At 66.5% G+C, this 55,475-nt stretch carries 58 protein-coding genes (1 of these 58 running past the window's edge); 28 read left to right on the top strand and 30 right to left on the bottom strand.

The window, feature by feature from the left end; genetic code table 11:
• From C7I55_RS03680 to C7I55_RS03690, 3 genes are all read left to right on the top strand, one after another.
• Nucleotides 1-527, top strand: partial view of a TVP38/TMEM64 family protein gene (locus C7I55_RS03680; RefSeq protein WP_199192700.1) — the 3' portion only. It extends 166 nt beyond the left edge of the window; the window shows 527 of its 693 coding nt (coding positions 167-693); its start codon lies off the left edge, out of view; the stop codon is at nt 525-527.
• Nucleotides 524-1,957: a dihydrolipoyl dehydrogenase family protein gene (locus tag C7I55_RS03685; RefSeq protein WP_106511488.1), complete on the top strand. Its 1,434-nt coding sequence runs from the start codon at nt 524-526 to the stop codon at nt 1,955-1,957. Before C7I55_RS03680 ends, C7I55_RS03685 begins: the two co-directional genes overlap by 4 nt.
• Nucleotides 1,958-2,040: 83 nt before the next feature.
• A complete protein-coding gene (locus tag C7I55_RS03690) occupies nt 2,041-2,484 on the top strand; it encodes a hypothetical protein (protein WP_106511489.1) in 444 nt (147 codons plus the stop codon).
• A 68-nt stretch (nt 2,485-2,552) separates the two neighbouring features.
• Here the strand turns inward: C7I55_RS03690 and C7I55_RS03695 are convergent, their stop codons facing one another.
• The 8 genes from C7I55_RS03695 to C7I55_RS03730 all read right to left on the bottom strand — a co-directional run bounded on the left by C7I55_RS03695 (nt 2,553) and on the right by C7I55_RS03730 (nt 10,307).
• Entirely contained in the window at nt 2,553-3,521 is a 969-nt protein-coding gene (locus tag C7I55_RS03695) for an enoyl-CoA hydratase/isomerase family protein (RefSeq protein WP_199192701.1), read from the bottom strand.
• Between the two features lie 369 nt (nt 3,522-3,890).
• Nucleotides 3,891-4,028 (bottom strand): hypothetical protein, encoded by a 138-nt coding sequence (locus tag C7I55_RS28000; RefSeq protein ID WP_158266273.1) that lies wholly within the window; start codon nt 4,026-4,028, stop codon nt 3,891-3,893.
• A gap of 68 nt (nt 4,029-4,096) precedes the next feature.
• Nucleotides 4,097-5,143 carry an HlyD family secretion protein gene (locus tag C7I55_RS03700; RefSeq protein ID WP_106511491.1) on the bottom strand — a complete coding sequence of 349 codons (1,047 nt, stop codon included), beginning with the start codon at nt 5,141-5,143 and terminating at the stop codon, nt 4,097-4,099.
• Entirely contained in the window at nt 5,140-6,726 is a 1,587-nt protein-coding gene (locus C7I55_RS03705) for an MFS transporter (protein WP_106511492.1), read from the bottom strand. Before C7I55_RS03705 ends, C7I55_RS03700 begins: the two co-directional genes overlap by 4 nt.
• 643 nt (nt 6,727-7,369) lie before the next feature.
• Nucleotides 7,370-8,020 carry a TMEM175 family protein gene (locus C7I55_RS03715; RefSeq protein WP_158266274.1) on the bottom strand — a complete coding sequence of 217 codons (651 nt, stop codon included), beginning with the start codon at nt 8,018-8,020 and terminating at the stop codon, nt 7,370-7,372.
• Nucleotides 8,017-8,481: a nuclear transport factor 2 family protein gene (locus C7I55_RS03720; RefSeq protein WP_233222021.1), complete on the bottom strand. Its 465-nt coding sequence runs from the start codon at nt 8,479-8,481 to the stop codon at nt 8,017-8,019. Before C7I55_RS03720 ends, C7I55_RS03715 begins: the two co-directional genes overlap by 4 nt.
• Nucleotides 8,482-8,492: 11 nt before the next feature.
• Nucleotides 8,493-8,978, bottom strand: a complete 486-nt coding sequence (locus tag C7I55_RS03725; protein ID WP_106511496.1) for a GlcG/HbpS family heme-binding protein — start codon at nt 8,976-8,978, stop codon at nt 8,493-8,495.
• Nucleotides 8,979-8,993: 15 nt separating this feature from the next.
• On the bottom strand, nt 8,994-10,307 hold the full coding sequence (locus C7I55_RS03730) for an SDR family oxidoreductase (RefSeq protein WP_233222022.1): 1,314 nt from the start codon (nt 10,305-10,307) through the stop codon (nt 8,994-8,996).
• Between C7I55_RS03730 and C7I55_RS03735 the strand changes: the two genes are divergently transcribed.
• Nucleotides 10,239-10,973: a helix-turn-helix domain-containing protein gene (locus tag C7I55_RS03735; protein ID WP_146150915.1), complete on the top strand. Its 735-nt coding sequence runs from the start codon at nt 10,239-10,241 to the stop codon at nt 10,971-10,973. The genes C7I55_RS03730 and C7I55_RS03735 overlap by 69 nt on opposite strands.
• A gap of 386 nt (nt 10,974-11,359) precedes the next feature.
• On the opposite strand, the gene C7I55_RS03745 is transcribed toward C7I55_RS03735, so the two are convergent.
• Nucleotides 11,360-14,374 (bottom strand): glycosyl hydrolase family 28-related protein, encoded by a 3,015-nt coding sequence (locus C7I55_RS03745; protein WP_106511499.1) that lies wholly within the window; start codon nt 14,372-14,374, stop codon nt 11,360-11,362.
• A 122-nt stretch (nt 14,375-14,496) separates the two neighbouring features.
• Between C7I55_RS03745 and C7I55_RS03750 the strand changes: the two genes are divergently transcribed.
• Together C7I55_RS03750 and C7I55_RS28440 are read left to right on the top strand one after the other, a co-directional pair.
• Nucleotides 14,497-14,628, top strand: coding sequence for a DUF3606 domain-containing protein (locus C7I55_RS03750; protein ID WP_106511500.1), 132 nt, complete (start codon nt 14,497-14,499; stop codon nt 14,626-14,628).
• 84 nt (nt 14,629-14,712) lie between these two features.
• The gene (locus tag C7I55_RS28440; RefSeq protein ID WP_199192702.1) at nt 14,713-15,030 is read left to right on the top strand and encodes a transposase; all 318 of its coding nucleotides are present in this window, start codon (nt 14,713-14,715) and stop codon (nt 15,028-15,030) included.
• A 625-nt stretch (nt 15,031-15,655) separates the two neighbouring features.
• Here the strand turns inward: C7I55_RS28440 and C7I55_RS03760 are convergent.
• The 3 genes from C7I55_RS03760 to bdcA form a co-directional block, all read right to left on the bottom strand.
• A complete protein-coding gene (locus C7I55_RS03760) occupies nt 15,656-16,402 on the bottom strand; it encodes a hypothetical protein (protein WP_146150916.1) in 747 nt (248 codons plus the stop codon).
• Between the two features lie 246 nt (nt 16,403-16,648).
• Nucleotides 16,649-17,011 carry a hypothetical protein gene (locus tag C7I55_RS03765; protein WP_106511502.1) on the bottom strand — a complete coding sequence of 121 codons (363 nt, stop codon included), beginning with the start codon at nt 17,009-17,011 and terminating at the stop codon, nt 16,649-16,651.
• A 156-nt stretch (nt 17,012-17,167) separates the two neighbouring features.
• Nucleotides 17,168-17,881 carry an SDR family oxidoreductase gene (gene bdcA / locus C7I55_RS03770; RefSeq protein WP_106511503.1) on the bottom strand — a complete coding sequence of 238 codons (714 nt, stop codon included), beginning with the start codon at nt 17,879-17,881 and terminating at the stop codon, nt 17,168-17,170.
• 71 nt (nt 17,882-17,952) lie between these two features.
• Between bdcA and C7I55_RS03775 the strand changes: the two genes are divergently transcribed.
• From C7I55_RS03775 to C7I55_RS03785, 3 genes are all read left to right on the top strand, one after another.
• Nucleotides 17,953-18,540 carry a TetR/AcrR family transcriptional regulator gene (locus C7I55_RS03775; RefSeq protein WP_106511504.1) on the top strand — a complete coding sequence of 196 codons (588 nt, stop codon included), beginning with the start codon at nt 17,953-17,955 and terminating at the stop codon, nt 18,538-18,540.
• Between the two features lie 105 nt (nt 18,541-18,645).
• A complete protein-coding gene (locus C7I55_RS03780) occupies nt 18,646-19,122 on the top strand; it encodes a hypothetical protein (protein WP_146150917.1) in 477 nt (158 codons plus the stop codon).
• Between the two features lie 87 nt (nt 19,123-19,209).
• Nucleotides 19,210-19,449, top strand: a complete 240-nt coding sequence (locus C7I55_RS03785; RefSeq protein ID WP_106511506.1) for a hypothetical protein — start codon at nt 19,210-19,212, stop codon at nt 19,447-19,449.
• Nucleotides 19,450-19,507: 58 nt separating this feature from the next.
• On the opposite strand, the gene C7I55_RS03790 is transcribed toward C7I55_RS03785, so the two are convergent.
• The 9 genes from C7I55_RS03790 to C7I55_RS03830 form a co-directional block, all read right to left on the bottom strand.
• Complete coding sequence (locus C7I55_RS03790; RefSeq protein WP_106511507.1) at nt 19,508-20,422, bottom strand: DUF6683 family protein; 915 nt, start codon at nt 20,420-20,422, stop codon at nt 19,508-19,510.
• Between the two features lie 70 nt (nt 20,423-20,492).
• A complete protein-coding gene (locus tag C7I55_RS03795) occupies nt 20,493-21,131 on the bottom strand; it encodes a hypothetical protein (protein WP_106511508.1) in 639 nt (212 codons plus the stop codon).
• A gap of 152 nt (nt 21,132-21,283) precedes the next feature.
• Entirely contained in the window at nt 21,284-21,682 is a 399-nt protein-coding gene (locus tag C7I55_RS03800) for a helix-turn-helix transcriptional regulator (RefSeq protein WP_106511509.1), read from the bottom strand.
• Nucleotides 21,679-22,506 (bottom strand): type III secretion system export apparatus subunit SctT, encoded by an 828-nt coding sequence (gene sctT, locus C7I55_RS03805; protein WP_106511510.1) that lies wholly within the window; start codon nt 22,504-22,506, stop codon nt 21,679-21,681. Before sctT ends, C7I55_RS03800 begins: the two co-directional genes overlap by 4 nt.
• Nucleotides 22,503-22,769 (bottom strand): type III secretion system export apparatus subunit SctS, encoded by a 267-nt coding sequence (sctS, locus tag C7I55_RS03810; RefSeq protein ID WP_106511511.1) that lies wholly within the window; start codon nt 22,767-22,769, stop codon nt 22,503-22,505. Before sctS ends, sctT begins: the two co-directional genes overlap by 4 nt.
• 30 nt (nt 22,770-22,799) lie before the next feature.
• Complete coding sequence (sctR, locus tag C7I55_RS03815) at nt 22,800-23,495, bottom strand: type III secretion system export apparatus subunit SctR (protein WP_106511512.1); 696 nt, start codon at nt 23,493-23,495, stop codon at nt 22,800-22,802.
• Complete coding sequence (locus C7I55_RS03820) at nt 23,492-24,448, bottom strand: FliM/FliN family flagellar motor switch protein (protein WP_106511513.1); 957 nt, start codon at nt 24,446-24,448, stop codon at nt 23,492-23,494. The genes sctR and C7I55_RS03820 overlap by 4 nt, the downstream gene beginning before the upstream one ends.
• Complete coding sequence (gene fliO, locus C7I55_RS03825) at nt 24,448-24,765, bottom strand: flagellar biosynthetic protein FliO (protein WP_106511514.1); 318 nt, start codon at nt 24,763-24,765, stop codon at nt 24,448-24,450. The genes C7I55_RS03820 and fliO overlap by 1 nt, the downstream gene beginning before the upstream one ends.
• Before the next feature lie 22 nt (nt 24,766-24,787).
• On the bottom strand, nt 24,788-25,942 hold the full coding sequence (locus C7I55_RS03830) for an EscU/YscU/HrcU family type III secretion system export apparatus switch protein (RefSeq protein ID WP_106511515.1): 1,155 nt from the start codon (nt 25,940-25,942) through the stop codon (nt 24,788-24,790).
• Nucleotides 25,943-26,447: 505 nt separating this feature from the next.
• On the opposite strand from C7I55_RS03830, the gene C7I55_RS28695 reads away from it, so the two are divergent.
• From C7I55_RS28695 to C7I55_RS03885, 12 genes are all read left to right on the top strand, one after another.
• Complete coding sequence (locus tag C7I55_RS28695) at nt 26,448-27,356, top strand: lytic transglycosylase domain-containing protein (RefSeq protein WP_106511516.1); 909 nt, start codon at nt 26,448-26,450, stop codon at nt 27,354-27,356.
• A gap of 2 nt (nt 27,357-27,358) precedes the next feature.
• Nucleotides 27,359-29,320, top strand: a complete 1,962-nt coding sequence (locus tag C7I55_RS03840; RefSeq protein ID WP_106511517.1) for a flagellar biosynthesis protein FlhA — start codon at nt 27,359-27,361, stop codon at nt 29,318-29,320.
• The gene (sctC, locus tag C7I55_RS03845; protein WP_106511518.1) at nt 29,317-31,146 is read left to right on the top strand and encodes a type III secretion system outer membrane ring subunit SctC; all 1,830 of its coding nucleotides are present in this window, start codon (nt 29,317-29,319) and stop codon (nt 31,144-31,146) included. Before C7I55_RS03840 ends, sctC begins: the two co-directional genes overlap by 4 nt.
• Nucleotides 31,143-32,363 carry a hypothetical protein gene (locus C7I55_RS03850; RefSeq protein WP_106511519.1) on the top strand — a complete coding sequence of 407 codons (1,221 nt, stop codon included), beginning with the start codon at nt 31,143-31,145 and terminating at the stop codon, nt 32,361-32,363. Before sctC ends, C7I55_RS03850 begins: the two co-directional genes overlap by 4 nt.
• Nucleotides 32,360-32,668, top strand: coding sequence for a hypothetical protein (locus tag C7I55_RS03855; RefSeq protein WP_106511520.1), 309 nt, complete (start codon nt 32,360-32,362; stop codon nt 32,666-32,668). The genes C7I55_RS03850 and C7I55_RS03855 overlap by 4 nt, the downstream gene beginning before the upstream one ends.
• Nucleotides 32,669-32,670: 2 nt before the next feature.
• Nucleotides 32,671-33,087, top strand: coding sequence for a hypothetical protein (locus tag C7I55_RS03860; RefSeq protein WP_106511521.1), 417 nt, complete (start codon nt 32,671-32,673; stop codon nt 33,085-33,087).
• Nucleotides 33,084-33,863, top strand: a complete 780-nt coding sequence (gene sctJ / locus C7I55_RS03865; protein WP_106511522.1) for a type III secretion system inner membrane ring lipoprotein SctJ — start codon at nt 33,084-33,086, stop codon at nt 33,861-33,863. The genes C7I55_RS03860 and sctJ overlap by 4 nt, the downstream gene beginning before the upstream one ends.
• A gap of 8 nt (nt 33,864-33,871) precedes the next feature.
• A complete protein-coding gene (locus tag C7I55_RS28005) occupies nt 33,872-34,333 on the top strand; it encodes a hypothetical protein (protein ID WP_158266275.1) in 462 nt (153 codons plus the stop codon).
• Entirely contained in the window at nt 34,330-34,920 is a 591-nt protein-coding gene (locus tag C7I55_RS03870) for a FliH/SctL family protein (protein ID WP_158266276.1), read from the top strand. Before C7I55_RS28005 ends, C7I55_RS03870 begins: the two co-directional genes overlap by 4 nt.
• Nucleotides 34,917-36,245, top strand: a complete 1,329-nt coding sequence (locus C7I55_RS03875; RefSeq protein ID WP_106511524.1) for a FliI/YscN family ATPase — start codon at nt 34,917-34,919, stop codon at nt 36,243-36,245. Before C7I55_RS03870 ends, C7I55_RS03875 begins: the two co-directional genes overlap by 4 nt.
• Complete coding sequence (locus C7I55_RS03880) at nt 36,235-36,684, top strand: hypothetical protein (RefSeq protein ID WP_106511525.1); 450 nt, start codon at nt 36,235-36,237, stop codon at nt 36,682-36,684. Before C7I55_RS03875 ends, C7I55_RS03880 begins: the two co-directional genes overlap by 11 nt.
• An 83-nt stretch (nt 36,685-36,767) precedes the next feature.
• Nucleotides 36,768-37,256, top strand: coding sequence for a hypothetical protein (locus tag C7I55_RS03885; RefSeq protein ID WP_146150918.1), 489 nt, complete (start codon nt 36,768-36,770; stop codon nt 37,254-37,256).
• Here the strand turns inward: C7I55_RS03885 and C7I55_RS03890 are convergent.
• Both C7I55_RS03890 and C7I55_RS03895 read right to left on the bottom strand, forming a co-directional pair.
• The gene (locus C7I55_RS03890; protein WP_106511527.1) at nt 37,220-38,122 is read right to left on the bottom strand and encodes a DUF1521 domain-containing protein; all 903 of its coding nucleotides are present in this window, start codon (nt 38,120-38,122) and stop codon (nt 37,220-37,222) included. The two genes, C7I55_RS03885 and C7I55_RS03890, sit on opposite strands and share 37 nt — an antisense overlap.
• A complete protein-coding gene (locus C7I55_RS03895; protein ID WP_106511528.1) occupies nt 38,104-38,595 on the bottom strand; it encodes a hypothetical protein in 492 nt (163 codons plus the stop codon). Before C7I55_RS03895 ends, C7I55_RS03890 begins: the two co-directional genes overlap by 19 nt.
• A 122-nt stretch (nt 38,596-38,717) precedes the next feature.
• Between C7I55_RS03895 and C7I55_RS03900 the strand changes: the two genes are divergently transcribed.
• A complete protein-coding gene (locus C7I55_RS03900) occupies nt 38,718-39,104 on the top strand; it encodes a hypothetical protein (RefSeq protein ID WP_106511529.1) in 387 nt (128 codons plus the stop codon).
• Between the two features lie 27 nt (nt 39,105-39,131).
• Here C7I55_RS03900 and C7I55_RS03905 read toward each other — a convergent pair whose 3' ends face one another.
• Both C7I55_RS03905 and C7I55_RS03910 read right to left on the bottom strand, forming a co-directional pair.
• Complete coding sequence (locus C7I55_RS03905) at nt 39,132-39,449, bottom strand: hypothetical protein (RefSeq protein WP_106511530.1); 318 nt, start codon at nt 39,447-39,449, stop codon at nt 39,132-39,134.
• On the bottom strand, nt 39,446-40,819 hold the full coding sequence (locus C7I55_RS03910) for a phage tail tip lysozyme (protein ID WP_158266277.1): 1,374 nt from the start codon (nt 40,817-40,819) through the stop codon (nt 39,446-39,448). Before C7I55_RS03910 ends, C7I55_RS03905 begins: the two co-directional genes overlap by 4 nt.
• A gap of 187 nt (nt 40,820-41,006) precedes the next feature.
• Here C7I55_RS03910 and C7I55_RS03915 point away from each other — a divergent pair, with 187 nt between their 5' ends.
• Nucleotides 41,007-42,068 carry a LacI family DNA-binding transcriptional regulator gene (locus tag C7I55_RS03915; RefSeq protein WP_106511679.1) on the top strand — a complete coding sequence of 354 codons (1,062 nt, stop codon included), beginning with the start codon at nt 41,007-41,009 and terminating at the stop codon, nt 42,066-42,068.
• On the opposite strand, the gene C7I55_RS03920 is transcribed toward C7I55_RS03915, so the two are convergent.
• Entirely contained in the window at nt 42,069-43,691 is a 1,623-nt protein-coding gene (locus C7I55_RS03920; RefSeq protein WP_106511532.1) for a glycoside hydrolase family 43 protein, read from the bottom strand. It abuts the gene before it with no gap.
• Nucleotides 43,688-44,935 (bottom strand): MFS transporter, encoded by a 1,248-nt coding sequence (locus C7I55_RS03925; protein WP_233222023.1) that lies wholly within the window; start codon nt 44,933-44,935, stop codon nt 43,688-43,690. Before C7I55_RS03925 ends, C7I55_RS03920 begins: the two co-directional genes overlap by 4 nt.
• A gap of 581 nt (nt 44,936-45,516) precedes the next feature.
• Here C7I55_RS03925 and C7I55_RS03935 point away from each other — a divergent pair.
• Nucleotides 45,517-48,486: a TonB-dependent receptor plug domain-containing protein gene (locus C7I55_RS03935; protein WP_408640580.1), complete on the top strand. Its 2,970-nt coding sequence runs from the start codon at nt 45,517-45,519 to the stop codon at nt 48,484-48,486.
• Nucleotides 48,487-48,603: 117 nt separating this feature from the next.
• A complete protein-coding gene (locus tag C7I55_RS03940) occupies nt 48,604-49,794 on the top strand; it encodes an alpha/beta hydrolase (RefSeq protein ID WP_199192703.1) in 1,191 nt (396 codons plus the stop codon).
• 108 nt (nt 49,795-49,902) lie between these two features.
• Here the strand turns inward: C7I55_RS03940 and C7I55_RS03945 are convergent, their stop codons facing one another.
• Both C7I55_RS03945 and C7I55_RS03950 read right to left on the bottom strand, forming a co-directional pair.
• Nucleotides 49,903-50,829: an ankyrin repeat domain-containing protein gene (locus C7I55_RS03945; protein ID WP_106511535.1), complete on the bottom strand. Its 927-nt coding sequence runs from the start codon at nt 50,827-50,829 to the stop codon at nt 49,903-49,905.
• Between the two features lie 34 nt (nt 50,830-50,863).
• A complete protein-coding gene (locus tag C7I55_RS03950) occupies nt 50,864-51,817 on the bottom strand; it encodes a lipase family protein (RefSeq protein WP_106511536.1) in 954 nt (317 codons plus the stop codon).
• A 186-nt stretch (nt 51,818-52,003) separates the two neighbouring features.
• On the opposite strand from C7I55_RS03950, the gene C7I55_RS03955 reads away from it, so the two are divergent.
• Genes C7I55_RS03955 through C7I55_RS03965 form a run of 3 tightly spaced genes read left to right on the top strand, consistent with a single transcriptional unit; the run spans nt 52,004 to nt 54,543 of the window.
• Complete coding sequence (locus C7I55_RS03955) at nt 52,004-52,879, top strand: DUF1521 domain-containing protein (protein WP_106511537.1); 876 nt, start codon at nt 52,004-52,006, stop codon at nt 52,877-52,879.
• A 21-nt stretch (nt 52,880-52,900) separates the two neighbouring features.
• A complete protein-coding gene (locus tag C7I55_RS03960) occupies nt 52,901-54,118 on the top strand; it encodes a DNA/RNA non-specific endonuclease (RefSeq protein ID WP_106511538.1) in 1,218 nt (405 codons plus the stop codon).
• Between the two features lie 35 nt (nt 54,119-54,153).
• Entirely contained in the window at nt 54,154-54,543 is a 390-nt protein-coding gene (locus C7I55_RS03965) for a hypothetical protein (RefSeq protein ID WP_146150919.1), read from the top strand.
• Nucleotides 54,544-54,549: 6 nt separating this feature from the next.
• On the opposite strand, the gene C7I55_RS03970 is transcribed toward C7I55_RS03965, so the two are convergent.
• Nucleotides 54,550-55,467 (bottom strand): Gfo/Idh/MocA family protein, encoded by a 918-nt coding sequence (locus C7I55_RS03970; protein WP_106511540.1) that lies wholly within the window; start codon nt 55,465-55,467, stop codon nt 54,550-54,552.
• Nucleotides 55,468-55,475 lie beyond the last annotated feature (8 nt).

Genomic DNA, 55,475 nt, shown 5'->3' on the forward strand with positions numbered 1-55,475 from the left:
CGGCGTTTTCAATGCCGACCGGTTTGCTCCTGTCGACCGTCGGCGGCTTCCTGTTCGGCACCTTATGGGGCGGCTTACTGAACGTGATCGGAGCGACCCTCGGCGCAACGATGATTTTCCTCGCCGCGCGCACCGTGCTCGGCAACCTGCTCAGCGCCCGGGCAGGCCCGTTCCTCCAGAAGCTCGAAGCCGGCTTTCGCGAGAACGAGGTCAGCTACATGCTGGTGCTGCGGCTGGTGCCGCTCTTCCCATTCTGGCTCGTCAATCTGGCGCCTGCTTTCCTGGGGGTGCGGACATCAACCTTCGTCGGCGGCACGTTCCTCGGTATCATCCCGGGAGCCTTCGTCTTTGCCAGCGTGGGAACCGGGCTCGGTGCAGTCCTTGCAACCGGCGGCACGCCGGACGGCTCCGCCCTGCTCCAGCCCCACGTCATCATCCCGATCGCGGGTCTCGCCCTGCTGGCGATGATCCCGGTCGTCCTCAAGCGCGTCCGCCGCCCGGCGGCGCATCTGGAGAAACTGCCATGAGCGACACCTTCCTCGATGTGGATATCGCGGTGATCGGCGCTGGTTCGGGTGGCCTGTCGGTGGCCGCCGGGGCGGCCCAGCTGGGCGCCTCGACCGTGCTGATCGAACAGCATCTGATGGGCGGCGACTGCCTCAACACCGGCTGCGTTCCGTCGAAGGCACTGCTCGCTTCGGCCAAGGCGGCTTACCGCTGGCGGAGCGAAGCGGCGCTTGGCGTGGACTATGCGCTGCCGGACGTCGACCTCGGCGCAGTCAACCGGCACGTCCATGAGGTCATCGCCGCGATCGCGCCCAATGACTCGATCGAGCGTTTCGAAGCGCTTGGCGTGAAGGTCATCCAGGGCACTGCCCGGTTCGTCGGCCCGAGCGAAATCGAGGTGGACGGAACCCGTATCCGCGCACGGCGCATCGTCGTCGCGACTGGCTCCAGAGCGGCAGTGCCGCCGATCCCGGGGCTCGACCAGGTGCCCCATTTCACGAACGAGACGCTGTTCGCGAACACCGAATTGCCACGTCATCTGATCGTCATCGGGGGAGGCCCGATCGGCATCGAAATGGCGCAGGCGCATCGCCGCCTCGGTTCCGACGTGACCGTGCTGGAAGCCTCCAGGATCATGCCCAAGGACGATCCCGAACTCGTATCGCTCCTGGGCAGCCGCCTCGTGGACGAAGGCATCGCCATTCGCGAAGGGGTCTCGATCACGCGCGTCGAGGACGGCCGCGGCGGCGTTACCGTCCTTCTCCGCAACTCCGAGGGTCTAGAAGAGCGGATCTTCGGATCGCACCTGCTGGTCGCTGCCGGCAGGCGGCCGAACACAGAGAGACTGGATCTCGAAAAAGCCGGCATCGAGTACGGGCCGAAAGGCATCATTGTCGATGCCCGGCTGCGCACCAGCAATCGCCGCGTGTTCGCGATCGGCGACGTGGCCGGCGGTCCGCAGTTCACGCACGTCGCCGGCTATCATGCGGGCATCGTCATCCGGAATGCGCTGTTCCGCCAGCCGGCCAAGGTCGACTATCGGGCGCTCCCGTGGGTGACCTATGCCGATCCGGAGCTCGCCCATGTCCGTCTCACGGAGGCAGAGGCACGTGCGAAGCATGGCGACGATCTCGTCGTCCTGCGCTGGCCCTACCACGAGAATGATCGTGCCCAGACCGATCGCAAGACACAGGGGCTGATCAAGGCGATCACGACTCGTTCGGGCAAGATTGTCGGCGCATCGATCCTCGGAGCAGAGGCTGGCGAGCTCATCCAGCTCTGGGTGCTCGCGATCGGCCAGGGCCTCAACGTCAAGGCGCTCGCCGGCATGATCGCTCCCTATCCGACGCTTGGCGAGATCAGCAAACGGGCTGCCGCCAGCTTCTTCACGCCCAAGCTGTTCAGCTCCCGAACCCGCAAGCTCGTGCGCTTCCTGTCCTGGTTCGGCTGAACCCATCTCCATTCACCTTCGAACAACCTGTCAGGTCGGTGCCGAACGCGGCGCCGGCCTGCGTTTCACCGGGAGCCACTGCGATGACCAGAGTGAAGACACGCCTTTTCCTCGGCTTCGGCGCCGGTGCCCTCTCGCACCTCTTCTTCCAGGGCGCGCTCGGCACGATGCTCCATTGGGCCGGCCTGCTTCCGGAACTCATCTGGAGCCTCGAGCCGGTGCCGCCGCTCGCCGTGCCCACCACAGTGAACAACATGTTCTGGGACGGCCTGTGGGGCATGGCGTACGGACTCGTCGAGCCGCGTCTGACGGCTCTGCTTGGCCGCCCCGCGAGCGGGCTCGCGCTCGGCTTCGCCTCGCTCCTCGTCTTCTGGCTCGTCGTGCTGCCGCTCAAGGGGAGCGGTCTCGCCGGACTCGACATCATCGAGATCTCCATCGATGTCGCATTCGACCTGGTGTTCGGCCTTGGTACCGTCCTGCTTTTCTGGGCAGGCCTGCGCCTTCGCCGTCCGTCACCGCCGGCCTAGGCGAGGCGCGCATAAATGGCGCCGCCGGAAGGTCCGACGGCGCCCTAGAGAGCCTGGTGACGCTGTAATTATTCGGACGGACGTTTGTACCCTGCCGTGTGGCGGCCAAGGTTTCGCTCCACGTCGCCGGGCTTCTGCAGGCCCTTCTTCACAAGCGCTTCCAGACGGGACTGAGCAGCGGGCCGCTGGACCGACTCGATGAAGGCTTCCCAGCCGGGCTGCATCTCGGCGTCCGGCGGCATGCTGGCCAGATCGACGAGCTTCTTGGTCTCAGCGATCGCGTGGCCGTCGAACGAGGCGATACGCGTGGCGAGCGCGTCGACGAAGCTGTCGAGATCGGCGTCAGGAAGGGCTCGGTTGATGTACCCGTAGCGCTCGGCCGTGTCGGCGTCGAAATCGTCGGCTCCGATCAGGATTTCCATCGCTCGGCCACGGCCGACGAGGCGCGGCAGGCGGGCCATCGGGCCGCCGCCGGGAACGAAGCCGGCACCGACTTCGAACTGCGACAGCACGGCTTTCTCGCGGCTGGCGAACCGCATGTCGGCCGCAAGAGCCAGCTCGCTTCCGATCCCGCTGGCACGGCCGCGGATCGATACGATCGAAATCGCCGGGAGCTTGCTGAGCCTCACCATGAAATCGGGCACCGGGTGCATTCCGGTTGGACCCGCTTTGAGGCCGGTCGAAGCTTCGAGCGGCTGACCGAGATCGTAGTGATTGATGAAGGAACCGGGAATGGCGCTGTCGAACACGACGACCTGCACGCGTGGATCGGCCTCGAGTTGGTCCATGATGCGACCGAGCTCCTGGACCTCGGCGGGTCCGATCAGGTTCAGCGGCGGATTCGCGAAGGTGATCTTCCAGTAGCGCTCGCTTTTCCGAACAACGCGGATCTTCGCGGATGGCGTGGTCTCGTCGACCGCTTGCGCGGTCGTGGCAGTGGGCGCGCGGGCTTCGCCTGACGCCGTTGCGGGGCTGGCGAGCGCGGGCGTGGACACGGCCAGAAGCAGCATCAACTTTAGGTTTGCGAGAGTTTTCATCATTGTTCCTCCCTGTGGTCTGGAGACCAGGTGAAGGCGCTTCTGAGCTGCGCCTGTGAGGGAGTTCGCCGTGGCAGGGCTGGTCGGTTACAGATGTTTTCCACGTCCGCGAATTCGGCGATCAATGTGGGGGGAGGCCGGCCTTGCCTGCGCCGCGGATGACAATGCTCCTGCACGCGCGGCATAGGGCGCGGACCCAAGGACAGTCAGGCCATCTTGGGCCCGAGCCATGGCCGAGCCCTGCCGCTATTGTCTGATGATCGTCGGACGGCGCATACGGGCGCACTGGTGGCGAGCCGCTCTGCCGATCGTCCAGTCTCAGCCTTGCCGGCCGACCAGCGAAGTTCATCACGAAAAGGGGTCTTCTTCTCAGCCCGGCTGATTGCGCGGCCCGGGCTGAGCCAGCCACTTGCCGGCGTGGGCAACGAGTGACATCAGCTGATGGGCCTTGTCCTGCGGAGCCGGATTGGCTTGCGGCGGACGCGGTGGTTGCGTGCTCCTGTTCATGGGAAACGCTCCTTTTCTACCGTGTCTTCGCTGAAGAGAGGCGGGAAGTTACGCCGAATGTGCCAGGATCAGCGACGAAGACGCACTTGCCAATGGCGAGCAGTTTCGCCGCGGGCGACGCGCGCGGACATGCCTGGACGAAGCTCGTCCACTCCCGGCTGGCCTCCGGGAACCGCGATCCTGATCGGTATGCGCTGCACGATGCGCGTGAAATTGCCTGAGGCGTTGTCCGGCGGGAGCAGTGCGAACTGAGCTCCGCTGGCAGGCGACAGGCTGTCAACGCGGCCCGCAAGGGCCCGGCCCGGCTGCGAATCCACCAAAATCGTGACCGGCTCGCCAGCCCGGATTCCCTGCAGCTCCGTTTCCTTGAAGTTGGCGACGATCCACACCTCCCGCGCGACAAGCGCAATCAGCGAGGTTCCAGGACGCACATACTGGCCCTTGCGCACCTGACGCTCAGCAACCCGGCCATCGGCGGGTGCCCGCACGATCGTACTCTCGAGGTCGAGCTCGGCCAAGCGCAGCTCGGCCTCGGCGGCTTCCACCTCGGCGACGAGCTGTAGGCGCTGGCTTGCAATCACATCATATTGATCGCGTGAAGCGGTCAGCGCCGCCTCGGCACCGGAGACGCCAGCGAGCGCCTTCTCGCTGTCGGCGGCGGCGTCGTCGCCGCGCGCCGTCGTGACCCAGCCGTCCCGTCGCAGCACCTGGATCCGCGCAAGCTCTCTTCCCGATCGGTCGACTTCTGCGCCTGCGCTCCGCACCGCCGCGCGAGCCTGCCCGATGTTCGCCCGCTGCAGCTCGAGGCTGCGATCGTGTCGGACGATCGCGGCGCGCCGCGCGGCAAGCGCGGCGCGTGCCCGGTCAGCACGCGCCCCATATTCGCGGTCATCAAGGCGGAACAGGATATCCCCCGCGCGGACCTGCTGATTGTCGGCGACGAGCACGTCTTCGATGAGCCCGGGGACTTTGGTGCTGATCGGCGTGACGTCGCCACGGACATAAGCGTTGTCCGTTCCGCCGGCATGGCCGGCGCCGACGAGCCGATAGGCCGTTCCAGCGAATATGAGGATGGCGAGCAGCAGAGCCGCAGCGGCGGATTTCGAGAGTGTCATCGGGAGCCTCGCGTCGGGTGAGGGAGGGAAGGGGATTGAAGCAGCAGGACGCCGGCGGCGCTGACGATGAGCAGGCCACCGGCGACCAGCAAGCCGTCCTCGAAGGAAAGCACCCAGGCTTCGCGGCGAAGCGCGTCAGCCACGGTCGCGAGGGTGCGCACGGCGGCGATCGCATCGTCGCCAATGCGCGATGTGAGTTGCGCGGCGAAACTCTCGAGCGGCTCCGGATGGGGGCCGTAAGCGGCCGCGCTCTCCGCGCGCGCGCCGAGATGAAATCTTTGTCTTTGCGTCACGAATTCGGTGGCGAGCGCTACCCCGATGTTCGTCCCGCCGAGCGTGGTCGCGTTGAACAGGAGCGATGCCGTCGGACCGTCGGCGGGCTTCAGCTGGATACCGCCGGCAATGAGGTTCGGCACCAGGAACAGCGTCTGGCCGGCACCGGCCAAGGCCATGGCGAGCCGGAAGTCGTCGGCGCCCGTTTCTGACGTGACACCGGCGGCAAGCACCGCAGCAAGCCCGAACAGGACCAGCCCGGAGGCAATGATCAGGCGGCCGTCGATCCGCCCGAGCAGCCACCAGGCGAGCGGGTAAACGAGCAATTGCGGCACGGCAGCCCAGAGGTAGAGCTGCCCAAGCTCGAGTGGGCGATAGCCCTGCACCAGGATCAGGAATTGCGGGACGAGGAACGCCGTGGTCGCGAAACCAACGCGAAAGAGGAGGTTCAGCGTGATCGGCACGGCGAAGCTTCGCCGGGCGAGGAGGTCCAGGCTCAGTAGTGGCGCTGGCGATCGCCACAGGGTCAGGAGGAAACCGGCCCAGGCACCCGCGCCGGTCGCCATTGCCCAACCAATGACAGGACTGTCGAGCCAGTCGCGGCGCGTGCCCTGGCCGAGCACCAGCAGGGTTGAGGCGAGGGCGGCGCAGAGCAGCAGCAACGAGATCCAGTCTCGTCGAAGGGCCGGCCAAGCAATCGGCGTCCGTGGCACCAGCAGGATCGCGAAAATCGCCACAAGGCCGCCGCCGGCTGCCTGGAAGTGGAACAAGGCTTCCCAGCCGAGGCTGTCTTCGAGCAACCCGGCGAGAGGGGGCCCGAGGCTGGTGGGCAGGATCAGGATGATCGCGAGCAGTGACAACCCAAATCGAAGGCGAGGTCCCGACATCGTCATGAACGTCGCCACGAACGCCATCGGCCCGAACCCGCCGGCTGCAAAACCCTGCAGGGTCCGCACGGCGATCATCCAGGGCAGCGGCGGAGCAGCGGCTGCGGCCACTGCGGTCATCGCAAAGAGCAGGGCGCTTGCCGCCATGTATCGGCCGAGGCCGAAGGCAGCGAGGAGCGGCGAGGCGAAGACGACCCCGGAGAAGAGACCCATCGAATAGTGGGTGACCAACCACGAGCCTTCGTCCGCCGATGCGCCGACCCTTCCCGCGATGTCGGCGATGTTGAACGGCACGAGTTGGCCCGAAAGGTTGACGACAAGCGACGCGGCCAGCGCAGTTGCGAGCAACAGCCTGCGATCCGGCGGCATCGGCTCGGCCGCGCCGTTTGCTACACGCGGTTCTGGAGCGATATCCGTCACCATGGGGCGCTGAGCCCGATCTTAACCGCGCTTGTGCCGTTTCCGGTGCGCGCGCACCGCGCAATCGCTGGCGTGGCGAACAGAGCGAGCGCGGCCGGTTCGTTCCCCCACGCGCGCGTTCGGGACGCAGTCTTCACGCGGGAGAAGCCAAACTCCCGGGTCTCGCCGAGGAGATGAGCCGACGCGATGCTCGCCGACAAAAGCGACAGGGATAGGACGAGATGCCGCAGATGTGCAGCTAAATGGGCTCCGAGCATGGTACCCTCGCTTCCGCGTCGGCACGTCTCCCGCTTGAGTTGCTGTTTCCCGGCGCGGGACCAGATCGCGAGGACGGATCACCGAAGAAGTTCGGGCGGAGTCACAGGCAAGTTACAGAAGCCTCCGCGGTGAGGCGTTCGTGAAGTCTACGAGACGCTACGGGCTGATTCTGCCAGGAGCAGCCGTTCGCCAAGTGGAACCGAATAACCGGAGTTGGTCGCGAGCTGCCGAGTTTCTAGACACAGGGTATTCGAACGGGACGGCTTGCGACGGGAGCGAAGCGGATCCGCTTCGCTCCACTCCACTCCGTAGGCGGAGAACAATTATCTCCCATAACCACGGATCGATTGACAACACTGCCGGTGCGAGCGGCCTGCTCCGGTGCAGGCTACGCCCAAGTTCCAAAACCCTCGCTCGTCCATGCATGATAGAGGACGATGAGGAGGAAGATGACCACCGCGAGCCACGGGGAGCCGATCGTGCCGGCGACGATCGCCAAGCCGTAGGCGGCTGCGCCAAACCACGGGCGGCTGCGCTGTGCCCTGAAGTAGCCGCCGGGCACCGCGGGTGCGAGTCGTTCGCGATGCCGTTCGAGGTAGGGGAATATTGGGGCCCATGCCGCCGACATCAGAGCTGCGAAGACGCCGTACAGGACTACTGCCGCCCGCTGATCTGCCGTGTTGCCGCTCTGCAGCGCCTCGGCAAGGACGCCAGTCGGGAAGGGGATCAACGCGGCCGTGCCGAGAATTCCAAGGTTGATCCCGTTCAGGCCTCGATCGACGCGGGCAACCTGCCGGAACAGGCCGTGGTGGTTCAGCCAGATCACACCGACATAGACGAAGGCTAGCGCGAACGCGGCGTATGACGCCCACGCTGCAGCGAGCGCTTGGGCCAGCCCACCCGGTGCCGCGTCCGGTTTGTGGATTTCGATCACGAGAAGCGTGAGCACGATCGGGAAGAATGCGTCGCCGAAGGCGATCAGCCGCGTTGCGTCCGCCGTGACGCCGGCCGCCGCCGCATGCGGACGGAGCGTCGTCACGGATTGGTACCGCCGCCCGCGCTGCCCTGCGCGAGCTTCACCCGGCCCCACAGATCGTCGAACTCTATGCTGTCGAAGAAGGCGTTCGCGCGCACGATGCGGCCGTTGTCCATCTCCAATATCCAGACATAGGTGTTGGTGTAAGGCTTGCCGTCCCGCGCAGTGCCGGCTGCGTCGAAGAACACGATAACCGTGTCGTCTTCAGCATAGATCTTTCGGACGACTGGTACCAAGCGGGCCTGCATCCTGGCATTGAAGGGGCGGATCACCTCGTCGATGAAGGCATCGCGGCTCGGATATGTCCTGGCCGCCGCCGAGTTGCCGGTGATCGTCCACTGTGCGTCGGGCGCCAGCAGATCATAAGGGCTCCCCGTGCCGGTCCTCCAGGCTTCGAAGCTGCGCGCGACCGCGGCTCGGTTCGCCTCCTCGATCGATGAGGATACTGCTGCCGAAGTGGCCATTGCGGGCGGGCTCATGACGGCGAGGAAGGCTGAGAGGGCGAAGCCATAACAGGCGCCTCTCGCCCGGTGGGCAGCAAGACTGAGCATATCGGTTCCTCCGGGAGAGTGTTGGCTGCTGCGGCGGCAACCTGGGCATCCTGCGCCACGCTGCCGCCCGAAACACCGACGGCGCCGATCATCGACCCGCCGGGAGAGAGGAGAGGCATGCCGCCCGCGAACACGACCAGGCCGCCGTTCGTGGCGTCCAGGCCGGGAGACGTGCCTCCGGGCTTGCAGAATTCACCGACCGCTTCGCTGTTCATGCCGAACAGTGCGGCCGTGCGGGCCTTCTTCAACGCGATGTCGACGGATCCGAGCAGCGCCCCGTCCATCCGGAGGAACGCCTTCAGGTTCGCGCTGCTATCGAGCACCGCGATGTTCATCGGAACACCTATGGCACGTGCCTCGGTGATAGCCGCCGCAATCGCCGCTTCGCAGCGTGTCTGGGTGATGGTCATGCGAGCCTCCTTGGATCAGGCTTGGCGCGGCTCCGCCCTGATCTCGGCGACGAGCGGCGACTCCAGCTCGATGCGGTTTTCCCAAGCTTGCTGCTGATGAATCTTCAGCATGTCCTCAATCGCCTTGGGAACGACGTTGCGGAACTTGCCGGTGTCGGCAGGGACGAGCTCGATCATCCGGTCGATCATCTCCTGCGGATCGAGCCGTCCCTCCGGTGTCGCGAAGAAATCGTCGAAGCCTTTGCGCAGGTCCGCACGCTTTGTGACGTTCTTGCTGTCGTCGAGCCAACGGAAGGCATTGTCCGCCATCGTCTCGTTATAGCCCGTGTAATAGGCTCCGGGATTGATCGTCTGAACCAGGATGCCGTGCGGGCGCAGCTCCTGCTGCAGCGCCTCTGCGATCGCCTCGAGCGCATGCTTGGTCGACACGTAGGTCCCCCAGTTGGCCGGCGTGAACAGCCCGCCCATCGAAGAGGTGAAGACGAGCTTCCCACGGCGCTTCTGCGCCACCCATTTCTGGACCACCTTCTGGGTGAGGATCAGCGGGAGAAAGACGTTTATTTCGTAATTCCGCCGCACCAGGTCGATCGGGATCTCCCACACCGGGCCGCTTTCGCCTTGGCCGGCGTTGTTCCAGAGGACGTCGAAGTCCCAGCCCACAGCCTGTTCGATATCGTAGGGATCAGTCAGGTCGAGCCGTTCGACGCGCAGGTTGTGCAGGCCGAGCTCCGCTGCCTTCCTGCGCAGCGGCATCACCTGAGGCGAAACCTGCACCGTCGCGATCACGTTATGGCCATCACGGGCCATCCCGATCGCTGCGCCTTCGCCGAAGCCGGATCCTGCGCCGGTAACCAGAATGGTTTTGGACATGCTTTCGACCCTCCTGCCATGATGAGAGCCGCAAATTAGCGCAGACCACTCGCCGTCGCTGTTCGCCGATTGCTGAGCCGCGTCCTGGATTGCTATAATCATCTCGTCGCAAATCGTGCGCTGCTGCGACGCGCGCGTGGCGGACCAGCGGCCTGCGAGCGTCGACCTGAGCACGCGTGTCGTTGCAGCATGATGCACTTCAGTTTTTGATGCAGCGACGTGGTGGGATCGGGAGACGATGCCGTGACGAAACTTCGTTTGGTGAACACACCGGCCGAAATCGGACGCATCCAAGGTGCTGCCCCGCCACTGATCGGCGCAGCATTCCTGGGCGACACGCAGATCGCGCCGCCGTGGCCTCAGCAGCCGCACGATGCCTACTGCAGGCCCATGCGTCACCACATCATCGGTGCGGTGTTTTCTGGAGAGGGCACGACGGCGCTCAAGACCGCGGGCCAACGCCTGCACGTTCGCTCAAAGACGGATACCATCATCATCAATCCAAGTGGCACCGACGGTTGGTGGACGTGCACCGGGTCGCCGCTGGTTTCGAACGTCTTCCTCGGTCAGGAAAGATTAAGACGTTGCGCAGAGGAGGTCGGCCGAGGCGGCACGCCGGAGCTGATCTTGAGCCTCCAATCAGACGATCCAAAGCTCTTCAACATTCTCAGCTTGATCGCGCGCGAGAGAGATGTCGACGATGTCGCCTCGAAGCTATTCATGGAGCACTTGGTGGACCTCCTTTGCTTACAACTCCTTCGTCGCCACGTCACCTTCCCGCACGACTGCTCCGGCGCAAAAGGAGGATTGACTCCCGCTCAATTGCGGCGCGTGACTAGCTATATCGAGGACCGTCTTTCCAACGAAATCCGCCTCCAGGAACTCGCCAATATCGCCCATGTTAGCCGCTTTCATTTTTGTCGCGCATTCAGGTGCTCAACCGGACAAACTCCCCATCAATGGCTAATCAGGGCTCGTATCAAACGGGCATGTTGCCTCCTCCGCGAGACCAGGCTGAGCATCACCGACATAGCTCTGGTGGTAGGCTACCAAACGGCATCGTCTTTCGCTCTTGCCTTCCGCAAGGCAACAGGAGCCTCGCCGACGGACTATCGAGCCCGTTGATCAAAGAGGGGCAGATGTTGTTACCTGAAGGCGAACGGCTGGTTCCGGCATCAGCGGACGTTCGAGCGATCGCATCGGAACGACGTGAGTTGGTCGCGAGCTGCCGATCGGCGGCTAGCACGCAACGTCGCCTCCGCCGAGGCGCGGGCAACATAGGCGTCAACTCGCTCCCGATCGGCGGGAGCGAGCTGGGGCAGAAACGGTTCGGGCGAGGTGACCTGGTCGACCACCAGGACGGCGCCCGCCATGATCGCGTCGAGGGTCTCCCGCTCGACCGGCCCCCTCAGGGGGCCGGTCAGTCACGGCAGCGTCGGTCCGGCTCGGGTTGCATCCAAGGGCTCAAGCCGACGATGAAAGCGCCACATCTACGATCACGATCGAAGGCGTCAGGGCTCCACCGCGTACAGGCTGCGGTGGGTGAGAATGAAGAGCGTGCGGCCGCCCTCGCCGCCGAACACCAGCTGCAAAGGCCGATCGGGGACGTCGATGCGGCCGAGCTGGCGACCATCGGGCGCGAAGACGAACACCTGGCCGTTGGCGACGAACACTCGGCCGCGCCGGTCGGTAGCGACGCTATCGCCCCCGCGATTGGCGAAGAGGCGGAGATCCGTGAGCGTGCCGCCGTCGCCCACGACGGCGCTGTAGGTCACATTCTCGGAGCTGTTGGACACGAATACCCGCTCGCCCTTGCTCGCCTGGAGCAGGCCCGTCGTGTTGAGGCTGTCCGTCCAGCGCCAGCCGATGCGGTCGATCGGGCCCTGCTGCCACACGGGGAACGCGGGCAGCACCAGGCTGCCGTCGGGCGAGACATATTCCTCGGCCTTCGGCGTTCCGACATCGCGCGCGAACATCTCCGCCAGGGTGGTGAACTGATACGTGTCGTGGTTCAGCTGATCGCGGAACTCGCCGTTGTTCCACCAATTCGCCGGCAGTGCGACCTTGGCCGTGCCCCCGGGACGCACGGGAGTCGGCTTGATGACGGTCAACTGGTCCTTCGGCCCGTTGGGATCGAACGAATAGACGGTCGCATATTTACCCTGTCCCGACACGACCATGAGGTGTCCCGACCGGTCGACCGCCAGATTGACGGGATCGAGCGGGTGGTCGCGGATGACCTCGACGCCGCGCGCCTCGGTCCAGCGGTGGATGCGCTGAAAGCGACGATCGACGAAATAAAGCGTTCCGTCGCCGCCGACGCTCGCCCCTGAGATGGAGAAGAAGCCGTCGGCGATCTTCCTGAGCTCGCCCGTCCCTGCCAGCTCGGATGTCCGGGGACTTTGCTGCTCACCCTTGATGTGCAGCTTGGCGAACTCGCGCTCGCGCGTGAAGATGCCGCTGGTCACGTCCTCGATAGCGTTCTCGAACGCGAACTTGCTCGCACGAAGATAGGTGCCGCACATGTCGTCGCTGCACAGCGCCGCGCCGCTCTCGGCGTTGCTGTGCAGGTTGTGGAAGCGGATGTCCGACGAGTTGTAGATTTTGATCGCGCTGCGCGCCGGGTGATAGGTCCGGGTCACGCGATAGGCGTGGTAGTTCGCGAAGAGCAGGTTCTTCGAATTGCTGATCTGCAGCCCGATCGCGTTCGGCCCGTCGCCCACCTCCTGCTCGGTCTGCGGCGCGTAGAACTCCCAGTTCTGCACATTGTCGAGCACGAACTCGTTGCGGGCGTGGTGCTCCACCGACACTTCGTAGATCCGTCCCGGCGTGCTCGTATCGCTGATGTAGAAGCCGGCGGAGGCGAAGTTCTGCGGGCTCCAAACGTCGGCGAAGGTGCCGCCGCCGCCATCGGTCACCCAGATGCTCGGATATTGGCCGTCGAGCCGGTCGTCGAGGATCGGATCGCCGCCTCGGGTGGATCGGAAATAGAGCGGCTTGCCGTCGGGAGTCACGGTGCCGCCGCCGCCGGCGATCTTGACGTCTTCGACCAGGCTGTTCGCACCGGAGCGCCACAGCAGCGCCGATGCGCGCGGGTTGATGCGGCCGGTGAACAGGCCGATGCCGTTCAGGATATTGTCGCCGCCGCGCGGGCTTTCGACGATCGGAACGACCGTCCCCACCCCCGCATGGCGCGGATTGTCTTCCGGGATCGAAAGCTGGGTGATCGCCGGATGCAGGCCCACCAGCACGGTGTCGGGGCGCAGCTTGAGCGCATCCGTCACGCGGTAGTGACCGATCGGGAAATAGAGCACGCGGTGGGTGTCGATGGCGCGCTGGATCGCGGGGGTGTCGTCCGTCTCCCAGTCGCCCTTGACCCCGAGCGTCTTGACGTTGATCCACTCGCCCATCGGCGGGGTGTCGCGGATGACCTGGGCTTGCGCGGGCAGCGCCGGGATCGGCCGGATCTCGGCCTCGGTCTTGTACTCCCCGAAACGCCCCTGGCCGGGCAGATGGAGACCATAGCTGAACGAGGCGACTTCGTAGCTGCGTCCCTTTCCGGCCACCGTCCTGCCGCTGTCCCGAAAGCGCGCGAAGACCGGCGTGTTGCTCGCCACCGCGGCTTCGAAGCCGATCTGGGTGAACACCCGGTCCTCGTTGGAGATGATCACGCCCGCCCGGCTTACATTCTCGAAGCGGATGTTCTTGCCCCACAGCGAGTCGGAATAGCCGCGGTCGATCTCGATCCCGACGGGGGTATTGCGGATGGCGACGTTGGCCATGGTGAGCCGCGCCTCATGCTCGCGAATGGCCGCGTCGCGCTGCCCATCGAAGGTCGCGTCGACCAGGGTGAACTGCCAGGCGGGCGACGTCTTTTCCGTGACGATGCCGTATCGGCCGCCATGGAAGTGAACGTCTTTCATCATGTTGCCCGCCTGGTAGACCCCGGCGAAGCCCGATCCGATGCGGAAGTCCATGTGATTGAGGAAGGCGTGCTGCGCCATGCGGAAGCGGATCGCCGCGGCGGCCGGGTTACCGGCGCCGATCTCCACATCGATGTTGGCCATTGCGGAGTAGAAAGTGCCCGAATGCGCGTCGCGCTGCTCGCGGTCGCGCGGCACCATCGTGGGCACCGGGACCGGAGGCTTGCCGGGCTGATATTGCGGGTTGCCGCCGAACACGACCATCGTCGACACGCCCTTCTGGAAGCCAGGCGTGTTGGGCGCGAGCACGAGGACGGGGCGCGTGGGGCCTACGCCGTAGATGCGGACCCCCGGCGGCACCACCACGGTGCGGGTAAGGCGATAACGGCCGGAGGGGAGGAAGACGATCCCGTGGCCACTCTGGTCGCGCGCCGCGTCGAGCGCTTTCTGGATCGCGGCCGTGTCATCGGCGCGGCCGTCGGCGCGCGCCTTCACCGTCACCGCGCGCGGCTCGTCCGGGGCGTTCTGATAGACCGACCGGGATTGGGCAAGGGCTGGCCCCGCCGTCACCAGGAAAAGCACCGTCAGGAAAAGCGCACGCATAGGCTGACCCATCCTCTTCGCGAGGGTCGATTCCCCAGCAAAGCAGATCGTTACGGCGCAAACGGTGCAAGGTCACCTGCTACCAAGGTCGTATTTCCAAGCGTGCAGACAATAAGGAAAATATGGGTTGCCCAGACCGGAACCGGATCAGCCTCAGCGAGGATCATGAGATTCGTGACTGGGCCAAGCTCCGCGAAGCGGTCGCAGCGGGCGGCAACAGCGCTGACAAGGCACGCGAATATCGGAAAGGCTGACCGTGGTTCCGGGTTGAAGCAGGCTGCACGAATTCCGGGGACACACTAGTTGATTGCTCCATATCGGTCAGGCTGTGATCGTACATGGCTCGCCTCGCCCGCATCGTTATTCCCGGTGTCGCCCATCGCGTGACGCAGCGTGGAAATCGCCGGCTGCCGATCTTCTCCGAGGACGCTGACCGCTCGCTCTATCTCGATCTGCTGCGCGACGGGTGCGCGGCGGCGGATGTTCGCTGTCTCGCCTGGTGTCAGATGGACAATCATGTCCATCTGATCCTGGTTCCCGAGACCGCCGACGGGCTGCGGGCGGCCTTGGCCGAGGCACATCGTCGCTACACACGCCACGTCAACTTCCGCGAGGGGTTTCGCGGCTACCTGTTCCAGGGGCGCTTTGCGAGCTAGCCGATCGACGATGCGCACCTCATGACCGCGGTGCGGTACGTCGAGCGCAATCCGGTTGCGGCAGGGCTTGTCGAGCGTGCGGAAGACTGGCGCTGGTCGAGTGCACGCAGCCATGTTGCCGGGCGGCGTGCGAAGGGCGACAGGCTGGCCGACGTTGCTGCGCTGTCGCAGCATGCGACGGATTGGCGCGCGATGCTGCGTCACGGGCTGAGGCGGGGATGGTCGGCACGGAGGGCGAACTGCTGGCGGAAGCGATCGAGGCGCGGCTGCGCACCGGCCGGCCGCTGGGAACCAGCAGCTGGATTGCGCAGCAGGACAAGACGCTGGCGCGGCCGCTCCGGCCCGCCAAACCCCGTCAGAAGCCGCGTACACAGCGGATGGCAGAAGATGATCAAAGTGTCCCCGGAACTCACTACTATGACCGGGTTCCTCCTGCCAAGGCATTCGCGTGGCGATCGCCGGACGGTGTGGCGCATGTCGGCTCTCGCGCCGCAGCATCACCGACCTGTGGCCTGCGCCGGATCGACGCCCAAGACGCGCTCCGAGCCGGTCGGCCGCTTATTCCTGTCCTTCAGGGCGGTACATGTCCCGGCTTGAACTGCCGACTTCACGAGGGCGATTTGGCTCAGTCGTCGAAACGCGCCATCGATCTCAGATTGGCAAGCGAGATTTTCGCCTTTCCTGGCAAGTCGTTCGGCATGTGCGTGAAATAGTTGAAGTCCAGCGCCACCTTGTCCTGCAAATCGTCTGCATAGTCGCTCGGGTAAAGCGACTGCTCGGCGCGGGGCAGCGCCTTGAAATGATCGAGAGCAGAAGCGAAGAAGTTGGTCATCTTTCCGGTACGATGATATTCGTTCATCCCGTCGGCCACGACGCGGGACCGCCATGCCTGTTCTTCGGCATAGGCCTGGCGGTAGGCGGCACGTTTCTCGTTGGTGGTGAACGCGCCGCTCTCGTCGTTGACGATCGCGGAAAGCTGATCGCGCGAGCGGCCGGCGAACGGGTTGGGCCGGCTCAGGTCGGCGACATAGGCGTTCGCTGCCGCAGCGGATGCAAGAGATTCGGCGTCCGCCGGATCCGGAACCTCCCGCGCCATGGCCGCGAGGCTGTCGGGCGTCAGCGTGTAAGCTATCTTGGCGATGGTGGCGCGAACCTTGTCGCCGAGTGCGTCGTGAGATAATTTCGAGGTCCGCGCATCGAAATCGGCCGCAGCTCTGCTCAATCGGCTTGCGAAGGCGGATACGTGCGTCGTGACGGCCGGTAGAGGGGCCGATGCCGGGCCGGCAGGCGCATCGGCGGCGGCCGGCGCTTTGGGCGGGCCGGCATTGGCGACCTGGCTCGCATAGGCATTGTCCGAAGAGGAAACGAGCATGGCACCCACCGGCTGAGCTTACTGAATTCTGCAAGGCAGATCGTGCGTAGCGGCTAAGCTGCTGATGGTAAGCACTTCGTTAAACCCTACATGCGTCGGCGCGCAGGAGTGGGAGATTCGCTCGCCACTGAGTGGCGGGTCGCACTGGTATCGCTGCGCCTTCCCAAGGCGCTTTCCTCCGGGCCTGATCCGTTTTGAGCAGCCTCGCCAGTGGCCGATGCCGCCCACGTGCGGTGCGCGGTAGGCCTAGTCCAGGTTCCCGCATGTTGCTCTCGCCTGACCCTTGAGCTGGGTGAGATGCAGGGAGATCAGGAAGTGCGGGTTTCCGTTGCTGTTCCTGTTGTCCCAGCGGCAGCCGGGTAGGGCGGCGATGTTGGCCTTTCGTCCGTCCTCGATCACCTCTGCGAACCGCGCACAGGCGGCATCACGAGTCTTGCTGTCGCTCTCCTTGACGGTATTCAGCAGTTCGGTGGCCCTGGCGGCCGTTGCCGCTCCGGCCTCCGCAGCGGTGCAGAGGCGCTTCTCGCTTCCTTGCGGAGATCCTTCCTCTGCCTGGGAGCAGGATGCCGCCAAAGCAAGGATCGGCAAGACGCCCAACAGCAGCTTCATCCGCGTCAAACTCCGTCAGGTTCCGATCCTACTCTGCTGCGTCTGTAAGGCCCGCCCGAAGCTTTCCACAAGTCCGGCCGAGATCGGTGTCGGGCCGATCCGATCGAGTGCGGCACGGGCGACGCTGCTGCCGCCTTCGCCCGTGCCGATGGTGCCTCAGGCGCCGAAGGCGCCGTCGATCGTGTGCATCGCGCCGGTGACGAAGCCGGCCTCCGGCCCTGCGAGCCACGCCACCATTCCGGCGACCTCCTCGGGGCGGCCGTGGCGCTTGATCGCCATGAAGCCGTGCATGAGATCGCGCATCGGGCCGTCTTCCGGGTTGGCGTCGGTGTCGATCGGGCCGGGCTGCACGACGTTGATCGTGATCCCGCGCGGGCCGAAATCGCGGGCGAGGCCGCGCGCCATGCCCTGGAGAGCGGACTTGCTGAGCGCATAGGAGGCCATGCCCGGCACCGGCATCCTGTCGCCGTTCACCGAGCCGATGACGATAATCCGCCCACCGTCGGGCATGTGCCGCGCCGCCTCGACCGAGGCGTGGTAGGGCGCGTGGATGTTGACCCGGAACAGACGGTCGATCTCGTCCGGATCCTGCTCCAGCGCGTCGCCGAACAGGGCGAAGCCGGCATTCACCACCAGCACGTCGAGCGGACCGCTGTCGCGTACCCGCGCGATCACGGCGTCGCGATCGGCGCTGTCCGTCCTGACGGCGATACTGCCGGTCTCGGCCGCAACCCGCTCGGCGGCATCGGGCGAGCCGGCGAAGGTGAAGACGACCTTCGCACCCTCGTCGGCGAAGCGCCGCACGATCGCCGCGCCGATCCCGCGGCTGCCGCCGAGCACCAGAACGGACTTTCCTTGAAACCCAGCCATGTCATTTCCTTGAGATTTAATGTAGGGCGCACTACATAAACTTCGCAAATGAGTCGTCAAGGACTTATGTAATGGTAACTACAAATAAACCACGGGGCCGGCCCCGCCGCTTCGATCCGGACGCCGCGGTGGCCACGGCCCAGCAGCTCTTCCATGCGCGCGGCTATGATGCGGTCAGCGTCGCCGACGTCACGGAGGCGCTGGGGATCAACCCGCCGAGCTTCTACGCTGCGTTCGGCAACAAGGCGGGCCTCTACGCCCGCGTGCTGGATCGGTGGGCGGAGACCGGCGCCATTCCCCTTGAGGAGCTGTTGCGCCCCGATCGTCCGGTCGCGCAGGCGCTCGCCGCCATGCTCGAGGAGGCCGCGCGCCGATATGCCGCCGAGTGCGGCGCCGCCGGCTGCCTGGTGCTGGAAGGCACGCGCTGCAACGATGCCGAGGCGCGGGAGGCGGCGCTCGGCTTCAACCTCGCCGCGGAAGCGATGATCCGCGACTATGTCGCCGCGCGCCACCCCGAGGATGCCGAGCGGATCACCGACTTCGTCAGCACCACCATGTCGGGACTCTCGGCCAAGGCGCGGAACGGGCACAGCCTCGACCAGCTCCTTGCCACGGCCCGCCTGGCCGGATCGGCGCTCGAGCAGGCGCTGCCTGCCTGACCTGCAGGCGCGAACAGGATGAAGCGTGCAGCCGTCGCGGCGACAATCACTCGGCACACAGACGGACCCGTGACGTGTCGCTAGGGTCCGCATGAGGAGATGCTGGTGAGACGAGCGATTGCGATGGCGCTGCTGGCGCTCGCCCTCAAGGCCTGCGGGCAGGCTGCGCCCGCTCAGCCCCCGCAATCGGTCCAATCCGCGCAGTCGCAATGCTGGCTGGAGCATCTCTCCGATGCGGAGAGACGTGAGCTCGTCCTTGGCTATGCCCGGATGCAGGAGCGTGAGGGCAAGGCGATGGCGGATGCGTGGGCGCAGGGGGTGAGAAGCGGATACGAGGAGAGGTTCGCGGCGGAAGGCGTATGCCCTTCGGCCGAGGGCGGCGCCTCTTCGGACTCGATACCCTCGCGCGGTTCGACACAGTTGCCGGAGAGGGAGGCCTCCCGAGCTCCCGAGGCGGGCGCGGCGCCGCAGCTGCTCAACCGCTACGGCAAGCCGTGCAAGCGGATCGAGCTCGAGAACCAGAACGTCCCCAACATTGGCGGCGCGATGGGCTGGGCGCTGGTCCAGGTCTGCAAGGACTGATCCGCCGCGGCGACCGATCGTTACGGCGCCGCTTGCATTCCCCGCCTTCTGCTGCGACGCGCGGCCGTCTGAAAAAGGGGAGAACGAATGAAGAAGCTGTTGCAGGTCGTGTGCGTGATTCTGATCGGTGTCGTGATCATGATCGGCGGGCGCTACTATCGCTACGTCGCGAGCTCGGACACGCCCTATGACGAAGTCGGGATCATGCTGAACGGCTATATGCCGGGGCCGGTGCGCAGCTGGGGATGCGGCAAGCTGAAAGAGCGCTTCGGCAAACAGGTGCCGCCTTATGGCTGTGCCGGCGCCGATCCCCGCAGCTGGGCCTGACGTTGCTCGGTCGCGCGGCGTCATCCGCCGCCCGACCTTCTATTCCAAAAAAGCCTGTTCAGGCGCGCTGGCGGCGGAGGATCATCCAGCCGCCGGCGCCCAATCCGGCCGCGGCGGCGGCGATGCCGTAGGGCAGGGGCTTCTTGTCTTCGGAGGGCGCCGTTGCCGTTCCGGAGGCGGCCAGGCTGGTCGAGTCCGCGGCGCTGCCTCGAGCCGGTAGCGCTTCGGCGCCGCCGGCCGGGACGAAGCCGTTCTCGGTCAGCTGCATCGAGGACAGGTCGATTCCCATCTGCTCGGCACCCTGCGCGACGGCGGAGCCGAGCGCGCGGAGCTGGGCGGGGTTGTTCTTGTTCTGCTCGACGGCGGTGTCGACGAGGGTCATCTGGATCAGCAGGGCCTCGGCGAATTCCTGCTTGGCCGCATCGTCCGCCCCGGCGATCTCGGGGGTGGCGCTGATCGCGCGCGCTGCTTGCGCGCTGACCGCTTCGCTCATCGTCCGGCTCGGCGAATCATTATTGCCCCGGGTCGCGTTCCAGGCGCTGATCCACCAGATCGCATAGGCATCGGCGACATTGTCGGTCCTGAGGCCGAGCGGTGCGATCGCGCCGCCGATCTTGTCGATGAAATCCCCCGACGAGAACAGGCGCTGCAGATCCTCGGCATTGCCCTTGTCCATCGCCCGGGTCTTCTCGACGAAGGCGGCGAGGTTGGCGGCCCGGCGCTGCTTGGACGGCTTGAAGCGGAGCGCCTGGAGGTTGGCCGCGGTCGGCGCAGCCGTGTTCGGCGCGACGAGGTTGTTGCGCGGCGACACCCTGCGGTCGCTGCCTTGGCCCTGCATCTGTCCGCGCAAGGTCAGGCCGAGCGTGTCGGTGCCCGTGACCGACGGAATGATCGTGCTCCAGCCCATGTTCTGCGCGATGGCCGGCGATCCGCAGATGCCGAGACTGACGAAGAGAGCGAGTGCACGTTTCATGTGAACCTCCAAAAACGCAAAGAAGGAGGGCGGACCGAAGTCCGCCCTCCCCGAGGGGGAAAAGCGACGCTTACTGCTTACGAGCCATACCGCTGAGACCTTCGCCGATCGTCTTGATGACGGTGCTGCTGGCATTCATGAGGTAGGAGAATTCCTGGCCGGCGACCTGCAGGTCGGTCGAAGCCGACACCGACTTGTTGCTGCCCTGCTTGTCGAGCGCCTTGGCCATCTTGTCCATGTCCTCGACCTTCTTGTCGAGCGCCTGCGCCATCGAGTCGGCGATGACCTGCAGCCAGCTGGCGCCGGCCTTGGAACCGCGCGACTTCTTCGATTCGGCCATTTCCTTGCCGCTCTTGAAGGCGTCGGCGAGCTTGTCGAACATCTCGCGCTGATCGTTCTGCGCGGCGCGGGTCAGTTCCCCCTGCTGCGACGGGGAGAGGCCGAAATCCTGCGCCAGCTGGGCGACCGCCTCGCCGATATTGGCCGGGCCGCCGGTGGTGCCGGTCGCCGCCGAGAAGGCGTTCTGGGCCATGCTGGTGATCGCCGGCGGCAGACCGAGCTGCTGGCCGAGCTGGCCGATCACTTCCTTGACGATCGCCGCGCCAAGGGTGCGGGTCGCGAGTGCCGCCCAGCCGGCGGGCCCCGCCGCGAGCAGGCCGAAATTGACCGGGTTGAGGAACGAACCGGTGATGCCGCCGAGGATGCTCATGTGGTTACCCTTTCACACTCGAATTTCGCGCTCCGTGCGGGGAGCTGGCCGGTTGCGACTTCTGCCGCGACAAGGAGAAATTGCCGGAATTCCCCCGGGGACGCGCTCCACGAATCGTTTAGATCGCCTAAACGATTCGCTTAGGAGCGCGGTCATTCGAGCGGCAGGAAGAGCAGTCCTGCCAGGCTGTTGAGTTCGCGAACGCCGTCCAGCTCGAGCTTGCGGATGGCGTTGTTCATGTGCGTGCGGACCGTATTCTCGGTCATGTTGAGCAAGGTGCCGATATCGCCGTTGGCGCGTCCCCAGCCGAGGAAGCGCAGCACGGCCGCCTCGTTGCGGGTGAGCGTCTGCAGGCCGGCGATGTGGAGCAACGGCACCCGCCAGCCGGCGACCGTGAATTCGCCGATCAGGATCTCGCGGGTGTGGGCGTCCCGCCGCGCCTCGGCCTCGCGCAGCTGCTCGACCAGCCGCGCGAGCTCCTGGCTGTCGGGCCCGGCGTCGCGGCGGGTTTCTGCACGCGGCAGGCTCTGGGGGGCGTTGGCGCCGATCATCGCGGCTGGGCCGTGCGCTGGAGGACGCCGCCGGAAATCTCCTCCCGGGAGCCGAGATCGGCGATGATCGCCTCGGCGAGCAGCGGCAAAGTGAGGATGACGACGAAAATGGCTGCGGCCGCCTTGATCGGCATCGACATCGAGAAGACGTTGAACGACTGGGCGAAGCGGTTGAGGAACCCCATGCCGACGTCGATCACGTAGAGGACGGTGAGCACGGGCGCCGCGAACAGGAAGGCGAGCGCGAACAGCCGTCCGAACTCGCCTTCGAAGAACTGGATGGCGCGCATGTCGATCGCCAGCCCGCCGGGCCCGAGCGGCCAGAGCAGGTAGCTGCCCATCACGGTGCCGACCAGCAGGGTCAGCCCGCCGGCGCTGACGAACACCACTTCGGCGAAACGGCCGAGCAGGATGCCGGTCAGCGACGTCGTCGAGCCGCTCAGCGGATCGACGAGCTGGCCGATGGTCGCGCCGACCTTGGTGTCGATGAGCTCGCCCGCGCCCGACATCGCCCACATGATCGTGCCGAAGAACAAGCCGATAATGCCTCCCGCTGCCGCTTCCTTGAACAGCATCGTCGCCCAGTCCATCGCGGTCAGATTGGCCGGTGCGAAATCGGGCTGGCTGGAGAGCGCGACGAGGCCGAAGGTGACGATGATCGAATTGCGCACCGTCGCCGGCATCACCTCGCGCGAGAAAACCGGCACGAACACGAAGGCGAAGGCGAAGCGGGTCGCCGCGACTCCGACGGTGAGCAGCTGATCGAGCCACGGCATCGCCGCGAACAAGGGGATGCCGACGCCGGGCGGAACCGCCTCGATCATCGGCCGACCCCCGGAACGCCGGTGAAAATCGCGTCGGCGTAGGAATAGAGGGTTCCGGCCATCAGGCTGGCCGTGACGAAGATGCTGACCACGATCGCGAAGAATTTGAGCGTATATTGCAGCGTCTGCTCCTGCAGCTGGGTCGCGGCCTGAAGGATGGCGACGAGCAGGCCTACCACCGACGCGGCGATGATCGGCGGCGCCGACAGCAGCAGCACCAGCCACAGCGCCTGCGTGGTCAGCGTGATGACGTCGTCGGTCACCGCGCCCCTGCTTCCATCGATCGCCGCGCCCTACGCATAAGACAGGACCAGGCCGTGGCTGAGCTTCACCCAGCCGTCGACCAGAACGAACAGCAGGATCTTGAACGGCAGCGAGATCGTGACCGGGGACAGCATCATCATGCCCATCGCCAGCAGGATGTTGGAAATGACGAGATCGATGACCAGGAAGGGCAGGAAGATCAGGAAGCCGATCTGGAAGGCGAGCTTCAGCTCCTTGACCACGAAAGCGGGGATGACGACGACGAAGTCGCTTTCCTTCAATTGCCTGACGACTCCCGGATCGCCCATGCGCTGCTGGGTGCGCAGGAAAAAGGCGCGCTCCCGTGGATCGCTGTGCTTCATCAGGAATTCGCGCAGGGGCTCCTTGGCGCGGTCGGCGGTCGCGAAGATGTCGCCGTTGCTTTCGATCGGATTCTCCGCCGCGACCGGATCCCCGGGCATCGTCGGCACCGCCTGGGAATCGATCGTCGCCGCAGCCTGCATCTTCTCGAGCGTCGGGTACATCACGAACACCGACAGGATCAGCGCGAGGCCGTTGAGGACGAGATTGGGAGGCACCTGCTGAAGGCCGAGCGCGTTGCGCACCAGGCTGAGCACGACGACGATCTTGGTGAAGCTGGTGACCATCACCGCGAAGAACGGCGCCAGCGAGATCAGGATGACCGTGACCAGCGCCGAGCCGGGGGTGAATTCGCCGAGATTCACGCGGCGGCCTCCGGATCGGCTGGAACCGTATCGCCATCGCCGGCGGGCGGCGGCGCCCGGTCGTCGATGCCGACCCGTTCCTCGATCAGCACCGCGAAGCGGTCGCCCATCTGGACCAGCTCGCCGCGGGCGAGGGCCCGTCCGGCGACCAGCAATTCGACCGGCATGCCGTCGGTCAGCGGGCCGAGCGGCAGGGCGGTTCCCGGACGGAGGCCGGCAAGGCTGGCGGCGCTGGTCATCCGATCGGGGAGGCGCAGGGTGAGGGGCACGGCGAAGTCGCGGGACGTCGCCGCGCCCGATCCGTCAGCAGCCATCGTGGTTCCTTGTGGTTGCAGGGTGAAACCTCCCGAGGTGAAATCGAGCAGTCCGGCGAAACGTCCGACCGGGCCGGCTTCGAGCGCCGCGACTGCGCGGGCGCCGAGCAGGACGAGGTCGCCGGGTTCGAGCGCGCCGGCTTCCGCCATCGGCAGGCGAGGGCCGTCGACGAGGACGTGCAGCAGGACGGGCAGCGACGCCGGCGCCGGCTCGAGCGCACTGGCCTCCTCATGCCAGCGTGGGCCCTGGGGATGATCGATGGGGACCGCGATCTCCATCGTCGTGCAGTCGCCCCGGATTTCGAGCACGACGCAGCGCTCCGGTGCGCCGCCGTCGATGTCGGCCGGCTCCAGCGAGAGGCCAAGGATCTGCTCGAGTCGCACGAGCAACGGATCGGCGTCGTCGAGGATATTCATCGCGTCGCCAATGCGGGCCGGATCGAGCACCAGGCCGCCGCTGAGCCGGAATCGCACATGATCGCTGCAACCGAACCAGGCGCCGGGCGCGGCGGCACGGACGATCATCGTGTCGAGCCCCTGCGCTTCCAGCAGGGCGACCACGGCATCGCCGAGCGCCGAGGCCGCCGGATCCAGACGGGGGAGGGCGCCGAGCGCATCGACCCGGAGCATCGTCGCCATCACAGGCTCCTCAAGGTGGCCTCGGCGGGGAGCGGCGTGCCGCCGGGCCACCGCGCCAGCAGGGTAATGGAGCCGGCGGTGACCCCGACCAGCATCGTCTCGCCGCGCGCCTCGATCAGCACCACCCGCTCGCGCTGGCCGAGCGGCATCGAACGCAGGAAGCGGATCGGCTGGGCATCCTCGCCACCGGCGCCCGCCGCCAACTGCCGATCCTGGACCTTCTTGAGCAGCCAGATCACGCCCCACGCCATGCCGAGCACGAGCGCAAGCGCGATCACGATCGCAATGATGGACGAAAGTACCGCTCCGATTCCCATGTCGTTTCCAGATCTCCTGATGTCAGTTGAGCGCGGGCGCGCGCAGCGCCGGGCCGTCCATGTCGTGCCACATCGGCGCCTCGCCGCTGCGCGCCTTGGCCGCCCAGAGGATGACGGCAGCGATCGCGTCGAACAGATCCTCGGGAACGATCTCGCCGATCTCGCCGCGCGCCCACAGGGTGCGGGCGGTCTGGATGTTGCGGATGATCGGCACGCCGGCGCGCTCCGCTTCCTCGCGCATGGCGGCGGCGACATCGCCCATGCCCTTGGCGGCGATCACCGGCACCGGGCAGGTCTCCTGATCGTAATCGAGCGCGATCGCGATATGGGTCGGATTGACGAGCAAGGCCGCCGAACCCCGGGTTGCGCCCATCGTGTTCTGGTTCGCCCATTCCTGGTGCATCTCGCGCCGCATCGATTTGACCTGGGGATCGCCTTCGTCCTCCTTGTGCTCCTGCTTGATGTCACGGCGGCTCATCTTCATCTTCTTGATGAAGCTGTGCTTGGCGTAGATCCGATCGGCGACGGCGACGAACAGGAATACTGCAACGACCATCGCCAGCATCTGGACGGTCAGCGAATAGGTCTGGCTGAGCACCGCCATTGCGGCGACCTGCCCGCTATTGTCGATCGGCGAGCTTCCGGCGAGTCGCACCAGCTGGCCGGCGCCCTCGAGTGCGCTGCGGAAGGTAAGATAGATGATCGCGCAGATCAGGCCGGCCTTGATCAGCGTCTTGACCAGTTCGAACAGCCCGTCCTTGCCGAACATGCGCTTGAGACCTTCGACCGGATTCATCTTCTCAAGGCCGAACTTCATCTTCTCGACGGTGACCATCGGGCCGACCTGGAGGAATTCGGTCAGGGTCGCGAGCACAGCGACCGGCACCAGGGTCGCCAAGGTGATGCGAAGAAGAGTCGTCGCGGCACTCCACCCGATCGTGGTCGCCGCCGTGTCGAACGGCAGGGAAGTGGCGCCGCTAATGGTTTCGGACGCCAGAGTAGCGAGCTGGCTTGCGGCATAGCCGGACACGGCAAGAAACAGGATCATCCAGGCCAGCGTCAGCAGCCCGGTGCCCAAGTCCTTCGATTTTGCGACATCGCCCTTCTTGCGTGCGTCCCGAAGCTTCTTTGGTGTCGGTAGCTCGTTCTTGTCGGCACTGTCATTGCCTTGGGCCACTCTTGCGTATCTCCCCTGCGCGAGATCGTCGCATGCGCAAGAAAAACGCAGAACGATGGTCTCGCCAGCCCGAGCAGGTCATACGGTCAACTGTCCGTGGGGCGGGACGGCCGACCCCCTCTTGATCCCGCAAATCCTCCCATCCGGTCAATCACCGATTTTGCACACGGAGCATTCGGGATCACCCTTAAGTGCCTCGATTGTCTCTGAAAGCCTTGATTCGAACCACGATGAGACGTGGCCGGCGCGCGGCGAGGCGTATCAACACCGATGTAAGTGCAGCCGTAACGAAAGAAAGTTCCACCGCAGCAAACGGTTCATCGTAGGCAAAGCACGATTGGCCGTGTGCAACATGCCGGAAATAAATATGGCTAATGACTTGAAAACGCAACAAAAGGCCGACAAGCTTAAGGAGTTCCCGGACGAGCAGGTCGGGAACAGTGGGGCATCGTGAAGACGCAACTGTTGGCCGCAAAAGAGCCGATAGTCTGGGGAGCGATGCGAAATGACGAAGTTGTTCCATAAGGCATTGGGCGCCGGGCTCGTGACCGTGGCCGCCCTGGCGCAGCCTGCCGAAGCGAAGGATCGGCCCAAGCCGCCGCCACCCTGTCCACTCACTGCGCCGCTGCGGGTCGCAGACGAAGCGTCGCTCGCGGGCATTCAGTCGCTTGCCGACTGTTCAAACATCATCATCGCGCCGGCGACGGCGGCGGAGGTGCCGCCGGCGCCCGAGATCCGGATCGCGCCACCGGCCGAGTCCCGGGGCCGCAGCGGCGCGTCCGTGTTCCTGACCTCTTCCGGTTCGTTGAGGGACGAGAGCAAGATCGCGGCGTCGCGGAAATTCGCGGAGAAGATACCGGCCAGCGGGCCGATGCGGATCGCGGCGATCGCACCGGTCGCCGAAGAGCCGCCGGCGCCGGCGGAGGAGGCAGCCGCGATCGCTGGAACGCTGCCGGCCATCGAGGCCGAAAGCATCCTCGCGATGCGGCCGATGTCCTACACGACTCAATATGACGCGATGATCAGCCGAGTCGCGGCGCGCCACCGCATCGATCCGTTGCTGCTCCACGCGGTGATCGACCAGGAATCGCGCTACCAGCGCACGGCCACCAGCCATGCGGGCGCGCGCGGTCTGATGCAGCTGATGCCCGGCACAGCCAGCATGCTCAACGTGCGCGGCGCGGCGATCGTCGACGCCGAGGCCAATGTCGACGGCGGCGCGCGGCTGCTGCGCCAACTCCACGGCCGCTTCAACGATTTCACCCTGACGCTTGCCGCCTACAATGCCGGCGAGGGCGCGGTGCGCAAATATGGCAACAAGGTGCCGCCCTACCGCGAGACTCAGGATTATGTCCGGCAGGTGATGGCCCGGTACAACAAACTTGTCGCGGAACAGGCGGTCGGGACACGCTGATCATGGCCCGCGCATTGTCGTTCCGCCGCATCCGGGCGCTCCCGATCCGGGCCGCCGACATGCTGCTCGTCGGCGTGCTGATCGCCGTCGTGATGCTGATGATCGTGCCGATCCCGCCGCTGGCGATGGACGCGCTGATCGCGATCAACATGACGATCGGCATTCTGCTGCTGCTCAGCAGCCTGTACGTCACAAAGCCGCTCGATTTCTCGACCTTCCCGACCGTGCTGCTGCTCTCCACCCTGTTCCGGCTGGCGATCAGCATCTCCACGACCCGGATGATCCTCACCCACATGGATGCCGGCGACATCGTCCAGCAATTCGGCGAGATGGTCGCGGGCGGCAATCTGGTCGTCGGCCTGGTGGTGTTCCTGATCATCACCATCGTCCAGTTCATCGTCATCTCGAAGGGGGCCGAGCGAGTCGCCGAAGTCGCCGCCCGCTTCAGCCTGGACGCGATGCCCGGCAAGCAGCTGTCGATCGACAGCGACCTGCGCTCCGGCATCCTCTCCAAGGACGAAGCGCGCGAGAAGCGCCGCACGCTGGAGCTCGAAAGCAAGCTGCACGGAAGCCTCGACGGCGCGATGAAGTTCGTGAAGGGCGATGCGATCGCCTCGATCGTGATCGTGCTGGTCAACCTGATCGGCGGCCTCGCGGTCGGCACCCTCTATCACGACATGTCGGCGGGCGAAGCGGCGACCACCTTTTCGATCCTGACGATCGGCGACGGCCTGGTCGCCCAGGTCCCCGCCCTCTTCTCGGCCATGGCCGCAGGCCTGCTCGTCACCCGCACCACCGACGAGGACCGGGATCGCGATCTCGGCCCGGCCATCGCCCGCCAGATATCCGGCAAGCCGCACGTCCTGCTGATCGCCGGCGGCCTCGCCGTGCTGCTCGGCCTCATCCCCGGCTTCCCGACCCTGATCTTCTTCGCGCTGGCCATCGCCCTGCTGGTCGGCGGTTCGCTCAGCCACCCCACTTCGGGCGCGTGGATCCGCGGCAAGCTCGGCATCGAAGCGCCGAACGATGCCGCCGTTGTCGGCGAGGCACTGATCGAAGCGCGGGCGCTGCCCACGCTCGACGCCTTGCGGCTGACCGTCGGCTTCGCCGCCGACGGTGCCGAGTTCCAGGCACTGGCCGAGCGGGTGCGCAGCGGCGTCGCCCTTCTGCAGGAGCGCAGCGGCGTCGCCATCCCCGATCTGCGGATCGTGTCCGACACCCAGCTCGGCGAAGGCCGATGGATGCTGGCCGCCCACGATGCGCCGCTCGGTGCCGGCGCTGCCGAAGGCGTCGATCCGGTCGGCACAATGGGCACCTATGTGGAGCATTTGCTGGCGCGCAACCTGGTCCTGTTCCTGGGCCTGCAGGAGGTCACGGACCAGCTCAACCGGCTCGGCGACAGCCATCCCGAAGTGGTCAAGGAAGCGGTCCGCGCCGTGCCCACCGGCCGGATCGGCGAAGTGCTGCGGCTGCTCGCCGAGGAGCGGGTGCCGCTGCGCAACTTCCGCGACGCGATCGAGGCCATCGGCGAAGTCGGCCAGTATGAGCGCGAAGCCGTCGCGATGGCGGAACGCGTCCGAGTTGCGATGCGCCGTCACCTGATCGCGCCGCTCTGCGAGGATGGCCGGCTGCGGGTGCTGATCGTCGGCACCGCACTCGAGGACATCATCCGGCAGACGCTGACGCCGGTCGACGGCCATATGCGGCTGGCGATCAACCCGCACCAGATGCGCGCGCTCAACACGTTGCTCGCCGAGCAGATCGCCGCCTCCGGCGCCCGCGCGATCCTCACCGCACAGGATCTTCGCCGGCCGCTGCGGCTGCTGATCGCGGGCGATCTCTTCGAGGTGCCCGTCATTTCGTTCAACGAGCTCAACCCCGCGGTGCCGCTGGACATCGTCGGCGAGCTCAATTCCGCCCCAGAGAGCCTGGCCAGCCAGGCGCAAGACGAGTTTGCTCTATGATCCGATCGTCCTGTTCCCTGTTGATCCTGGCGTGCGCCGCGGCGATGTCGGTTCCCGCAGCCGCGGAACCGGTTCCATTTTCGAACAAGCCGATCACGCTGACCGCGCGCGATCAGCGCGTCGACGCGGCGATCGCCGATCTGTTCGGCCAGGCCGGGCTGCAGGTGAAGGTCAGCTCGGCGATCACCGGCAAGATGAACGGCGTCTTCAGCGGTACGCCGAAGAAGATCTGGTCGCAGCTGTCGCGCGCCTTCAACCTCGTCGCCTTTTACGACGGCGCGGTGGTGCGGGTCTATTCGGTCGGCGAGGTCCAGTCGCGCAGCTTCGCGTCCGCCAATCCCGCCGGGGTGGTGCGCGATGCCCGCAAGCTGCGGCTGATCGACGGACCCAACAAGGTCGCGGCGTCGTCGAACGGGGTGAGCGCCACCGGCGTTCCGGCCTTTCTCGACCGCATCGCCCAGCTCGCCGGGACGACACCGACCGAGTCCGGCCCCGCCGTCATCCAGGCATCGACGACACCCGCCAACGCGCCGCTGATCTCGCCGTTGCTCGCCCCCAATGCGCTTGCGACGGTGACCAGCGCGCCGCTTCGCTCGCGCACGCTTAGCGCCGCGACGACGCGGTCTCCGTACGAAGTGCGGATCTTCTACCTGCGCTACGCCCGTGCCGACGACACCATCCAGAAGAGCTTCGACCGCACCATCACCATTCCCGGTGTCGCCTCGATCCTGCGCGGCATGATGGGTGACGGGCGCCCGTCGAACACCGTGTCCACCAGCGGCGGCAATTTCGACATCCAGCGCCAGTCGCAGCCGCGGCTCGGCGGCCGCGGCCTCAATGCGGTGCCGCCCGACGAGTCGCAGCGCAGCTTCGACCAGCAGGGAAGTCCGGGGCTGGACACTGTGGTCGTTCGGGAAGCCTCGGCGCGCGACGTCAACGGCCCCCGGGTCGAGGTCGATCCGGCCAATAATGCGGTGCTGATCCGCGATCGTCCGGAATCGATGACGGTCTACGAGGACATTGTGCGGGCGCTCGACGTCGAACCGCGCGGTGTCGAGCTCGAGGCGACGATCCTCGAGCTCGACACCAGCAGGCTGAAGGAACTCGGCCTCGACTTCGGCTTCCGCACCGGCGGCCTCGGCGCCTTGTTCGGCGGCAATGCCACCAATCCAAGCGAGACCTTCTCGGGCGGCAATGCGGTTGCCGGTTACCTGACTGGATCGCTGGATCTGTTCGCGGTGCGGATCACCGCGCTCGAAAAGACCGGTGCGCTGCGGGTCGTGTCGCGGCCACGGCTGAGCACGCTCAACAACATCCCGGCCGTGTTCAACAACCAGGTCCAATATTATGTGCGCGTCGCGGGCGACCGCCAGGTCGACCTGTTCCCGGTCACCGCCGGCATGGTGATGCGGGTCAATCCGTCAATTCTGTTCGACGGCGGCGAGCTTCGCACCCGCCTCTCGATCGAGATTCTCGACGGCTCCCCGACCGGCCTGATCGTCGACGGCATCCCGGCGGTGAAGCAATCCAGCATCAACACCAGCGCGGTGGTGAAGCAGGGCGAGAGCCTGCTGATCGGCGGCATGACCATGGACACCCAATATGACTACAAATCCAAGGTGCCCGGAGTCGGCGACATTCCGATCCTCGGTCAGGCGTTCCGCAAGCGCCAGAAGGGCAACCAGCATTTTGAGCGGATCTTCCTGATCACGCCGCGGGTGCTGTCGCAGCGCACCCAGCTGGCCGGGCCGGTGCCGACCAATCCGATCCCGCTGGAGCAGCTCCAGGCCGCCGGCAAGAAGGGCAAGAAGAGGGCCCGCCGATGAACGCACCCTTCGCCCCCCTGATGGTCGGCACCGCGGTGCTGCGCGTGCTCAGCGGCCGGCTGAGCGGGGCGGAGCATCGGCTGCACACCGGCAAGTTCGTGCGCGTCGGCCACGGTTTCGATCACGACATCGTGCTGCGCGATCCGGCGACCCGCGGGGTTTCGCTCGAGCTCGATCTCGGCGACGAGGTCGCAACTGTGCGGGTTGTAGCGGGGCAGATCGGCCTGCTCGGCCGCCCGGTGACGGCGGGCGAGCAGGTGGCGCTGCCGCCCTACGTGCCGATGATGATCGGCGACTTCGCGGTCGCGATCGGCGACCCGGCCTCCGACCGCTGGGCCGAAACGGCGCGGCTTTCCTCGATGATCACGCCGGTCGGCGGCGCGCCCGCCGACGTCGCTCGCCAGCAGGCGGCAATCGGCGAGCGCATCGCCACGCGCCTCTATCCGATGCGCGGCGCGCTGTCGCTGGAGCGGCGCTGGCCGGCTTATGCCGCGATCGCGGCGTTGCTGTTGCTGCTGCTGACGCTTGCGGCACCGGCGGGGCAATGGGTCTCGCGCCAGCTTCACGACGCCAGTACGGATCGGATGACGCTGGCCGCCGCGGGCTTCGGCGACCTCACCGTCACCGAAGGACCGAACGGGCCGATCATCCGCGGGATCGTCAAGGACGACGCCGCGCTCGCCAATCTCCGCATGATCGTCGCGCAGCGGATCGGGATGGCGACGCTCGACGTCCAGACGATGGAGGGCCTTGCCGCCGCCGCGACCGATCTGCTGCGGGCGCAGGGCGTCGACGGGGAAGCGGTTCCGAGACGGGGGCACAGCCTGTTGATCAACGCCGAGTTCCTGCCGGCCGATCGCCAGGCGGAGCTCGCGCGGCTGATCAAGGAGGACGTGCCGGGAATCAGCCGGGTGCAGTTCGCCGCCGACGCGGGCCGCGGCGACCGCGACCTCCAATATTTCTTTTCCGGATCGGAATACGGCCTCGCCAGCTTCGTCGACGGCGATCCGGGCTACATCACGACGGCGGACGGAACACGCTGGTTCGCGGGGGCGCAGGTGCCCACCGGCCACCGCATCGTCGCCATCGGCCACGGCCGCGCCACCTTCGAGCGCGACGGCCGAATCGAGGAACTCGTCCTGGGGCCAAGCTTGCCGCCAGCCCAGGACCAGACTGTCACCGAAGGCGGCGAGATCAGCGGAGAGACGCAGTCATGACGAACCCGATCACCAGCGCATCGCTTGGCACGCTTGCCTCGCTCGGCAACATGGGCACGACCGACGCCCGCAGCGGCAAAGGCAATTGGTTCGAAGCGTTCAGCCAGGCGTGGGGCAAGGCGCTCGACACCCAGGCGGACGCGATCACCCAGCAGGCCGACATCGTCTCGCAGGGCGGCGACAAGCCCTCCGACATCACTCAGCTGACCACCGAATCGATGCGGATGACGTTCATGGCCAACAGCTCCCACACGTCGATCGACAGCGTTTCCAAGGCGCTCGAGACGATGGCGAGGAAGAACTGACGATGAGCATCGAAGCGATCGGTGCGCTTCTCGGGCCGGCCGGCGGCACGGCAAGCGCGGGTGCCGGGCATCGCGCCATGGACCTGCTTCCGCCCGGCGGCGGAGGCACCAGCCCGCAGCTCGAAGGGCGGTTCCAGGCCGCGGTCGATCGCGCCGGCGGGCTCGATGGAGTCGTTCCCGCCGGGCCGCTGCCGCCTGCGATCAAGGGCATGTTCAGCGCGCTCGATCAGGTCAACGTGCAGGCGCGGTCGGTGTCGCGCTATGCGGAAACGGCGGAGGCGAGCGGCGGCCAGCTCACCCCCGGCGAGATCGTCCAGCTGACCATGAAATGCTCGGAATTCATGTTCCAGGCTCAGCTCACGTCCAACATCGCCAACCGGAGCTCGGATGGCGTGCAGCAGCTGTTCAAGCAGCAATGATCGGGCAGGCGCTTTCCCGTCGCACGTCCGCCCGGCGCTGGCAGGGGCGCGCCGCCGCGCCCCTGCTGCTGCTCGCCGCGCTGACGCTTTCGGGCTGCGGCCGCCAGGAAGTCTATGGCAAGCTGACCGAAAATGCGGCGAACGAGATGGTCGCGGTGCTCAGTCAGGCCGGGATCCAGGCGAGCAAGGTGCAGGGCGAAAAGGAGAATTGGAGCATCACCGTCAGCCAGGGCGATTTCGCAAAGGCGGTGGAGACGCTGCGCGCCCAAGGTCTGCCGCACGAGAATTTCGACAATCTCGGCACCGTTTTCAAGAAGGAAGGCTTCACCTCCACCCCGCTCGAGGAGCGGGCGCGGCTGATCTACGGGCTGTCGCAGGAGCTGAGCCGGACGATCAGCGACATCGACGGGGTCGTCCAGGCGCGAGTCCACCTCACCATGCCGGAGGCGGACCCCCTGTCGCGCGAGGCCAAGCCTTCGGCGGCGTCGGTGTTCGTCAAATACCGTACCGGCTTCGATCTGCGCAGCCAGACGGGCGCGATCAAGGCCCTGGTCACCAACGCGATCGACGGCCTCACCTACGATCGGGTGTCGGTGGTGATGGTGCCCGCGCAGGCCCTGCCGATGCTGCCCCAGAATCAGGACAGCGTCTCGATTTCCGCTCTGGTGCGGGGGCTGGTCGTCGTCGTCGCGGTGTCGGTGCTCGCCTTTGCCGGCCTCGCCTTGCTGCGGATGCGCCGTCGCCGCCCCGGTCTGCCGGACGTGGTGCGGCCGTGACACCAGAGATGCGCCGCCGGCGCTATGCGTTGCTGACCGAAGCGGTGCCGGTGGGACGCGGCGCGCGGTTCGGGCGGCGGATCGGCACCCAGCCGGGGCCGAGCTACGGGGATCTGGCCAAGATCCCGGACTGGCTCTCCGAACCGGAGGCCCGCCGGCAGCGGATCGCCGCGCTTGCCGGTCTGCTCCGCTATCGCCGGGCGATCGATGCCGAACTCTCCGGCCCCAAGCTCGCGACGATCGCCGAGCTGCTCGGCGAGGACCTGTTCGACGCCGCGTGCGACGCCGATGCCGATGCGGACGGCCCGGCCTCACTCCCGCCGCCGGAGCGCATCCTCGACGAGGGAAGGGGATTGCTCGAGGCGGCTCTGCCGCGGTCGCTCGCCGCCGCCTTCCCGGGCGCGCGCGACGACGACCAGGCGCGCAGGTTGGTGCTGCGGGCGCATGCGATCGAAAGGGCGCTGGCGTGACCTTCCACCTCGTTCATGCCGACAAGATTGCTTTGCTCGCCAGCGACCGCGCGGTGATCAAGCGCGCCGAACGCAGCGATTTCACCGATGCGGCGGCCCTGCTGGCAGCAGCCGGAACGATCCGCGACCAGGCGCTCGCCGACGCAGACGCCGCGCGGCGCGACGGCCATGCGGAAGGGCTGGCGGAGGCGCGGGCGTCGATCGGAGACCATCTGGCGGAGCAGGTCGCAGCCTTCGCCACCGCGATCGAGGCGCACGAACAGGCGCGCCGCAGCGACATCGCCGAAGCCGCTTATGCCGCGGTTCGGGCGATCGTCGGCGAGCTCGAGGATGAGGCGCTGGTGCCGCGCATGGTCGAGCGCACGCTCGCGCGGCTGCCGGCCGATGGTCCGGTGACGGTGTTCGTGCCGGCGGACCTCGCGGCCAGGGTGTCCGAGCGGCTCGGCGAGCGAAGCCATGTCGTGATCGCGGAGGATCCGAGCCTCGGTTCCGGCGACTGCGTCGTGCGGACCAGTGCCGGACAGGTGATCGCCAGCCTTTCCGTTCAGCTCGACTCGCTGGCCAAGCGCTGGGGCGTCGCCGCATGACCGGTCGCGCCGACACGCTCGCCCTCGTCCGCGCGCTCGATGCGGCGCCGATGTTCGAACAGCATGGCCGCATTGTCGGTGCGATCGGCACGACCTTGCGGGTGTCGGGGGTGCGCGCTCGGATCGGCGAGAGCTGCGAGATCGTCGATGCGGAAACCGGCTTTTCGCTCTGGGCCGAAGTGGTCGGCCTTGCCGACGGCGGCGCGATCCTGACCCCGCTCGGCGATCTGCGCGGCCTGTCGCTCGACAGCGACGTCATCCTGCGCAGCGGCGACGATCGAACGCCTTTCGGACCGGACATGTTCGGACGGGTGCTCGATGCCCGCCTGCAGCCGCTCGACGGCCTGGGGCCGGTGCGCCGCGGCGACGACCGTCCGATCCACGGCACCTCTCCCAATCCTATGGGGCGGCGACCGATCGACCGGCCGATGGAGACGGGAATTCGTGCGATCGACGGGCTGCTGACCGTCGGCGTCGGCCAGCGGGTCGGCATTTTCGCCAGCGCGGGGGTCGGCAAATCGACCTTGCTCGCCAATCTCGCGCGCCAGGCGCAATGCGACGCGATCGTGATTGCGATGATCGGCGAGCGCGGCCGCGAGGTGCGCGAATTCGTCGAGGAGACGTTGGGGGAGGATGGGCTCGCGCGGTCCGTGGTGATCGTGGCAACGTCGGATCGTCCGGCGATGGAGCGGGTCCGCGCGGCGCACGTCGCGACCGCGATCGCCGAGGGGCTCCGCGACCAGGGCCGGCACGTGCTGCTGCTGATGGACAGCGTCACCCGCTTCGCGCGCGCGCTGCGCGAGATCGGCCTCGCGGCCGGCGAGCCGGCGGTACGGCGCGGATTCCCGCCCTCGGTCTTCGCCGAGCTGCCGCGCCTGTTTGAGCGCAGCGGGGCGTCGGCGGACGGCGTGATCACCGCCCTCTATACCGTGCTGCTGGAGGACGAGGAGGGGGATCCGATCGGCGAGGAGGTCCGCTCGCTGCTCGACGGCCACATCATCCTGTCGCGCAAGCTTGCCGCGCGGGGGCATTTCCCGGCCATTGACGTGCTCGGCAGCCAGTCGCGCCTGTTCACCAAGCTTGCCGGATCCGGTCAGCAGCGCGCCGCCACCGGCCTCAGAGCAATGCTGGCCAAACTCGACGAGATCGAACTGCTTGTCCAGATCGGCGAATATCAGCCGGGACGGGACCAGCTTGCCGACCGTGCCCTGGCGGAACGTCAGGCGATCAACGCCTTTCTGCGTCAGACCCGGGAGGATCGCGCGTCGTTCAACGAGTGCATCGCGCGGCTCCGAACCTTCGAGGAGATGAATCATGGCCGCTGACCGGCGGGGCCCGATGCTCGCGCGGATCGCCGAGGTGCGGGGCCAGAGGCTGACCCGTGCGGCGACCGAGGCCCACGAAGCCTGCGAGGCGGCGCTGGCCGCGGCCGAGCGCGCGCGGCAGGAGCGCGAGGCGGCGGCCGCAACGCGGCGCGAGGCGCGGGCCGCATTCGTCAGCACGCCGGCGTGCGCGCAGGCGCGTTTGTGGCTCGATCGCACCATCGCCGGCGAGACCGGGGCGGTCGCCGAGCTTTCCGATCGGTCCGCCCGCCTCGACCTCGCAAGAGACGCGCATCTCCACGCGGTCGGCGCCCTGGCGCGTCACCAAGTCCGCAGCGACGTCATCGCCGCCCATCATCGCGACAGCGTTCGTGCCGACCAGCGGCGGGCCGAGGATCGGCTGGAGACGGAGGCCCCGGTTGCCCGGGTGCGGGCCTCGTGAACGGCGCGCCGCCAGGGTCGCCGAGGCCGTCGTCGCCGAGGACAGCATCGCTCTCGCCGCTCCGCCCGGCGGCGCAGCCGGGCGTGGTGCCGGAAGCGCTGCCCAGCCACCGCCGCGCCTTTGCCGAGGCGCTGTCGCGGCACGGCGGCAAGCCACTGGCCAAGGAGCGGGCTGCCGAAGCCCTCGCGGATCTCGGTGCGATCGCCGCGCCGCCGCGCGAGTTCGCGGCGATCGGCGCGGCGGACTCACCAATGGCGGCCGGAGACGTGGATTCGGCGCTCCATGCCCAGCTCGACCGCATCGCCGCGGCGATTGCCGAAGTCGTCAAGACCGGCGCAGATCCGGAGGTCCATCTGTCGCTGCCGCTCGGCGCCTACCGGATCGAAGGCGCTGTGCTGGGACGCGATCTCGCCGGCCAGATCAACATCTCGCTGATCCCCGGCAGCGCCGTGCCGCCGACGGTCGCTGCGCAGTGGAGCGAGCAATTGAGCGAGCGGCTGGTGCGCCGTCAGCTGCGGATCGGCAAGATCGGCGTTCAGTCGCCGGCGCGGGCCGCGTTCTCGCCGGCGTAGAGCGCCATCGCGCGATAGATGTCGTTCGCCTGCGGACGGCGATCGCTGTCGCTGGGCTGGTTGCGGCCGATGGTCAGCATCAGCGAGTCGATCTGATTGTACGCGACGAAGCTCGAAATCGCTTCGCTGATCTCGCCAAGGCTCAGCGTGTCCTTGCCGGGACCGTAGAGTCCGCCGATCGCGGTCTCGTCAAGAACGGTCTGATCGACGGAGTTGCCATATTCGTCGCTCCAGCCTCCGGTCAGATCGCTGACGATGGTGAGGCCGTCGCGAGTTGCGGCATCGATCGCGTCGCCTTCGAAGCTCTGCACGACGGCGAGGTCGCCGAGCATCGTCTCGGCGATGCCGGTGATCACCATCGCCCGGTCTTCGCGGGTGACCGTCAGCTTGTCGAGCCGGAACAGGTCCGCGATCATCGCATCGACCGCAGTCTCCATGGTGATCTTGGTGCCGTTGGCGAGCTCGACGCTGGTGGTTCCCCAGAAGCGGGCAGCGTCGGCGCCATCGAGCGCGATCTGGGCTGCGCCCCATACGAGAATCGATTCGCCGGTCGACGCATTGGCGACGAAGACCGCCGACTGCAGTTCGTCGATCGACAGCGAGTAACCGTCGGAAAGATCGAATACGACGTTGCCGATCGCCACTGCGGTGACTTCGAAGGCCGGCGGCCCCGAAATCGCGGGCATGCCCTCAGCCGGTGCGACGTAGAACGCGACGTCGACCGAGCTCGGCAGGGCGGCATCGCTGTCCGCGGGCGCGGCGATCGGATCGAGCAGGACGACGGCGGCGATGATCTGTCCATCGCCGCCTGCATTGCCGAACCCGATCCCGTCGACGGCGGCGGGCGCTACAGCTCCGGTTTCCACGGGGCATCCTCGCGCAGCCGGAACACCGCGGCGTCCACGGCAGCGATCGCATAATCGGCATCAGTGCAGCCAGCGCGGCCGTCCGGGTCGGTCAGGTTGAAATGGAGGTCGGCCACCGCCGACAGGACGCTGCTGTTCGGCCGGGCCGCAAGCAGGGATGCGAGTTCCCCGGTGAATTCGTGCAGGGCGCGTGAAATGCGCCCGGCATCGGTGGGGCTCGCGCGGACCAGGTTGGAAAGTTCGCTGGCGAGGGCGTCGACGCCATAATGATCGCCCGCCTTGCCGCCGACGATCTTGCCGCCCGCCGCCGCGCCGCCGCCGGCGAGCCCGAGCTCGCGGGAGATGGTCGTCGCCACGCGGCTGGAGAGAGACGTCATCGCGGCGGCGGCGTAGCCCGCGGGACTGTTCGTGACGCCGCCGGTGGCGCCGAGCGAGGCGCCTTGAACGCGGCCACTGCCGATCGACTGAATCATCTTTCGTACTCGTCCGATGCCTGCAACATAATGGCGTGAATAGCGGATCTCGCGGCCTTGCGCGCTCAACGAATCGCTTAGGGGATGTTACGCACGGCAAAGCCCCGTTCGGGAGAGATGGAATGTTCGTGACCCTCGCCGCCGGTCTTGCCGCCACCGCGACCCAGATGCCAAATGCCGAGCGCGCGCGCATTCTCGACGTCGCCCGAGAGCCAGTCGCAAAGCGGCTCGGAAAATCGGTAGCATTCGTGGTGCGAACGCTCGAGCGGCAGGGGGATTGGGCGTTCCTGATTGCGGCGATGCAGGACGGCTCGGGACGCCCGATCAGTTTCACCGGAACGCCGCTGGCATCGGCCGAAGCCCAGGGCATGATCTCGAAGGATTACGCCGCTCTGCTGCGCCTGAACGGCGGCCAGTGGCGCGTCGTTGACACTGCGGTCGGTCCGACGGACGTCGCCTGGGCCGATTGGCCGGAGAAGCACGGCGCCCCGAAGGCCCTGTTTCCATAAAGGCTGTCACCTGGGAACGAAGTCCGATCAGTAACTTCCGTGCTCGTTGCCGCTGGTCCAATATTGGAAAGAGCGGCCCAGATCGTGGGTCGAAAAGACGACGTTGCCGCGGTTGAGTTCGTGCGCCATTGCCGGTTTCCCGTCGAGGGTGCCAGACCACCAGCCCGATCCGCGCTTGCCGACGAACACGGCCTGCTTGCCGCTGTTGCTTCGCGCCTGCATGCGAGTGGCGCCCTTGACCACGGAGAAGCCAATCCGGCACGGCTCCGGCGGCGCCGTGTCGAACACGCAGGTCGCGGGCTCGGCCGCCGCGGCCAGGGCCGCGGCGATCAGCGCCAGGCTCATCGCTGCATGATCGCCGCAGCGATTCGTGAGCGCTGTGCGGAATCGCCGACGATGTCGGCGGGACGCTCATAATAGCGGCAGACGATCGCGGCGGCGTCGCCGGCATTGGCGGCGCCGCGCAGCCTCTGCCCCGCGCCGCGCTCGGACGTCGACAGCTCGTGCTGGATGAAGCGCAATTGCTCGCCGAAGGTGGAGCTGCGGATATCGTGGCCGGCCCAGGCGGCGAAGGCCGCCTGGCGCGGGCCTTCCCATTGCGCGAGCCCGTAACCCGGGCCGCCGCCATGCTGGCGGATGTTCGCGTTCATGCCACTCTCCGCATCGAGATTGGCGACAATGCCCGCGGCCTGCGCGCGGGTCCATCCCTGGTTCTGGAAGAAGGCCATCGCTTGATCGATCCGCCCCTCGCGGGTGGCGGCGGCGGTTCCGACCTGGCCGGTACGCGCCGTGCCGTCCGCCGCCGCCGGCGTGACGCCCTGATCCCGTACACTGGCGGGCGCCCGCAGGATCTTGCCGCCGTTGGAGAGCGCCCACGACAGATCGCCGTAGGTCACCTTTTGGCTGCCATCCGGATTGCGGTTGTTCGATCCGATCGTCTTGCCGTCACCGGCGTAGAGCACGGTGTGCGACACGCCGCCGCCCTGGATGATGACGACGTCGCCCGGTTTCGCCTGCGACGCGCTGACCTCTGTCCAGCCGCGTCCGCGCAGCGTGGAGTTTAGCTGTTTGACGGAATCGGTGTGGAGATTGCCCGGCAACTGCCCTGCTTCGGTCAGCACTGCCGAGACGAAATTGGCGCAGCAGATATTGGCCGGAACGTTGGCGTTCATCGGCAGATTGTCGCTGCGGTCGCCGCGCAGATCGGCGGCATTGCGGCCGAGATATTGCTTGGCGATGTCGGCCGGGTTGCGGCCGTTGCCCGTGCCGCCGGGAGCTTCGACACCGCCGACGCTGCCGGCGCCGCCGGCCTGACCGCCGCGTGCGCCGCCGCCGAGCTGGATCGTCTGATCGGGGAAGATGAGGTGCGGGTTGGCAAGGCCGTTGTCGAGCGCGAGATCGCGCCAGTTGAGGCCGAATTTCGCAGCGATCCCCGACAAGGTGTCCCCCGGCTGTACCCTGTAGCTGCCGCCTGCGCCTGCGCCGCCACGTGCGGCGCCGCCCCCGGGAATGGCAATGGTCTGATCGGCGAAGATCAGGTTCGGGTTCGAGATCTGGGGATTGGCGGCGCGGAGCGCTGACAGGGAGATGCCGTTGGCCGCGGCGATTTCGGAGAGCGTGTCGCCGCGCTTGACCGTGTAGCTGTTGGCGCTGCTGCTGCTATTGCCGCCGCTGCTGATCGATTGCGTGCGCGCCGCAGTAACCGACTCGACCATACTCGCCTCCGTAAACCGTCGAAGAATGGATCGCATTCGGTTCCGCCGGTGTCTCTCAACGATTCGTTTAGAGCAAGATGACGGAGCTTCGCCTCCCGACGTGACGATCAGCGCATTTCTGCGGTTCTCGCCATCCGCCTCATGTCGTAGCGGACGATCGGGACGCGGGAAGTGGAAGAGGGGCATCGTGGCAAGAAACGGCCGGTCGGAACGTGGTGCCACGATCATCGATGTCGCACGCCGCGCCGGCGTGTCGGCGATGACGGTCTCGCGCGTGATCAACGGGCGCAGCAGCGTCCGCCCGGAGACCCGCGCTGCCGTGGAACGCGCGATCGAAGCGCTTGCCTACACGCCCAACACGGCGGCGCGCAGTCTCGTCAGGTCCGCCGAACTGCGCATCGGGATCATCTATTCCAATCCGAGCGCCGCCTTCATGAGCGAGTTCCTGACCGGCATCTACGAGGAGGCCTCCTCCACCGGGGCGCGCCTCGTCCTGCTCAAGGGCGAGGGCGGTCGTCCCCCGGCCCAGGCGGCGCTGAAACGATTTCGCAAGTCCGCTTTGTCGGGCGTCATCCTCGCGCCGCCTCTGGGCGAGACCCGCTCCGTCCTGAGCGCCGTACGGAGTTGGGAGCTGCCCGTGGCCGCAATCGGCGCCTATGACGTCGACGGGGTCGCCTGCGTCCGCATCGACGATCGCAGCGCGGCTTTCGAGATGACCCGGCACCTGCTCGATCTCGGCCATCGCAAGATCGGCTTCGTCCTCGGCAATCCCGATCAGACGGCGAGCGCCGAGCGCATGGCGGGTTTCTATGCCGCGATCAGGGAGGTGGGCGGCGTCGAGGTCAAGGTGGCGCAGGGAGATTTCAGCTACGCGTCCGGGCTGGTGGCCGGAGAACAGCTTCTCGGCGGCGACGAGCGCCCGACCGCGATCTTCGCGAGCAACGACGACATGGCGGCCGCCATCGTCTCCGTAGCCCACCGCCGGCACCTCGATGTGCCGAGCGAACTCACGGTGGCCGGGTTCGACGATACGAGCGCGGCGGTGACTTTGTGGCCACCGCTCACCACCGTCCATCAGCCGTTGCGGCGCCTTGCCGCGGAGGCACTCGCGGCGGTCACCGCAGCAGCTTCGGCCGGGAGCACGGTCGCGACGTGCCGGGCGAAGATCCTGGACCATTCGATCGTCAAACGGGAATCGTTGGCCGCGCCGCTCGGCGGCGCGGACGCCCGATCGGATCCGGACGCCTGATCAGGAGCCGGGAGTGTCGCTGCCTTCGTAGCGGAACCAGGCGAAGTCGGCGGCACGCCCGGCACCGGAGACATCCTGGCAGGCAAGCCCGACGAAGGCGCCGGTGAAATTCGGCAGACCCGGCAGCGTCACTTCGTCCGAAAGGATGCTGGCATCGATCACGGGGGGCAGGATCTGCCATTGCTCCGCACCGCCTGCTCGCCAGGCAAAGCGAAGGATGTCGTGATCCACCTCCACGCGCAACTCGATCTCGCCGTCCGGAAGCCGGGGCACGGCGAGCTCGATCGTGCATCCTTCCTCCGGCTGCGCCGACATGATCTGAAGTCGCCTCACCCCGTCTTCGCGCGTGACGTGGAGATATTGGAATTTGGTGCCGTTATAGTAGCAGACCAGCCCGGCCGCCTGCTGGAAATGGGCAGGATCGTAGTCCAGCAAGGTCGTGGCGGTGTAGCGGAAATGCTCCTGCCTTCGGGCAACCAGAGCCTGGCTGAAATGGCTGCCGATCGTCTCGCGGCCGAAAAGTCGCAGCCAGCCCGGTCGCGCTTCCAGGCTGAAGATCGACGCGGGCTCGGGCGTGCGAAGCCATTGGAGGTCGACAGGAAGGTCCGGACCACCGAAGCTGCCGTCCCAGGCGCTTAAGGGCCAGGGCGCCGGCTCGAGACCGGGGGCGGGTGGCGCGGAATCGGGCTCCGCATCGGCGGCAATCGTCCGCAGCCATCCATCCGCGCCCCAGCGAACCGGCTGGATTGCGGTTTCGCGCCCGAGGGGGCAGCGCTCACGCCCGGCGAGCGGGCGGCCGCACAGATAGGCAAGCCATGTGGTGCCGTCCGCGAGTTCAACCAGATCGCCGTGGCCGGCGCGCGCGAGCGGCCCTTCGCGACGGCCGCCGGACGTCAGCACGGCACCATCGGGGTGGACCTCATAGGGGCCGAAGAGCGTGCGGGAGCGCGCCATGACGACGGCGTGATCCCAGCCCGTGCCGCCCTCGGCGACGAGGAGGTGGTACCAACCGCCGCGCTTGTAGAGATGCGGTCCTTCGGTGAATCCGCGCTCGGTGCCGGCGAAGATGAGGCGCCGCTCACCGACAAGACGGAGCGATTCTCGGTCGAGTTCCTGCGCGACGATCCCGGCAAAACGCCCGCGGCCCGGCCGATGATCCCACAGCATGTTGAGCAGCCAGCTGCGACCATCGTCGTCGTGAAACAGTGCGGGATCGAATCCGCTGCTGTTGAGGTGCACCGGATCGGACCAGGTGCCGTCGACCCGATCGCAGACCACCAGATAATTGTGGAAGTCGCGCAGCGACGCACCGGCGGCGCCGTTTACGGTCGTCCGGCCGTAACGCTTGACGTCGGTGTAGACGAGCCAGAACTTGCCATCGGCGTGGCTGAGATCGGGCGCCCAGACTCCGCACGAATCCGGAGCGCCGCGCATGTCGAGCTGGGAGGCTCGGGTCAGCGGACGCGCCGCCAGGCGCCAATGGACAAGATCCCGGCTGTGGTGGATCTGCACGCCTGGAAACCATTCGAAGGTCGAAGTCGCGATGTAGATGTCGCCTTCGACGCGGACGATCGAAGGATCGGGGTTGAAGCCCCGCAGGATCGGATTGCGGATGTGAGTCATGCGGGTTTGCGCACCAGGGTCCAGAGAATGAGCGCCCCGACGAGGTCGACGACGCCGAGCAGGATGAAGAAGGGGCCGTAGCCGACCTGATCGACCATGCCGCCGAGCAGCAGGGAGAAAACCAGCACCCCGAAATTGCCGGCTAGACCGGCCAATCCGGTCGCCGTGGCGACCTCGTTGCGACGGAACAGATCGGACGCCATCGTGATGACGGACACCGACAGCGTCTGGTGCGCGAAGCCGCCGAGGCAGAGCAAAGCGATTGCCGCGTACGGACTGGAGACGAACCCGACGAACCCCATGCCGATCATCATCGCGGCGCCGATGGTGAAGGCGCAGCGGCGTGCGTCGATCAGCGAGACGCCGTGACGCTGGAGGAAGGCGGCGACGGCGGGTCCGAACAGACAGCCAAGGTCTGCGGCGAGGAAGGGTAGCCAGGCGAAGAGGGCGATCTGGGTAAGATCGAAGCCGCGCTCGCGGGCCAGATAAAGCGGCATCCAGAAGGACAGCATGCCCCAGACCGGATCCGCCAACATCCTCGGCAAGGCGATGCCCCAGAGATCACGCCGCCGCAGCAGCGATGGAATCGACGCCCGCTTGTCCCCCGCGGCGAGCCTGGCCTCCTGCCCATCGGCGATCTGCGCCTGTTCCTTCGGGCGGATGAAGCGGTGGCGCTGGGGCGTGTCGTACCACCAAAGCCAGGCGGCCACCCACACGAGACCGGAGGCACCGGCCACGAGGAATGCCAGGCGCCAGCTGTGCATGGCCGCCGCCCAGGCCACTAACCCCGGCGCGAGAATGGCACCGAAGGACGCGCCGATATTGTAGATGCCGCCGGCAAGTCCGCGCTCGCGTGCCGGAAACCACTCGGCGATCAATTTCTGGCCGGCGGGCTGGGCCGATCCTTCGGCCAGGCCGAGCATCCCGCGCAACATCGCAAAGCCGAGCCAGCCGTTCGCGAAAACGTGCGCCATGGTCAGCAGCGACCACAAAGCGGCGCAGGCGGCAAAGCCAAGCCGCAAGCCGGCGCCGTCGAGCAGGTAGCCCGCGAGCGGCTGGAACATGATCCCCACCTGGAATGCGCCGGTAATCCAGCCATATTGCTCGGTGCTGATCGACTGTTCCTCGAGGATCAGCGGCGCGGCGACACCCAACACGGCGCGGGTGAGGTAATTTATGATCATGGCGGCGACGAACAAGGCCATGATCGTCCAGCGCAAGTGAGGGATGCCAGTCCTGGGCAACAGCCTTCTCCGTTAACGTAAACATCGACATCTCGGCCGACGCCGAGCCGCGCTGGAGGGGCGGCGCTCTTGAAGGGAAGCGAAGCCTTGTCCGTGGTTATAGCCGTGGAAGCCGCTCCGTCCAGCCACCGAGTTCGTCTATTTGTACGAGTATTGACAAGCAAAGAGGTGCGGCGTAGCGTCCATGTTAACGTGAACATTCATCCACACCAGAGTCATCTGGTTGGCAGTCGAAGCGACAAGCGACTCGAACAATCGAGCGACCAAAGGTGCGTGCAAGCATCCGGAGAGGGAACCCATGAAGAACCAGCGCACAGACATCACGTAGGATCGCTGCCTTAGCCACATGTGGTGAGGCATTCGTTCACGTCCTCTCGCAAGGCCGCAGACACGGTAACTGCATGACTGTGTCGGCAGGCAATGCAGAGTCATGTTCATCGAAATCGTCATTGCTCGCAGCGGCGTACCGAAATCAATCGGGCGTTACGCTTCTGTGCGCCAAAAAAACAACGGCAACACGATCAGCAAGCCATCATGGGAGGCCCCGAATGTTTTTGAAGAAGGCAGGACTCAAGGGATTGATGTTGAGAACCGCATCCCTTGGTGCGGGCGTGATGGCGGCGTGCATGCTTCCGACGGCGGCGCTCGCGCAATTGCCTCCTGCCGAGCCCGAGGTAGAGACCGAAGGCCAGACCAGCCCGTCGGCCGGTGCCGAGGCGCCGCTGGCCGACGGCGCCCTGCCGACGCCGGGCACGGGCGACGCGGGCGAGATCGTCGTGACCGGGACGCGTCTGTCGGTGACCGGCTTCACCGCGCCGACTCCCACCACGGTGATCGGGGAAGAGCAGATCGCCGCCAATGCGCAGCCCAACATCTTCACGACCATCGCCCAGCTTCCCTCTCTGCAGGGATCGAGCGGAACGCAGGTCAACACCTTCAGCACGTCGAGCGGGCAACAAGGGCTCAGTTCGTTCTCGCTGCGCGGCGTCGGTGCGATCCGCACGCTGACCCTGCTCGACGGGCAGCGGGTGGTCGGCGCCAACGTCACCGGCGTTCCCGATATCAGCCTGTTCCCGCAACTGCTGGTCCGGCGGGTCGACGTCGTCAACGGCGGCGCGTCGGCCTCTTACGGCTCGGACGCGGTCGGCGGCGTGGTCAACTTCATCACCGACACAAGGTTTCGCGGCATCAAGGGCAACATCCAGGGCGGCATCACCAATTATGGCGATGACGCGCAGGGGCTGGTGCAGCTGGCGGTTGGCGACAGCTTCCTCGACGACAGGCTGCACATCGTCGCCAGTGCCGAATATGGCAAGGAGCAGGGCGTCGGCGGCGGGGAGTTCGGCATCGAGCTCGCCAACGGCCGCGACTGGTTCGTCCAGACGACTTTGATCAACCGCGGCGTGTTGAACGACGGCGCGCCGCAATATCTCGTCCGCGACTTTGCCCAATCCACCACCTTCACCAAATATGGCCTGATCACCGCCGGTCCGCTGCAGGGCACCGCCTTCGACGAAGCCGGGAACCCGTTCCAGTTTCAATATGGCTCCAACGGCGTTCCGGCCCGCAATGCCGCGGGAACCGTGATCGGCTGCTATCCCGGCTTCTGCCTCGGCGGCGATCTGTCGGGCAACGTCGATGCGGGCCGCTCGCTCAAATCCAGGATCGGGCGGCTGAACACCTATGCCCGGATCGGCTATGAGATCGCGCCGGAGAACGAGCTCTACCTCACCTTGAACGTCGGCCAGGTGAAAACGAGCAACCAGCCCGTCAACGGACAGAACCGGCCCGGCCTCACCCTGCAATGCGCCAACCCCTATGTGCCCGCATCGGTGCAGGCGGCGTGCGCCGCAGCGGGGATCACCAGCTTCCAGTACGGCACCAGCAACGCTGCGCTCGGCAATACGCGCGTCCATACCGATCGACGGCTCTACCGCCTGGTGGTCGGCGCGACCGGCCAGTTCCAGGCGGCCGGCACGGCCTGGAACTACGACGCATATTACGAGCGTGGTGCCAATTACACCGACATCGACGTCAACAACATCCTGCTGTCGCCTCGCTTCAACCAGGCGATCGATGCAATCTCCGAGAACGGCGCGATCGTCTGCCGGAACCCGGCGGCGCGCGCAGCCGGCTGTCAGCCGCTCAACATCATCGGCGGCAATCCGTCGGAGGCGGCGCTGCGCTACATCATGCCCGAGAACGGGCCGTTTCAACGGACCCGTCAGACGCAGGACGTGGTCAGCGTCAGCCTCTCGGGATCGCCGATCGATCTGTGGGCGGGTCCGCTCGCGATCGCCGTCGGCGCCGAATATCGCCACGAATTCTATACTGTGCGCGCCGATCCCTACGGCGCCGGCTTCGCAGCCACGCCGCCCAATGCCGACTACCCGGCCGATCCCGTTCTGCTCGCCGGCGGCAACAATTGGTATGCCGGCAATTACAAGAACGGCAGCGGCGCCTACAGCGTCAAGGAAGGCTTTTTCGAAGCCAATCTGCCGCTCATCTCCTCGAAGGCCGCAGGCAATGCGAACATCAACGGCGCCGTCCGGCTGACCGATTACAGTACGTCGGGCAAGGTGTGGGCGTGGAAGATCGGCGGCACCTGGGACCTGCCGATCGACGGCCTGAAACTTCGCGCCGTCACATCGCGCGACGTGCGTGCGCCGAACCTTTCCGAATTGTTCGCCGCCCCGGTGACGACGACATTGCCGAATTTCTTCGATCCATTCCGCAACACCAATGTCCTGGTGATCCAGAACACGATCGGCAACACCGAATTGACGCCCGAAATCGCCCGCAACACCACCGCGGGCATCACCCTGGCGAATCCGTCGTGGCTGCCTGGCCTCAGCCTGTCGTTCGACTATTACACGCTCAAGATCAAAGACGTCATCTCGAGCATCGCCCCCGCCGACATCGTCCAGCTCTGCTTCCAGAACGTGCTTCCGGAAACCTGCGACGTGTTCAACCTGAACAACAGCGCCGGCCCCAATTTCATCAACGTCCAGGCTTTCAATCTCGCCTCGATCGACACAGAGGGCTTCGACATCGAGGCGAGCTATCGCTGGCAGCGGCCGCTAGGTCTTCCCGGAAGCTTCGTGCTCCGGGGCCTGGCGACTCATGTGATCAAATATGTGACCGACACCGGGCTCCCCGGCACCATCCCGACGGACACGGCGGGCAACAATCTGGGCGCGACCCCGCACTGGAAGTGGCTTGCGATCCAGAGCTACGAGAATGACCGCTTCTCGCTGCTGGTTCAGGAAAGATGGTTCAGCAGCGGCACGATCGGCAATCAATATGTCGTCTGTCAGACCAACTGCCCGGCCTCTACGGCGGCTCGCCCCACGATCGACGACAACCGTATCCGCGGCGCATTCTACGTCGACCTCGGAGGCACGTACAATCTCACCGATCAGATCACCGCCTACGTCAAGGTCGACAATCTGTTCGATCGTTCCCCCGCACGCTCCACCATCTTCAACAATCCGGCGCTCTACGATCAGCTTGGCCGGGTGTACCGGGCCGGCGTGCGGTTCAAGTTCTGAGCTGTCGAGATCAGATCGGCCGAGTGCCCCACGCCCGAAACGGTGTTGTGGGCATGGCTCGTCCGGCGTTCGAATGTGCCCGCGAGCGGGCGCGCTGCAAAGAAGGGAGGCATCATCGTGAAGCCAGCATTTGCATCTATGTTGATCGCTGCGGCATTGGCCGGCTCGGCGCCGGCGGGAGCGGCGTCGGCCCAAGCCGTTACCGCGCCGGTGGCGGAAGATTTCAAGCCGTCGTCGCTGAACCAGCCCGGCCAGGATTATCCGCAGGTGAATTCCCAAGGCCATGCGCGCTTCCGCATCGTCGCGCCCGCGGCGCAGGGCGTGAAGGTAAGCCTCGGCCTTGGCGGCCGCGGCGGCACGACGCTGACCAAGGCGCCCGACGGGGCGTGGACGGGGACGACAGCGGGGCCTCTCGACGAAGGCTTTCATTATTATCGGCTGACGGTGGACGGCGGCACCTTCAACGATCCGGGCACGCTGAACTTCTTCGGCTCCAGACGCTGGGAGAGCGGGATCGAGATTCCCGCCAAGGACGCGGACTTCTACGCGTTGAAGGATGTTCCTCACGGCCACGTCCAGCAGGTGCTGTTTCCGTCTCCAAGCACCGGTACCCAACGCCGCGCCTTCGTCTACACGCCGCCCGGCTATGAGAAGAACCAGAGCGATCGTTACCCGGTGCTCTATCTGCAGCACGGCTGGGGAGAGGACGAAACGGCCTGGTCGAACCAGGGCCGCGCCAACCTGATCCTGGACAATCTGATCGCCGCCGGCAAAACGCGGCCATTCATCATCGTCATGACCTACGGGATGACGAATGACGTCACTCCCGGCCGCCCGGGCGGGCTCTCGAGCTTCGACATCCGGCCATTCCAAACCGTTCTGGTCAAGGAGCTGATCCCCTATGTCGATCGCCAATTTCGCACGCTCGCCGATCAGCGTCATCGCGCCATGGCCGGCCTGTCGATGGGCGGCTTCGAGACCAAGCTGATCGTGCCCGCGAACCTGGATACATTCGCCTATATCGGGCTGTTCAGCGGCGGCAGCGTGTCGCTCGAAGACGTCAACAAGATCCCGGGCTTTCGCGACAAGATCAAGCTGACCTTCGTCAGCTTCGGCAGCCGCGAACTCGAGGGCGGAACCATGCGGGGGCCTCCCGGCGTCCCGCCGGCCGACCCGAGGGCGAATGCCGAGGCGTTGAAGCGCGCAGGCCTGAACAGCGTCTTCTATGTCTCGCCGGAAACCGGGCACGAATTCCAGACCTGGCGGCGCAGCCTGCACGAATTCGCACCGCTGCTCTTCCGCGATTAGGCAGGGTCAGCCTGAGAAATCGCTGGCGCACCTGCCTCGCGGGCATCACTGCGCCGCACCGGGGACGTGCACTCAAGGCCTGTGCAAGCAGATCGCCCCACGACACCCTCAGTGCGTGCGGGTCTGGCGCATTCGCTCGAGGGTTGCGGGCGCGACGTTCATGCCGGCCCTGGCCATCGCCGCGGTCGGCCAGGCGCCGGAGACGACCATCTGCTTTATGGTTGAGCGATCCGGAGGCGGCCAGCCGATCGGACTTCTGCGCGCCAGCTCGAGCATCCGCGTCCGTGCCGCCTTCATTTCGGCGCTGGTGAAGATCACCGGCTCGGCGAGCAATTCGTGGGCGGCCATGCTGCCGTCCTCGGCGACGCTCCACAAGGTGCCGCCTTTCTCGACCAGCAACTCGGCGATATCGGCCTGTTCGGCATCGAGGGCGAGGCGAACGCGGTCGATGCCGAAGGGATCCGCCCAGCGCGGATCGGCGCCGTGGCGGAGCAGGGTCATCACGCCGCCGATGTGGGAGAAGCTGATCGCGGCCCGCATCGGATCCTCGCCACCTTTGCCCGCTTGCGGATCCGGCGAGGCGCCGGCCTGAAGCAGCCGCTCGGCGAGCTCGGGGCTGTCGGCGAGGATTGCGAGCGACAGCGCGCTTCCGGGACGCACCCCGTCGGCCGGCATGCCGGCGGCGAGCAGCATCGCGATTGCATCATGGTCGCAGCGCGACACGGCAAGGGTCAGCAGGTCGCCATATTGGCCGGTCGGCGGCTCGGGCATGCGCGGATCGTGGGTGACCACGGTGTCGATCAGGCGCGGGTCGCGGGCGAGCATCGCCTGCGCGTCTTCGACGCGGCCGTCGAGCAGCGCCTCGGCGATGGCGCGGCCCGACGCGCCGTTGCTGACGTTGGCGAGCACGCGGTTGCGATCCGGCAGGATCACATTCGCGCGATTGGTGAAGCAGGAAGGTTCGGTGGCCATGCATCCCCCGGTTGGCGCGATCGCCAGCATGGCGGCAGCGGCGATACGCAGGCGGCGGTTCACCGCTTCAGCCTGTAGGCAGTCTCGGCAAGGTTCGTCAATTGCCGCCGAGGCTGCTCAGCACCCAATCCATGCCGTGGCGGGCGACGGGATTGTCCTGATACCAACGCGTGCCCTCGGGCCGCTCGGCATCGAGCTGGATGCGGGTGCCATAGGCTTCCGGCGCATCCGCGAAGATTCCACCGAGCACCCCGCCGAAGATCGCGCCGGCGACGCGATCTCCGCCGTCCTGGACCGCCGAAAGGATCTCGCCGCGAACGTAGAAGGCGGCGATATCGGGCGCGGCGCCGCCGTTGCCGGCGCGGATCGCCTCCGCCTGACGGATCGTATTGTCGCTAAGGCCCGCGGCGTTGAAGGTGGCCGCATCACGGCCGCTGGCCAGTGCGGCCGCCGAGGCCAGGCCGCCGCCGAGCGAGTGGCCGGTGATGGTTACGTCGGCATTGGGATGGCGGCCGACGGCCTTGGCCACCATCAGCGCCTTGGCATATTGATCGGACGGCAGGCCCACCGCCTGCTGCGCGTTGGCCTTCCAGTCGCTGCCGTCCGTCGAGCCGCGGAAGCTGACCACATATTGCGGGCCGCCATCGCCTTCCTTGACGTAGACCCGCGCCCGGAAGGCGCTTTGCGGCGAGGACAGATCCTGCGTCCTGAGGCCGATGCTGGACAGATCGGTGTCGGTGGCGACGCGATAACCGGGCGGCGGGGCCGGGATGTCGTTGTAGACGTCCTGAGCGAGGAGGGCGAGTTCGCGCGTCGTCGGGCCTTCCGGCGAGCCCACGGCCGCGAGGGCGGTCGGTCCTTCGACGCGTGTCGGTGCGATCGCCGGCGGGGCGAACTGCACCGGCGGCGCCGGTTGTTGCCAGGCGAGGGCCTCGCGAGGCGGGATATGCTGCTGCTGGAACGAGTCGTTCGCGGCGTCGCGCGGGCGCGCCGAAATTGCATTCGCGGGATTGATGCTATGGCTGCGCGTTGCGAAATCGGCGACGTTCATCCTGCCCTCGTTCACTGGCCCCGCACAACGACGCGCGGGAGCTCAGCATTGATGCCACGGACTCGCCGTGCCGTCCCTAGACGATTCGTTTAGGTTATCTAAGCGATCCGCTGAGTGTGGCGGCCGTGCACCCGTGGCACCTCATCCTCCAGATCAACGCCAGTTCGGCATCAGGAGGACCAAGACATGACGAACATTTCGGCAGGTGCGTCGGCTCAGTTCGCAGCGAGTGCCAATCTGGCCGCCAATAGCAGTGCCTTGATGATGACGGCCGGAATTCTGGCAGGCGCGTTTCGGCCTCTGAACGCGGGGCCGCTTGCCTTCGCGATGCTGCCTGCCGCCTTCGCCATCCGCCTCGGCAGCCTGGGCCAGGGTCAGGCACCGGCGGAACTGCAGCAGCAGGCCGGCTTCACCGCCAAGATTTCCGGCCAGCATACGGCCAAGGTCGATCTCGGCGACGGCTACCGGCTGGAGATCGACGAGCGCAACAGCGAGATGACCATCGTCAATGCCGAGACGGGCCAGAGCACGCGTATCTGGGGCGACCCCCATGTCGACGTGAACGGCAAGCATCAGTTCGACTTCTACGGCACGACGACTTTCGAGCTGGCCAACGGCACCAAGCTGACGATCAACACCGAGCAATGGGGCGGCAATCCGAACGCTTACGTCGCGAGCCAGGTGGTGGTGACCCGCGGCGACAATGCGGTGGTGATCGACGGTATAAGCCAGAACCAGCTCGGCGATCTGTCGGTGAGCGTGTCGACCAACGGCCATGCGCTCGATGCGGCACACCGTGACGGCTTTACCGTGCACGAGAATGCCGCCGGCTGGCAGACCGAACTCGGCCAGAAGGTGACCCAGGCCGAAGCCGACATCACCCGCCCGGGCGCCCTGTATGGCCCCGGCAGCGAGGCGCTGAGCCTCGCCGAGGCTGGGACCGCGATCGGCGCCTTCCTCTTCCTCGGCAGCCTCTTCGGAGCCGGACTCGATGCGTCCGCGCGAACCCAGGCCGGCGGATTTGAATCGACCAAGCTGCTGCGCCAGATGCTGCTGGCGTGATTTCGGATCGAGGAGCGTGAGATGATTGACGGCGTCAACGGCGTAGGCAGCGCGGCACGAAGCCTGTCCAACAGCAGTGGGCTCGGCGAGGCGCTGGTCGTCGCCAACCGCAACGGCCGCGGCGTTGACGTCGCGGGTCTGACCCGCGATCTCGCGCAGCTTGCGCTACGCGACCCCAAGGGGGCGGCAGATGCAATCGACGCAGCGCGCAAGGACCTCAGTCCGGTTCAGCGCGGCGAGTTCGACAGGCTGCTTCCGGATGCGATCTCCTCCGGCCAGCGGGCGGGCAATGCCGCGCCCGCTGGCCTCAACGAGGCGCAGAAGGAGCTTGCGCTCGATCTGACCCAGATGGGGCTCGACGTTGCCGGGCTGTTCGATCCGACCCCGATCTCCGACGGTGCGAACGGCATCGTTTCGCTGTTCCGCGGCGACTGGCTTGGCGCCGGGATCTCGGCGGTCAGCATGGTCCCTTATCTCGGCGATGCCGCAAAGCTCGGCAAGCTCGGTAAATGGGGCGAGACGGTGATGAAGGCGGTGGAGCTCGCCAGGACCGACAGCGCCTTCGCCAAGGCGGCCGGCCCCGCGCTCAAGAAGATTTCCGACGCGATCGGTGCCGCGCCCGAGGGCATGCTGAATGCGCTTCCGGAGTCGGCACGCAACACGCTGACCAGCATGAAACGGCAGATCGACGACCTCTCGTCGCCGGCCGCGCGCAGTGCCGACAGCGTCGCCGCCTCCGGCGTGCGCAGTGCGACGCTCGGCAACAATCAGGCGACCTGGACGATCGACGCCAACGGACGGCCCACGTCGGCCTCGGCAACCCTCTCGGACGTCCAGCCCAAGGGCACCGCGCGCGGCAAGGACGAGCTCTCGGCACAGGACGAGGTCCGTGGCCGCGGCGTTGCCGACGACGATGCCGGCCACATCATCGGCCATCGCTTCATGGCGGACCAGGGCGCCGTCAACATGTTCCCGCAGAATTTCAACTTCAACCGGTCCGCCTACAAGACCATGGAGAATGAATGGGCCGCCTGGATCGAGGCGGGTGCCACAGTGAAGGTGAACGTCGCGCTGAAGGGCGGGACGGCGGATCGGCCGAACCAGGTCGGGGTCGTCTATCAGGTGTTCGATTCAAGCGGCAAACGGGTGTTCAAGAACAGCGAACTTTTCGATAATGCGGCAGGCCAGGTGTTCGATCGGGTTTCGAGGGCGGACATCAACAAGCTGCTCGGCAAGTGACGGCACTTGCGTCGGCAATGGTTGAGGTGATCGGAATGACCAGTGTGACGTTCGACCAGCCCCGCGCCGACGCGCTGGTGCACGAGATCGGCCAGGCAATCATCGCCGACGCCAATTATGCCGAGCGCGACTGGAGCGGAATCGCGCTGGTGATCGAGGTTGCGCAGCGCAAGCGGATGTACGGCTACATCTATCTCGCCGATGGCCAATGGGAGGCCGAGACGCCGGACGATTTCGACGTGATCGAACGCGCACGCGACCTCGCGGACGTGATGGCCGAGGGCGGAAATCGCTGGATCCGCTGCCTCGTCCAGATTTCCCGCCCCGGCCCCAAGATCGACATCAAGTTCGACTATGACGACCATGCCGAATGGCTGGTCAGCCCCGGAAACTATTCCGAAATGGCGGAGACGCTGCGCCCCTGAGGCCGCTCAGAGAGGGATCGCACCGTCACGGCCTTGCTCGGCCGCCCGGGTGATCGTCTCGCACAGCCGGTGGGTTTCGAGCGCGTCCATGGCATCGAGCCGCGCGCCGGATGCGACGGCGGCGAGGAAAGCGCGGCAGATCGGATCGAAGCCGCGCGCGGCCGTCACCGCGGTCCAGTCCGAGGGTGGGGAGGACGCGCGCCGGCCGCCGGAATGTTCGGTCACCTCCCGCACATTGTCGACGCGGATCTTCTCACCGGCGCCGATCACCTCGACGAATTCCTCGTTGCTGCCGCTGTTCCGCGCCATCATGCCGATCGCGGTGAAGCCGTCGCCCGACAGCGACAGCAGGACATGGTGGAGCGCGCCCTCGACAATTCGCGTGTTGACCTCGATCCGCTCGATCGCACCGCCGGCGAGGAAGCGGATCGTGTCGACGACGTGGATGAAGTCGTCGAAGATGACGCGGCGCGGCGGTGCCGGCAGATCGTGGCGATTCTTCTCCATCAGCACGATCTCCCGCGGGCGGTCGCGGAGCGCTGCGTAGGCCGGAGCGTAGCGGCGGTTGAACCCGACCATCAGCGATCGTTCGTGAGTGTCGGCGAGCTGCACCAAGCGCGCCGCTTCCCCGAACGTGTCGGCGAGCGGCTTGTCGACATAGACATGGATGCCGGCCCCGAGCAGGCGTTCGACGATGCGCGGGTGCGCCGCGGTCGCGGCATGGACGAAGGCGGCATCGACGCCGGCGCCGATCAGGGCTTCGAGATCGGCAAATCTCTTTTCGATCCGATAGGCTTCGCCGACCGATCGGAGGATGTCCGGATTGCGGGTGGCGAGGTGAATATCGATTCCGGGAAGCGCCGTCAGGACCGGGAGATAGGCCTTGCGCGCAATATCCCCCAGGCCGAGGACGGCGACCTTCACGAACGGCC

The organism is Allosphingosinicella deserti (assembly GCF_003012735.1).
Lineage (GTDB): Bacteria > Pseudomonadota > Alphaproteobacteria > Sphingomonadales > Sphingomonadaceae > Allosphingosinicella > Allosphingosinicella deserti.

What these genes read in the sequence shown, in the direction of transcription:
- C7I55_RS03685 (WP_106511488.1), top strand. Translation starts at nt 524, where the DNA reads ATGAGCGACACCTTCCTCGATGTGGATATCGCGGTGATCGGCGCTGGT.
- C7I55_RS03690 (WP_106511489.1), top strand. Translation starts at nt 2,041, where the DNA reads ATGACCAGAGTGAAGACACGCCTTTTCCTCGGCTTCGGCGCCGGTGCC.
- C7I55_RS03695 (WP_199192701.1), bottom strand. Translation starts at nt 3,521, where the DNA reads ATGAAAACTCTCGCAAACCTAAAGTTGATGCTGCTTCTGGCCGTGTCC.
- C7I55_RS28000 (WP_158266273.1), bottom strand. Translation starts at nt 4,028, where the DNA reads ATGAACAGGAGCACGCAACCACCGCGTCCGCCGCAAGCCAATCCGGCT.
- C7I55_RS03700 (WP_106511491.1), bottom strand. Translation starts at nt 5,143, where the DNA reads ATGACACTCTCGAAATCCGCCGCTGCGGCTCTGCTGCTCGCCATCCTC.
- C7I55_RS03705 (WP_106511492.1), bottom strand. Translation starts at nt 6,726, where the DNA reads ATGGTGACGGATATCGCTCCAGAACCGCGTGTAGCAAACGGCGCGGCC.
- C7I55_RS03720 (WP_233222021.1), bottom strand. Translation starts at nt 8,481, where the DNA reads ATGGCCACTTCGGCAGCAGTATCCTCATCGATCGAGGAGGCGAACCGA.
- C7I55_RS03725 (WP_106511496.1), bottom strand. Translation starts at nt 8,978, where the DNA reads ATGACCATCACCCAGACACGCTGCGAAGCGGCGATTGCGGCGGCTATC.
- C7I55_RS03735 (WP_146150915.1), top strand. Translation starts at nt 10,239, where the DNA reads ATGCGTCACCACATCATCGGTGCGGTGTTTTCTGGAGAGGGCACGACG.
- C7I55_RS03745 (WP_106511499.1), bottom strand. Translation starts at nt 14,374, where the DNA reads ATGCGTGCGCTTTTCCTGACGGTGCTTTTCCTGGTGACGGCGGGGCCA.
- C7I55_RS03750 (WP_106511500.1), top strand. Translation starts at nt 14,497, where the DNA reads ATGGGTTGCCCAGACCGGAACCGGATCAGCCTCAGCGAGGATCATGAG.
- C7I55_RS28440 (WP_199192702.1), top strand. Translation starts at nt 14,713, where the DNA reads ATGGCTCGCCTCGCCCGCATCGTTATTCCCGGTGTCGCCCATCGCGTG.
- C7I55_RS03760 (WP_146150916.1), bottom strand. Translation starts at nt 16,402, where the DNA reads ATGCTCGTTTCCTCTTCGGACAATGCCTATGCGAGCCAGGTCGCCAAT.
- C7I55_RS03765 (WP_106511502.1), bottom strand. Translation starts at nt 17,011, where the DNA reads ATGAAGCTGCTGTTGGGCGTCTTGCCGATCCTTGCTTTGGCGGCATCC.
- bdcA (WP_106511503.1), bottom strand. Translation starts at nt 17,881, where the DNA reads ATGGCTGGGTTTCAAGGAAAGTCCGTTCTGGTGCTCGGCGGCAGCCGC.
- C7I55_RS03775 (WP_106511504.1), top strand. Translation starts at nt 17,953, where the DNA reads ATGGTAACTACAAATAAACCACGGGGCCGGCCCCGCCGCTTCGATCCG.
- C7I55_RS03785 (WP_106511506.1), top strand. Translation starts at nt 19,210, where the DNA reads ATGAAGAAGCTGTTGCAGGTCGTGTGCGTGATTCTGATCGGTGTCGTG.
- C7I55_RS03790 (WP_106511507.1), bottom strand. Translation starts at nt 20,422, where the DNA reads ATGAAACGTGCACTCGCTCTCTTCGTCAGTCTCGGCATCTGCGGATCG.
- C7I55_RS03795 (WP_106511508.1), bottom strand. Translation starts at nt 21,131, where the DNA reads ATGAGCATCCTCGGCGGCATCACCGGTTCGTTCCTCAACCCGGTCAAT.
- C7I55_RS03800 (WP_106511509.1), bottom strand. Translation starts at nt 21,682, where the DNA reads ATGATCGGCGCCAACGCCCCCCAGAGCCTGCCGCGTGCAGAAACCCGC.
- sctT (WP_106511510.1), bottom strand. Translation starts at nt 22,506, where the DNA reads ATGATCGAGGCGGTTCCGCCCGGCGTCGGCATCCCCTTGTTCGCGGCG.
- C7I55_RS03820 (WP_106511513.1), bottom strand. Translation starts at nt 24,448, where the DNA reads ATGGCGACGATGCTCCGGGTCGATGCGCTCGGCGCCCTCCCCCGTCTG.
- fliO (WP_106511514.1), bottom strand. Translation starts at nt 24,765, where the DNA reads ATGGGAATCGGAGCGGTACTTTCGTCCATCATTGCGATCGTGATCGCG.
- C7I55_RS28695 (WP_106511516.1), top strand. Translation starts at nt 26,448, where the DNA reads ATGACGAAGTTGTTCCATAAGGCATTGGGCGCCGGGCTCGTGACCGTG.
- C7I55_RS03840 (WP_106511517.1), top strand. Translation starts at nt 27,359, where the DNA reads ATGGCCCGCGCATTGTCGTTCCGCCGCATCCGGGCGCTCCCGATCCGG.
- sctC (WP_106511518.1), top strand. Translation starts at nt 29,317, where the DNA reads ATGATCCGATCGTCCTGTTCCCTGTTGATCCTGGCGTGCGCCGCGGCG.
- C7I55_RS03850 (WP_106511519.1), top strand. Translation starts at nt 31,143, where the DNA reads ATGAACGCACCCTTCGCCCCCCTGATGGTCGGCACCGCGGTGCTGCGC.
- C7I55_RS03855 (WP_106511520.1), top strand. Translation starts at nt 32,360, where the DNA reads ATGACGAACCCGATCACCAGCGCATCGCTTGGCACGCTTGCCTCGCTC.
- C7I55_RS03860 (WP_106511521.1), top strand. Translation starts at nt 32,671, where the DNA reads ATGAGCATCGAAGCGATCGGTGCGCTTCTCGGGCCGGCCGGCGGCACG.
- sctJ (WP_106511522.1), top strand. Translation starts at nt 33,084, where the DNA reads ATGATCGGGCAGGCGCTTTCCCGTCGCACGTCCGCCCGGCGCTGGCAG.
- C7I55_RS28005 (WP_158266275.1), top strand. Translation starts at nt 33,872, where the DNA reads ATGCGCCGCCGGCGCTATGCGTTGCTGACCGAAGCGGTGCCGGTGGGA.
- C7I55_RS03875 (WP_106511524.1), top strand. Translation starts at nt 34,917, where the DNA reads ATGACCGGTCGCGCCGACACGCTCGCCCTCGTCCGCGCGCTCGATGCG.
- C7I55_RS03880 (WP_106511525.1), top strand. Translation starts at nt 36,235, where the DNA reads ATGGCCGCTGACCGGCGGGGCCCGATGCTCGCGCGGATCGCCGAGGTG.
- C7I55_RS03895 (WP_106511528.1), bottom strand. Translation starts at nt 38,595, where the DNA reads ATGATTCAGTCGATCGGCAGTGGCCGCGTTCAAGGCGCCTCGCTCGGC.
- C7I55_RS03900 (WP_106511529.1), top strand. Translation starts at nt 38,718, where the DNA reads ATGTTCGTGACCCTCGCCGCCGGTCTTGCCGCCACCGCGACCCAGATG.
- C7I55_RS03905 (WP_106511530.1), bottom strand. Translation starts at nt 39,449, where the DNA reads ATGAGCCTGGCGCTGATCGCCGCGGCCCTGGCCGCGGCGGCCGAGCCC.
- C7I55_RS03910 (WP_158266277.1), bottom strand. Translation starts at nt 40,819, where the DNA reads ATGGTCGAGTCGGTTACTGCGGCGCGCACGCAATCGATCAGCAGCGGC.
- C7I55_RS03920 (WP_106511532.1), bottom strand. Translation starts at nt 43,691, where the DNA reads ATGACTCACATCCGCAATCCGATCCTGCGGGGCTTCAACCCCGATCCT.
- C7I55_RS03935 (WP_408640580.1), top strand. Translation starts at nt 45,517, where the DNA reads ATGTTGAGAACCGCATCCCTTGGTGCGGGCGTGATGGCGGCGTGCATG.
- C7I55_RS03950 (WP_106511536.1), bottom strand. Translation starts at nt 51,817, where the DNA reads ATGAACGTCGCCGATTTCGCAACGCGCAGCCATAGCATCAATCCCGCG.
- C7I55_RS03955 (WP_106511537.1), top strand. Translation starts at nt 52,004, where the DNA reads ATGACGAACATTTCGGCAGGTGCGTCGGCTCAGTTCGCAGCGAGTGCC.
- C7I55_RS03960 (WP_106511538.1), top strand. Translation starts at nt 52,901, where the DNA reads ATGATTGACGGCGTCAACGGCGTAGGCAGCGCGGCACGAAGCCTGTCC.
- C7I55_RS03965 (WP_146150919.1), top strand. Translation starts at nt 54,154, where the DNA reads ATGACCAGTGTGACGTTCGACCAGCCCCGCGCCGACGCGCTGGTGCAC.